Source organism: Niallia sp. HCP3S3_B10 (genome assembly GCF_052064465.1).
Lineage (GTDB): Bacteria > Bacillota > Bacilli > Bacillales > Cytobacillaceae > Niallia > Niallia hominis.
Map to the genome: position 1 here is coordinate 1 of NZ_JBQHVO010000016.1, position 57,671 is coordinate 57,671.

Genomic DNA, 57,671 nt, shown 5'->3' on the forward strand with positions numbered 1-57,671 from the left:
GTAAGCCTCGGAAAACAAAAGCCTACACTAAGTTAGAATGGTTTGGTAACTACCGATTCACCAGGTAATTCACTTTTTCAGTGGCCTCGCAGCGAGGAGGCTCAGCTTCCTCCCCGGCGCATCGTGCGTCTGTAGCGCAATGGAACGACTTAGTTTTTACTCTTGACTATATTAAAAACATGGATAACCATCTTGAGAAAGTAGCTTTATTTAAGAGCTAAATAGAAATTGTTCGTCTTTAAAGATTAGTTATTTAGTTGTTTCCCAGCCTTACCTTCTTAATCCTGCTTATCTAATACTGGTGGGATTCGATGCTTTGTTGCTTGTTCATAGCTATAAGCCATTTCTATGAGTCTAGGTTCACTATATGCTAATCCTGAGAAAGTGATTCCCATCGGCTTTCCTTTTGAAGTATATCCCGCTGGAACAGTAACCGATGGATATCCGGCTTTTGCAGGCAGCGCACAGCCTAAATATTTCGCAAATACTAAAGCATCCAATTGATTTTCTTTCATCGTTATGTCGATTCCCTCTGTAGTAGAAAGTCTAACATCCGTTTCACGATGCTCTTTATACTTTGCATCATCTAAGTCTCCATTTAGTGTTTCACAATATTCAAGTATCGTCTGCCCATATTTAACGACGTCTGGATGCAACTTATTAAATTCAATAACCTCGCTTAATGAATGAACAGGTACTTCTTCTGAAAGTTTATGTAAGTAGTTGTCTATGCCATACTTAAATTCATGATAAAGTACAATAGAATCGAATTTTTCACGTGGAATGGTAACATCCAGCAAGACAGCCCCTTGCTTTGCTAATTCTTCCATCGCTTTTTCAAACAGAGCTACCTCTTCTTCCTCTTCTGGCAAGAAGGTTCGATCAATCCCAATTCTTTTCCCATTTAGTCCATCTTTTTTTAAAAAAGCCGTGTAGTCACTTGGCTGCCCTATACTTGTTTTTGTCACTTCATCTTTTTCATCCACACCAGCAATGATCCCTAACAGAATTGCTGCATCACGGACGGTTCTTGTCATTGGACCTGCCGTATCTTGACTGTGAGCTAGTGGGATAATTCCAGTACGGCTAACGAGACCAAGTGTAGGTTTTATTCCAACAAGCGAATTATTACTAGCAGGACTAAGAATGGATCCAGATGTTTCAGTTCCAATTCCAACCACTGCAAAATTAGCAGCAATGCTTGCGCCAGTCCCCGAGCTTGAACCCCCAACATCCCATATACCAGCCCCATATGGATTCATTACCTGCCCACCTAAAGAACTATAGCCATTGGGCATATCTAATTCCGTAATAAAATTGGCAAATTCGGAAAGATTAGCCTTTCCAATAATAACGGCTCCTGCTTCTCGAAGCTTTTTAACAATAAAAGCGTCCTCTTTAGCAAAATTATGTTTTAATGCAATGGAGCCTGCAGTTGTTGCCATCGAATCATTTGTATCAATATTGTCTTTTATAATAACAGGTATGCCATAAAGTGGTCCCACTTGATGGAGTACCTTCCTTTTTTCATCTAGCTCTGCTGCAATTTCTAATGCATCAGGGTTTATTTCCCTAATAGAGCATAATGCAGGATCAAATGATGCAATTCGATTTAAATATTGCTTGGTCAGCTCCAATGAAGTAATTGCACCAGACTCCAGGGCTTTCTGTATATCTAAAATAGTTGTTTCTTCTATATTATATGGAATGCTACTTTCTGTTTTCATGTTCCCTTCTACCCCCTTCGCCTTTTCTTTAGTATAGCCTGTTCAAATTCTCCAGAAAAGAAGAATCTACTATTTTATCAAAATATTTTGATATGATATACTTTTCCTAAAAAGGGAGCCAACAATTATGTTTCACTTTCAACTAATTACACAAGAACAAGCAGAAGAAATTGCTTATCAATGGCATTATGATGGAATTTATGGATTTTATGACATGGAGGCAGATGAAGAGGATTTAGCTGCGTTTCTTGATAGGGATCAAAGGAATGAGTCCATTTATGCTGTCACAGAAGAGAATCAACTCATCGGTTTTTTTAGTATAAACAAGGCAGATAACGATACAATCGATATTGGTCTTGGTTTAAGACCTGATTTAACTGGCCAGAAAAAAGGATCTACATTTTTAACGACTGGAATGAATTATATAAAAGAGCATTTTTCCCCTTCCTTTATTAGCTTGGCGGTTGCAACATTTAATAAGCGTGCTATCAAGGTTTATAGAAAAGTAGGATTCAAAGAAACGACTACGTTTATCCAATCGACAAATGGCGGAGAGTTTGAATTTGTGCAGATGATTTATCCTTGTTCCCCTACAACCAAAAAAAGTGTTGATTCCGTATAAAGGAAACCAACACTTTTTTAATTACTTTACATCTATCTCTAAACCTGGATAGACCAATTGAACAGGACCACTATATACATCTTTTGCTTCTTCTACTAGCTTTTCTTGATCACCATAATGGGGAAGATGGGTCAAAAAGAGCTGTTTTACCCCCGCTTGTTTTGCTAGTTTTCCGGCTTCTTCTCCTGTAAGATGCCCTTTAACGATTCCAAATTGGTCTTTATAAATACTAGCTTCACTTATTAAAATATCTGCATTCTTCGCAAAAGGAATTAGGTCATCCTTCCACTCTGTGTCTGCCGTGTAAAGAATGGTCTTTCGATTTGCTTGGATTTTCATTGCCAAGCAATATACTGGATGAGTCGTTTCACAAAAGGATATATTGAATGGTCCAATGGTAATCGATTGATCAACAGAAATTTCCCGTCCTTCGGTATAGACATCATGGGTTAGTTCATCAAATTTAGAGTCTCTTTTGTGGCCATAGATTGGGAAAGGCTCGATTCGTTTTCCAAGTTTATTCTCCACTAACATCGCATATTGGAGACAGCCGACATCAGCGATATGATCATGGTGATAATGGGAAAGGATACACGCATCTAAATCCTGTAAGTCCACATATGACTGCACCTTCGACAACACACCACTCCCACAATCTACCAATAAATGAAATTCCGCAGATTCTAATAAAAAGGCAGAGGTAGCACTTTCCTTCCCAGGGTAACCGCCATATTTTCCTAAAAAAGTAATTTTCATTGTGAATTCTCCTCCCTATGAAGTATCATCATCCATTATTACCTAGTTCGGTTAATCATATAATCTACCAAGAACTTTAAAAAGTTGGTCTTCTTTGGTAACAATTCTACTAAATCTAATGCCATACAATAATGCTCCCACATTTCCTTACGAGCACCTTCCAAACCTAAAACGGTCACAAATGTAGAGGTATCATTATCTTTGTCCATTCCAGATTTCTTTCCTAACGTTTTTTGCTCTCCTTCTACATCTAGTAAATCGTCCTTTATTTGAAAAGCAATCCCAGCATGGTAAGCATACTTCTTCAATAAATCCATCACTTCATTTGAAACACCAGCTAAGATTGCAGGCATAAGAAGCGATGCCTCAAATCCGATACCTGTTTTATAAAAACAAAGGGTATTCAGTTCTTGTAGAGTTAATTGTTTCCCTCTGGATTCTAAGTCCATCAACTGCCCTTTACACATATCAGCAGTAGCTTTCGTTGTATATCCAATAAGTTTTAATATAATCGATCCTTCAAAGGCTTGTAAAGTAGCTTGTTCCTCAATCGCTTTCTGTGTAAGAAATAGCCCCGTTAATTCTGCTGTTGCCGTATCATACACTTCATGTAAAGTCGGTCTTCCTCTTCTCATCGCCGCATTATCCTGTGATGGTAAATCGTCAAAAATAAGAGAAGCTGTATGCATATATTCTACCGATTTCAATAATGGAACGATTTGGGCATTATCCAGCTCGAATTCTTTTACCCCCATAAACCATGTAATAATCGGTCTGATTCTTTTTCCAGTACCAGCAAGACTGTAATTTGCTGCTTCGGTCACGATATCCTTCTCAAGCAGCGCATTTTCTGTGATTGGCAGCATCTTATCAATAGGTGAACGGATGGATTGAATCATTTCAGAAAACTCTTCTTGTTCTCTTCTATTTTCTTTTAAGGTGGTAATCATATGGTCACGAAGCAGCTTATCAAAAAAGTCAACATCATCTGCCTTTTCAACCATTTGCTGTAGGATTCGATTAAAGGTAGACATTCTTTTTGTGAATATCCCCATTAAATCACTATATTTCTGTTCGCCTAATTTTTCCTTTAACCGCTTTAACCCATTAATTGCCCGATCCAAAATGACTTCCTTTGTTTTGAAATCCGCTTGATAGACATCATGAATTAAATAGGAAATGACTGTCCAATACATTTCAAATGGATTTATTAAATCTTTTCTAGTTGTGTGATAGGTTAGATAATACGTATAAGGAGTTACAGCCCCGTCTTTTTTATCATCAAACATATCCGCCAAATCATCTGCTAGCTGATTATAGATACCATAATAAAAGGTTCGTTTATCATAACCTTCATCCTCAGGAGCATTCATTAACGACCGGACAATCTGTCTGGAAGCGGAAGATTTAAGGATTACTGGAATATAAATTTCTTCATTAGAATAAGTGCCATTTTTTAACTTCTTTTCCCTGTCGACCTCTTGTGAATGAAAGAAGATATAGGATTGACTTAGAAATAACTCCCAAGTCATAGAATCATGTTGAAGTCTCATGTATTCAAATGCTTCTTTTAACTCACTATGAATGAATGCAATTAGCTCTTCATTCTCTCCATGCCATCTTCCTAATTCTGGGACAATTCCTGTTTCTAAAGTTGTTCGAATTAACGTCGTATACTGTTTTTCTTCCTCTATAGATAAAATTTTCGCATCCAGTAAATCATCAATTAAAGGATACGTTATTCCATAATAAAAACCTAGTTTTATCGCTTTCTCTAATCGATACTTCCGTACTTGTTCTGATAGGTCAATGCTTCTTCTTTCTTCCAATTCATGCATTAAGACCCCTGCAAGGATTTTCAGGATTTTGCGTTGTGCGTGCTCCACACTCATTCCACTCGGGATATGTGCTGTCACTCGTTTCAGTTTTTCTAGTACAAAAATCATCGTATGCTCAACTTTTTCTTTTTTAGCAAGTTTATACAGACTAGATACACTAAAATTGTCATTCTTTGCATCTTTCTTTAATAAGTGGGTTTTCACATTGTTGACTACTTCGTCAATTCTTTCTTGCGTATGTTGTGATGAAAGTGTCTTTCCTAAATCACGCATATAAAGATACGAAATACTTCTATTCAAATAATCATCTAATTTACCTGCATAATTCAACCACTCTATATAGGGACGATACCCTTTTACAGTTGGTTTTCTTTTTTTTCGGGAAAAATAGGTTAAGATGGAAGGAGAATGAATATGGTTTATCTTCCAAGTTTGAAAGTCATTTATTAGGCTTGACACATAAGACTGATCCGTTAACTGATTTTGAAGGGCTTCAAAATACCGGACAGCCTTATGCTCTGCCGATCGATATTCTTCATTTATTGCCTCTTTTAACTTTTTATCCATAAGAACATTACCTCTGCTTTACCTTTAAGTTCATTTAATTAATCTAATATAATCGGTTATCTTCTTTATTATAACTAGAATGTTCATTATCTCCTATTAATCTATATTTTTCATTAGAAAAACTCTCCCTTTATAGAAGGAGAGTTTATAGGTTGATATATTTTCTTGTAATTTATTTTTTGTTAATTGTTGCAAGCTTGGGGGATGTTCAGAATTACTTTATTACATAAAGTCACTATTCTGTTACCTTTTTTCGGGACATAGAGATCCGTTCTCTGTTACCTTTGACCAGTGTTTTTCTTCTTTTGGGGCACTGAGATGCCCTCTCTGTTACCTTTTCTAGTTGCTTTTCTTCATTAAAGTAACAAATGGTACTTTTCTAGATTCTTCAAACGGAAGTAGCTTTCTCTTTAGCAATCGATGCATTTGACTTCGATGCATTTGCTTTTTCCATTACAGATGGCCTTGCAAGAATTAATACGGAAATAATGGTCAGACATCCTGATATAAGGAGAATCCATTGTGCTGGCACGTAATCATATAGAAAACCAAACAACAATGTACCTATTGGCATCATCGCCATAGCAAAAGTCTCTATTATGGTAAAAACTCTACCTTTATATTCATTAGCAATTTGTTTTTGCAAGAGTACCATAATCGGAATATTTATCAAAATATTCGTTGCGCCAAATAAGAACATGACAACCATGTAGTAAATAAATATTGTTGTGGGTGATAATGAAATAATAATAGGAACCGCTGCAGCTATCATTAATAAACTTGAAGAAAGTATTCCCCTTTTACTAACAGAAAACGGATGTTTAAATTCCTTTCCTAAAGTCAAGTATACAGAAAGTAAAAGAGTTCCTACAGCAAAAGCCCCTTCCACAATTCCAAATTGTATGGATGGCATGTGTAATTTCGTATTAACGATAAATGGAAAACCAACATTAAATGCTGTAAAAATAAAATTGACAATTAAGCAAAGGATAATCATCACCTTTAATAATGGTTGATGGTTGACATAGCTTAAGCCCCCTTTTAAACTTTCAAAAACCGATTCTTTCTTCTCTTGATGCTCCCGTTCTTTTTCAAAAAGGGTAAAATTCATGGTCGAATCGAGTATAACGGCAATCAATGAAGCGATAAGATAGATTGTTAAAAACACGGACATGGACACTAAGCCAAATAATATTCCACCGATAGCTGGACTTGCGATTTGCGCAATGGAAATAGCAATTTGATTTAAAGAAGATGCTTTCTGAATGCGAGTTTCATCAATTAATCCGGTTAATGATGAAGTAAAAGCATTGCTGGCAAACATAGAGGTAATGGACAGGATACAGGATGTTGTATAAATAGCAAGTAAAGATAATCCCATCGTGATGCTATAAAGTAGTAATCCGCCTATTGAAATGGTCGTAACCGTTTGAGCCGTTATAGCAATTATCTTACGAGGATACCTATCTATGATGTCCCCAGCAAAAGGAGCAACGATTGTTCTAGGTAAGATATTACATAGTATATTCACGGCAAAACTCATCGAAGAACCAGTCAAATGCAAAATATACAAACTAATAGCAAATGTGTATATTTGTGATCCAGCTGTTGCAATTAATTTACTACTGACAAATGTCCACAAGTGATATGTGGCTCTCTTTTGTAACTGATTTTCATCCAACGAAACCCCATCCTTTTTCAAAGAAGTTTAATTTAATTAAACAAATGATATCACACAAAAACTTCCCTTTCAAGAAAAAGTTTAATATAATTAAACTATCTTAATAAGGAGTGTACCATTTATGCTAGGAGAACGAATTCGTACATTAAGAAAACAAAAGAAAATGACCCTAGAGGCATTAGCTGGTGATCGATTAACAAAAGGCATGCTCAGCCAGATTGAGAATAATAAAGCTAAACCTTCTATGGAGAGTCTTGAGTATATAGCCGAGAGACTTAATGTAACTATTTCGGAATTAGTAGACAAGGTAAGTTCTACTGAAATTAGAAACATACTTAACCAAACTGAAAAACTATATGAAGGATTCAAAATTTATTTTCGAGATAAAGAAGAAACAATTGAAAGTTGCAAAAAAATTATTCATCTTATTCAACCATATATTCATATTATGAATGATAGCTATGAAGCTGCTCGTTTATTAGAAATTTATAGTCAGTGCCTATTTTGCCTATATGATGATCAGTGGGAAATTTACGCTAAAAAAGCTGCAACAATATATGATACACTTAATCTCACTGCTAACCGTGCAGAAGTTGGTATTTTCAAGGCAATTACCATTTTTCTAGAGCATCGTTATAAAGATGCTCTTCAAATATTTTTAGAAGAACGACATTTTCTAGAAAAGTCGCATTATAAAATTGACCCGATGACAAAAGTTAACTTGGATTATCATGAAGCAGCTTTCTATTCAGCAATTGGTGATTCACAGGGAACTGTTCAAGCAATCGAAAGGGCTCTAGATTACTCTAAAAAAGAAAAAATATATTTTAAAACAGATGATATATATAAACTAGCTGCTTTTGAAGCTTTATTAGGATCAGAAGAGCAAAAATTTCGTCATTATTTAAATAAACTGAAACAATTTGGTGAATTTTTAGAAGATGAAAATTATATAGAATTATGTGATGTTTTATTTGTCGAATATTTAATAAATATAGAAGGGAAATACGATAAAATCATGCCCATTATCGATAAATATGTGGAATATAATGAAGAAGGGCAGATAGCAACTGGAGATACTTGGAACATTCTCCAAAAAGGGAAAGCATTTTACTATGTACATGAATATGAAAAATCACTAAAAATTTTATTAGCCGTCACTGTGCCAGATTATTTAAACCATCCAGTAGATTTTGGAATCTATTATATTAAAGATACCTATATCGCCCTTTGCTATAAAGAGCTTAATAATATGGATAAGGCAAGGGAGCATGCTAAAATCGCGTATGACAAATTCTTGCCTATTCCGAATTCCATTTTCCGAAAATTGTGCATAGAGACCTATGAAAGTATTTTTTCCAATTAACATACTAACATAAGGAATTTCTTTGCTGTGCCTCTTTATAGCAAGGAAATTCCTTATACCAAATATCCATTATGGTCAGCAAACCGCCATAAAATGTCTAATGATAAATCCGAATATCCCCATAGAGACAAGAGATGCCTATATCACATCAATATCCAAAGATGTTAGAGTCAACGGTTTTCTTGTTACAAAAAAGAAAAACGAGTGCAATTCTTTACACCCGCTTTTCCCACCTATATCGCTAAAATCTCTTTCGTAAAATGAATATAATCAGTGAAATAGCCATCCACTTCATATTCCAATACTCGTTCTTGTTCCTCTTTTTGTGTTTTCTTATTCGTAAAATACACGTGAACTTCTTTTCCCTGCTTATGTAATTCCTTTACCACTTTCTGCGTAACATCTGTAGATTCGATTCCTATTATAGGATACTCAACCCCACTTGCTTCATTCAATGAAAAAGATCCTTTTCTAAAAAGAAGAGCTAGTTCTGTATGTGGAGCCATTTCTTTAATTTTCAATAAACTCTCTTCCGAAAAGGATTGAATGGTCACTAAGTTTTTATCGAGTAATTGGTATTCCTCTAACAACTGAATAAGCTTTTCTTCCATTGCTAATTTTCCATTAACAAGTCTTGTTTCAATATAATACCTTTGGGAATCATGAAAGGTCTCGATTATTTCCTTTAATGTTGGAATTTCTTCCGTAATGGTTTTGCCATAATCCGATTTGAATGTTTGAAAAGTCTTTATCTCTTCTAAAGTATAATCAGAGACCTTTCCCTTTCCATTTGTCGTACGGTCAATCGTTTCATCGTGCATTGCGATTAATTCGCCATCCTTTGTCATTCTTAAATCTATTTCAAGGGAATCTACTCCTGATTGGGCGGCTATTTGATAAGCGGTAATCGTGCTTTCGTTATACCATTCATTTGCCCCTCTATGTGCAATTACTCTTGGAGTGTCCTCTTTTTCTATCGCAGGCTGGGCTACGATAGATACTGCATTGTCACCGCAAGAAGTTAGAGATATGGTTAAGAAAGGAATGAGAATGAACACACTCCAGTATTTAGTCAATAGGAACAGCTCTTTCCTGTCTCATGGCTATGGCTAGTTCTGGATAGTCCGTAATAATTGCTTCCACCTTTGCATCCAGTAGTTGAGCCATTTCGTCCCCTTGATTTACTGTCCATACTCTTACTAGATCTTTTAATTCCTTCCAATCATTTAGATGATCGATTACCATATCTTTATGAAGATGCAATGCCTCTAATTCTATGCTTTTTATGTAATCAAGAGGATTAGAGATTACTTGATTTAATAACCAGGCAATCGAAGCAGATGGATCAATCGCCTTAATTCTTAATAAAGTCGGCAAATGAAAGGAAGAATACACGACCTTACGCCCATTTCCGTATTCGTTCACAAGAGCAATCGTCTTTTCTTCAATACCTTCGTATTCAAATGTATAGGTTTTAAGTTCTATATTTAGTTCAATTGGGTATGGAGCTAACAATTGCAATACTTCTTTTAAGGTTGGTACTTTTTCTAATAACCAGCTTTCTTCAAAATCAGGCAGGGAGGAAAACTTACTTCCTGCACTAAATGCCTTTATTTCCTCTAATGTATATGACCGTACAAAGCCAGTTCCATCTGTTGTCCGATTTAAAAATTCATCATGAATAACGACGATTTCGCCATCCTTTGTCATATGAACATCTAGCTCTATTCCATCTACCCCTTGTAAAATTGCTTGCTGGAAACTAAGTAGTGTATTTTCTGGATATCTACCCTTTGCCCCTCTATGTCCATATATTTTTGTTCTATTCATATCCCTTCTCCTCCTTTATAATGGAAAGAAACAGACCAACAAGTATTAAATGATTTAATCATGTTGGTCTTTCCCTATAGCTTATTTTCTTGCTCGATTTGCTTTTTCAATTGCTTCATTTAACTGTTTCACCATCGTGCTATATGTTTCCTCGACATCTCCACCGTTATATACCGTTTCAAGTGCTGTTTCACTAATACGGCGACCTTCTGGAATCATATCCATTAAGGCACCTTGCGTAGCATAAGAAGACTTAGTCGATTGTAACTGCTCCACAGTTACTTTTAGTTGTGGCATCTGTTCATAAGCATCTTTTACAACTTGTTCGTTATAAGCATCTGGATTAATCGCAAAATAACCTGTTCCAACATGCCATTTTGCTTGTACCTCTTTTGTTTGTAAGTATTTCATAAATTCCCAAGCAGCCTTTTTCTCCTCGTCACTCTTGTCTTTCATCATCCAAAGACTAGCGCCACCAATAACTACTCCTTGTCTTTCTACTGCTTCTGGGTGTGGAATAAAAGCAACGCCTACTTCAAATGGTGCATTATCAATTACATCTCTTGCACTAGCAGAAGATTGCATAAACATCGCAACATCTCCTGCAAGGAAACCTGCTACCATGTTATCTCCATTTGTTCCATAGTTAGCAAATGTTTTATCATCAATCATCTTTTTAACCCAATTAAACACAGACTTCCCTTGTTCCTCTGTAAAGCCAATCTCTGTTGGTGTTTCTGTTCGACCATTATCATTATTCATTAATAAAGCCCCTTGGTTCGCTAATAATTGCTCATATAACCAACCATATGCTTGGAGCGCAAATCCTTTCATTTCAGGGTTTGCCTTTACGATTGCCTTTCCAGCTTCTTCAACTTCTTCAAATGTTGCTGGTGCTTTCTCTGGATCTAAGCCCGCTGCCTTAAAGGCATCCTTATTGTAGTACATAACAGGTGTAGAAGAGTTAAATGGCATAGAATAAAAAGTGTCATCAATTTTATAATAGTTCGTTATATTCTCTTCTAAGCCACTCATATCATACCCATCTTCATCAACAAGTGTTTGAATTGGTTCAACAAAACCACTATTGATCATCGACTTTGTACCAATTTCAAAAACCTGCATCATTGTTGGAGCACTTTCTGTTCCTGCAACAGTATGAAATTTCGTTAATGCTTCATCATATGTACCTTGATATTCTGCATTTATTTTCACCTTATCTTGAGAGCCATTGTATTCATCCACAATCGCATTTAACGCTTCCTGTGCTGCTCCTCCCATAGAATGCCAGAAAGTAACGGTAGTTGGACCATCCTTTTCTTCTCCATTATTAGAAGATGATTCTGTATTATTGCTACATCCAACCATTAATAAAACCAATGATAGAATAAACATGCTTAGTAACTGCTTCGTTTTAGTCATTTTCCGCACACTCCCTAATTTATCTATTAGTTTTTTCCTTGAAAAATTATTTCAAAGCTCCTTCTGTTAACCCTTTCTGGAGTTTTTTCTGTCCCAAAAACAATAGAATCAGCGTTGGCAAAACAACAATAATTGCCCCTGCCATAATAACGCCCCATTCATTTAATTGTTCCTGTGACTGAAGCTGTCTAAGACCTATTTGCACAGTGCGCACACTATCATTTGTTGTCGCAAGTAACGGCCATAAATACATATTCCACGACGTTACAAACCCATACACTCCAAGCGTAATCAAACTTGTTTTCGCCATAGGTAGAACAACTGTTAAATAAAATTTAAAGTCTCCAATCCCTGCTATTTCGCTTGCCTCCTTCAACTCTTTCGGAATCTGCTTGAAGTTCTGCCGCAAGAGAAAAGTTCCAAAGGCAGTTGCGAAAAATGGAATCGTCAAACCATTATAATGATCAAGCCAGTTAAGATTCCTTATCGTTTGAAAGTTTGGAATGATAGATGCTTCAAATGGCACCATCATGGTTGCAATAAAGATAAAGAAAAGAAAATCTCTTCCTTTAAATTCCAAAAACACAAATGCATATGCTGCTAAACTAGCAAGTATTAATTGCCCCATCATAATGACGATGGATACAATGAAACTATTTAACAAATATTGCATTAAAGGAAAACGCTCAAATACTTTTAAATAGTTATCTAATGTTAATCCTGTCGGAATTAATTTTCCTGTCATAATATCTTGTGAGGACATAAAGCTCATCAAAAATGCAATAATAGCTGGCGAGAAAATAAGCAGTGCTGAAATAATTAATAATAAATAAAAGATAACTTTTCTATGAATGGGCAATGTCACTGATAATGAACCTTCCTTTCTCCAAGTTTAAATTGAATGATAGTCAGAACAAGAATAATCACAAAAAGAATAATCGCTTGAGCGCTCGCTGTTCCATATTGGTAGTTCATAAACGCCTCCTGATAAATGGAATAAACGATTAAATTTGTCTCATTCTGCGGTCCACCTCTCGTTAACATATCTACTTGGCCAAATGTTTGAAAGGCATTAATCAACGTTACAGTCAATACAAAAAATAAGGTTGGCGACAGCATTGGAATCGTAATTCGTCTTAACTTATAAAAGTAGCCTGCCCCATCAATATCAGCACTTTCATATAAGTAGGAATCGATCGATTGCAAACCACCTAATAAAATCAAGAATGTAAAGCCAACATTCATCCAAATCGTGGATACAGAAACGGAAAAGAGCGCCCAATTTGGATCAGTAAGCCAGCCAATAGGCTCAAATCCGAATGCTTTTACGATGGTATTCAGCCACCCAATCGTAGGGTGAAATAAGAACATCCAAAACACAGAAGCAGCCGCAACAGATATCCCCATCGAAGAGGAAAATACTGTTCGAAAAACACCGATACCACGAAGCTTCTCATTTGCAAGGATAGCCAGAAACAAACTGACGATAATGCTTCCTGGAACAGTATATAAGGCAAATAACAAAGTTGATTTTAAGCTTTGCAAGAAGATCGGCGATTTAAAAATTTCCAGATAATTTTCCATGCCAACAAATACGGTGGGATCCCCACGATTATCTGTTAAGAAAAAACTCAAATAAATCGTTTTCCCCAATGGATAAAATAAGAAGACACTAAATAATAGAATAGAAGGGAATAGAAATAGCATCCCTTTGAACAAATGTTGTAAACGCTGCTTCTTTTTTTCCTTTAGAAAGTCGACAGAATGCTGTACTTCCTGTTGATATGCGATTTCACTCATAGTCCAACAACCTCTTGTTCTTTCATAGCAACTGCTGGGCGAATTAATGCTCCTGATTCAGAATTAAAAAAACAAATATTCTTAGAAGACAACTGAACCGGTACTTGATCTCCAACTTGAATTCTCCATTGACCTAACCATTTCGCTGTCCACAGTTCTTTTCCCACTTCAAAGGTTAATAGCGTTTCATTCCCAAGCTGCTCTACATTCACTACTTCTAAAGTATGGCTTGTTTGTTCAGCCGTCCCTGGAAAAATATGTTCTGCTCGAATTCCCATTGTAAGATTCGGCTGAGATAATAATGGGAGTGTATCCTCTTTGTCCATCGTAATTTGCAGACCATTCTCAAGAACCAATTTTTGATCAATCAATTTTGCTTTGCTTAAATTAATTTTTGGTGAACCAATAAAGGATGCAACAAATAAATTAGCAGGCTGATTATATAAAGTAATGGGTTCGCCTATTTGCTGAATTTTCCCATCATTTAGTACCATAATGCGATCCCCCATTGTCATTGCCTCTACTTGATCATGGGTAACATAAATCATTGTTAAACCAAGCTTCTTTTGCAAGCGGCGGATTTCTATTCGCATATGTGCACGGAGCTTTGCATCTAAGTTTGAAAGGGGCTCATCCATTAAACAAATAGGAGCTTCACTTACAACAGACCTTGCTAGTGCAACACGTTGTCTTTGACCACCTGACAATTCCTTTGGCTTTCGTTTTAATAACTCCGTTAATCCCATCATCTCTACCGTTTCTTGCAGTCTTCTTTGTTGTTCCATCTTGTCTACTTTTTTGGCGTGTAAGCCGAAAAGAATATTTTGCTCCACCGTTAAATGTGGATATAATGCATAATTTTGAAAGACCATCGATAAATTACGATCCTTTGGCGGCAGGTGATTGACAACTTGATTATTCATCTTTAGTACCCCACCTGAAATTTCTTCTAGACCTGCAATCATTCGCAGTAATGTACTTTTTCCAGAGCCAGACGGTCCTACAAGGACAAAAAATTCCCCTTCTTCTATCGAAAGACTAATCTGATCAATAACGGATTTCTGCTTATCATATGATTTAGAAATGTCCTTCATTTCTACTGCTACCACTAACTAATCCCTCCCCATTTGAATTACATTTTTATTTAAACATACAAAGTCATGTTGAAAACCAAATTTACCAATCATTAACAAACACATAATAGTTGTTTGACAAACTTCAATTTTTCTTTACACTGTTTACATTATTTAAATATTCTTAAATCAAAATAAATAGGTGAGAGCACAAAAAAGCTTAGAGCTGAAAACTCTAAGCTTTTTTATAATTCCAATGTTTCATTTATGTCTGTGTCTTCTGCTTCTTGACCAGTGATCCGCTTATAGATGAAAACGACATTTTTCGTAAAGCTTCCTGTATCCCAATATTCTGCTGATTCAGCCTTTACTTTAATTAATACGATATTAGGATCATCGTATGAAGTCTGCAAGATTTTTTCATAGGCATTACTCCATAACTCTTTCTTCTTAGCAAGATCATCAACGAGTTCCGCTCTTCCTCTGATAGAAACATAGGAATTTCCTGCATAGGCGACATTCACTTCATTTTCATGCAAAATCTCTTCATACTTTTCCGTATCCTTCTTTGTCAGAAACCATAAGTCTCCATCAAATTCTACTTCTTGCGTTTTCATTGGACGAGATACAAGACCTTCTTCAGAGATTGTAGTAAGCATTGCAGTATCCACATCTTTTATTAAGTCTCTTAATGTTTCAAGTTCTTTTTGCATTATTATCACCTCTGATTGGTATATTCCCCATAAATGAAACTTTTAATCAAATGTGAGAAAGAATCTATACTAGTTTCAGCATAATATACCAAATTGCTGGAATTAATAACGATGGCAACAGATTTAATGTCTTAAAATTTTTAATACCTAATATACTTAGGCCTGAACTTAGAATAAGGATTCCGCCAATAATCGATATTTCAGCTAATAAATCTGGTGTTAGAAAGTTTGCAAGTAGGCCTGCTGTCATATAAAAAAAGCCTTGCCATAAAAATAAAACGAGAGCGGATGCCGCAATTCCGAAACCAAAGGTAGAAGCTAACACAACCGACGTAACCCCATCTAAAATTGCATTTGTAAAAAGATATGTATGATTTCCTCTTAAAGCACTTTCAATTGGACCAAGTATGGACAAAGTTCCCGCACAAAATAAGAGAATCGCTGTTGATAAGCCTTCCGCTAAATTCCCTTTTGAAAATCTTGCGACAATTCGTTTAAAACCAATTTCGATATTCAGTTTTTCTCCAATTAAGCCACCAATGGCAAGACTTACAATAAAAAGCACTGGATACTGACTATCTGGCATATATTGAACAATAGAATGAATCCCAAGAGCAGTTGCAGCTAGTCCCATTGCTTGCATTAATATATCTTGGTACTCCGCTTTGATGCCTTTTTTCAAAAGACTTCCAATCGTGCTTCCTGCTAGAATCATGAAGCAGTTAAATAGTGTCCCAATCAATTTCTCTTCTCCTCGACTTTTTATTTATTGAAATTAGCTGTCTTACAAAAACAGGATTTCATATATATAAAGTCATTTTATCTTACCCCACTACAATTAGGTAATTTTTTTAATTAGCATTCAGCTTTTTGTTCTTCTCTCTCTCTTCTCTTTCTACTTAATAGCAAGGTTAATACTAAAATAATAAATAAAGCAATAATAGAAGACCGAAAAAGTAAAATACCAAATAACACACTAAGCACGATTGCCATTCCTTTTATCCATGGAGCAGCTAATAATTTGATTGCTGCAAATAAGCCAATTAATGCATTAGCGATGAAAAAAGCATTCGCAAGTCCAACTAATTGCTCTACTGTCACGATTTTTATAAATAGCAGCACAACAAAGAAGAGATGTGTCAATACAAGAAGTGCAATTGCTTTATATGGAGCACCGTTGGAAAGTTTTTTTGTTAAAAAATGAAAAACTGGAACCGATTTTGATAAGGATGCTATCAGTCTAGCTACTCCTCCCACAACCATTAAATGTGTGGTTATACAAAGTCCTGTTGCCACAATTGTTAGTAAACCAATAGCCAATGGACCAAATAAAGGGAACATGACACCAGTTAAGCGAATTGTAAACGAACTGTTGTATGTCGTCCATTGTACAGCTGCTGATAGCACTAAATTGACAAGCAAAATGATAGCCGCACTAAAAAAAATGGCTTTTCGAATCGTCGACCTCGGATTTTTCACTTCACTGGAATAATTCCCGATAATTTCCCAGCCTACAATTGTCCAAAAAAGAAGCAACAGACTGTAACCAAAGGAATCGAAATGAAATTCAGGAAAATCCCAAGATCCACTAGGCTGGTTCAACAAAGAAAATATACTTCCACTAACTAAAATCAAAACGGCAAAGGAAGAAATAAAAAAGGATAATTTCCCAAGAAAATTCAAGCGGAGCAATAAAATCAACCCATTCATTACTAACAGGATTATTGCAATCCATTCCAATTTTATATGCTCAGAAAATAGCCAGGTCTGAATATATTCAGCAGCAGTCATCATAACTGCAACTGGCCCCATAAGTGCTGCAATCATGAGAAAGATTGAGGCAAGATTTTTTATTTCTGGTCCAAATGCAGTTTCCATTGCATTTCCCAGACCAGATTCTCCTGGAAATTGAATCATTAATTCTCCACAAACATATGCAAAGCAAATCCCAATTATAGACATGACTAACCATGCAAAAATTGCATAGTTTCCTAGATTTTCATAAATAATGGTTGGCAATAAAATAATTCCAGATCCTAATAATGGACCAATGATTAATCCACTTAAGGTTAAGGAACCTATTTTTCCGTGCTTCATTCTTTCTCCCACTCCCCAATAAAATTTATCAATTTCTTATTACCTATTGTATTTCCCTTTTTCCATTCAGTAAAATAGATATATATGATAGATACTATCGAATTTACCGATATCAGGAGGAGAAACAATGGAGATTCGTCACTTACAGACTTTTAAAGCTATTATAGAAGCAGGAGGATTTGCAAAGGCAGCCAACCAGCTTGGCTATGCTCAATCTACGATTACTTCTCATATACAGGCACTAGAAATGGACTTAGAGGGACCGCTCTTTGATCGGCTTGGGAAAACAATTGCTTTAACAGAGCTAGGTAAATCATTTCTTCCCTATGCGAATGAAATGCTTCGTTTACATAAAGGAGCAAAAGAACTTCACCAGTCTTCTATTACTAAAAAAGGAAAAATCACGATTGGAGCCTCAGAATCATTAACAGTTTATCGACTTCCAACAATAATACAGGCATACAAAGAAAAATTTCCAGATGTCCATTTATCGGTTCGCATGGGCACCTGTGAGGAGATTCAACATTTAGTTGAAATAGGAGATTTAGATATTGCCTTGCTTCTTAATTTAGAATTTAAAAAGCATCCATCATTAGAAACGATTAAAATGTTAGATGAACATATGAGCATCATATCTTCACCAGGCCATATGCAGCCTAATTCTATTCTTTATTCGGAAAGCAATTGTCCCTATCGAATGATTTTTGATAAATTTATGGAAGAAGAAAATATTATTCCCTCCTCTGTTCATGAGTTTTGGAGTATCGAAGCAATCAAGCAATGTGTTCAATGTGGATTAGGATTAGCACTTGTTCCAGAAATTACGATTCAAAATGAACTAAAGGATGGCCGTTTATCTGCACAACGTATAGATAAAAAACATGGTCAAGTTGCTTCCTTTCTTTTTTATCATAAAAGCAGATGGGTCTCTCCAATTGTGCATTATTTTATAGAAGAAGCAACAGCCTATTTTAAAAAAGAAGAAGAACAAAGGAAGAAAGAAGATGAGATGTATAAAAAAGAAGCCAGTTACTAAATCGTAATTGGCTTCTTTATCACTTACAGCTTATGCAATTGCAGTTTCTTTTTTTTGCTTATTATTTCTTCTATTGTTCCATTGCTTTTTGATATATGGCATTGCATAACGGTCTAGACCAAATTTACCTGCGTTTGCACCTGCTACGATAACGAATATTGCTAATAGAATCATTTGTCCATTTGTGCTTACTGTTCCACTAAATAAGAAGGCAAAGTTCATGACCATTCCCATCAATGTTGCAAAGCTTGTGAATAAACCTAGGATTAGTGCGATCCCTACTAGAACTTCTCCCCATTGAACCATGAAACTGAATAAATCCGCATTTGGGAGTGCTATATGTTCTAGAAATGTTGCCCACCATCCTTGTACTGCTGGGTGATCACCTGTGCTATTTGCAATTGCCCCTTGTAAAAATCCACTTGCGTCAAAGCCACCACTTGTAATTTTTTCATAGCCTGCATGGATAAATTGATAACCAAGATAAATTCTAAATATCGCTAAAATTCCGGCAACCACTTTATTATTTCTTAATAAGTCTAACATTTTACTCCATCTCCTTAAGATTAGTTATCTGATTATATTGTTCACTATTTCACATTTTTACAAGATCTTGTTTGTTTCTTACTACACTTATATAATATCACCATTTCCAACGTAATAAAGATGTTTGTGATTTAATTCACATTCAGTTCACAAAGTTATGTCTGATTGGTGAACTATTTACATTAATATCACTTCCTATAGGGAAACATGATTCATTTACCATTTCCTAACACGTAAAAAAAGGGTACTGAAAAGTTAACAGCACCCTTTTCTGATATTCTGTTTATAACTCATCATACTTAAAGTATGGAAAATAACTTGGTTTCTTTTGCCCACTTAAATCTTGTGTACATACCCCCACAAAGGTTCCTGTGAAGCGGATATAATCTGCATCATCATCCGACAAATGACTAATATCGATTTTACTGCCGATATCCTTCCATTCACTGTCTCCTTCTGCATAAGCAAACTGTAGCCATTGATGATTGACTTTTGCCTTTAACTTAATCTCCCCAATGGATTTTAACGAGATATCTTGATCCAATAGTTCATCATAAACGCCATGTTTGGATTCAATTATTCCGATACACTTTCCTAACGTTTCATGTGTCGTAATTCGGAGGTACACATAATCATCAGTATCATAATAAAAAATTAATCCAGCCATTTGTTGAAAGTTTTCTGGTGTATAATCAACAGCTGTTTCCACTTCCGCTGTGAAAGTCTCTAGTCTGCGCGCAAGCAGGCTTTGATGATGAAGAGAACTCATTGATTCCCCACCTTTTAAAGTTAAATATCCTGGTCGTTCCGTTAAGGAAAGCCATTCTTCACTAAATATTCTTCTTAAAGAGTTCCAGTACTTCTTTAAAGAATGACCTTGGAAATCATCATAGTTGCTCTCTTTTTCAAAAGGATGTGGCTTTAAATGAGGCGCCTCCACAATGGTCGATGGATTTGGTCCTCCTACAACGCGCAGCCAGTCATCTTCCGTCCAATAACATTTTTGGATCGCCGTTTCTCTCCCCAGTGTACATTTTTTATCAACTACTGGTCTTCCGCATAGATGTGCCATATACCACTCACCATTTTGTGTTTCCACTAAACTTCCATGACCTGCTTTTTGTAGTTGATTCTTATCGTCTTCGTTTGAAGTTAAAATTGGATTGGTTGGATCAATTTCGTATGGCCCGAATAAAGAGGTTGATCTAGCTACTGTTGCCGCATGCGTATACCAAGTTCCCCCTTCAGCTGTCACTAAATAGTAGAAGCCATTTCGCTTATATAAATGAGGCGCCTCTGTTAAACCAATCTCTGAGCCTTTAAAGATGTTGTGAATCGGCCCAACTAATCTTTTTTCTTCTACTGAATATTCTTGTAGCGCAATTCCAGCAAATGAATTGGTCCCTTTACGAAAATCCCAAATCATATTAAGTAACCACTTTCTACCATCCTCATCATGAAATAAGGATGGATCAAAACCACTGCTATTAAGGTAAACCGGCTCAGACCATGGTCCTTCCACATTTTCAGCTGTCACTAAATAGTTATGAGTATCCTTAAAAGCTCCCACTCTACTTTTCACATCTGTATAGATTAAATAAAACAAGCCATCTGAATAACTCAAACATGGTGCCCACACACCACCTGAATTGACATTCCCAATCATATTTAATTGGGATTCCCTTGTTAATGGATATGTTAGCAGTCGCCAATTAATCATGTCTTTTGAATGATAAATCTGTACGCCTGGAAACCATTCAAAAGTAGAGACAGCTAGATAATAGTCATCTTCGACTCTTAAAATAGAAGGATCAGGATGATAACCTGGCAAGACTGGATTGATTATTTTACTCATTTTATTACCCCTTTTCTTATAGATTCGTACATTCTTCAGATAATTGGAAAGGAATCTACAAATCTAGTACATTCCTTTCCCAATTAGATGTGTCTTTTCATAAAACATAGACAGTGTGTCAAAATTAGTTCGCGCTTCTAGCTTTTAAATCACTAATAATGCGAGGATAAATTTTATCTAATCGGTAGAATAGCATTAAGATAATTAATAGAACAGTAATGGCCATTGGAATGTAGATAAATAGGGATTGAATGGAAAGTAATGCTGCACTTGATTGCGTACCTCCACCACCAACATATCCACCAAAAGCTAATACCCATCCTATAACAGCGGTACCTAATCCACTACCGATTTTGATACCCATACTTCCTCCACTATATACCATACCTTCATTTCGAATTCCTGTTTTCCATTCCCCATACTCAATCGTATCACCTAGCATCGCAAACATGCTTCCATTAATTGGTGCTTTTCCAATTCCTCTAATAATAGTACCGGTTACAATTAAAGCTATATTGGTAATATCAATTAACATGATGAGATAACCAATTAACGTAATCGCTTCCCCAACAATAATGGCATTTCTTTTACCAAATCTTTTCGTAATTGGTGCTACAATGACCATTCCCAAAAGAATAAAAACAGTATAAGCTGTTGTAACAAGTCCAACTAGAAGGGTGTTATCTAAAATATACTGTGCAAAATAAATTACTGCACCAGAGTTTAAAGCATTGAAGATATAGGTCATAAAGATGAAAATTGTCACTAGAGCCCAATACTTATTTTTACCTAGTGTTCTTATGCTATCTTTCAGTTTTACAGGATTTTGTTGTTGTTCTTTGCTAGCCGGCTTTACTCTTTCTGTTGTTGATTTGAAACAAAAGTAGAAAAGACTGCTTCCAATTGATCCGAAAATAAGGAATGTTATAATCCAACCAAATTGGCCTCCACCAAAGGCATTTGCAAGTGGAAGGGTTAAATTACTAACAATAAGCGATCCGATTAATGCAAGACTCATCCGGAATACATTTAAAACAGATCTCTGATATTGATCTTGTGTGATTAAGGAATTTAACGTTCCATACGGTACATTTAAGCCTGTATAAACAAGACAAACTAAATTATAGGTAATCGTAATATAAACAACTTGCCAGACAGTGCTAACATTAGGAACGGTAAATAATAATACTGCAGAAATTGCAAATGGAATAGCTAACCATAATAACCATGGCCTTGCTTTACCATGCTTCGATTTCGTCTTATCAATGACATAGCCCATCAGTACATCTGTCACACCGTCAAACACGCGGGAGAATAACATGATGGATCCGATAATTCCTGCTGCAATGCCAATGACATCTGTAAAATAATAGACGATAAAAATACTCATTGCTTGCCAAATGAAATTACTAGCTAAGTCACCAGAACCATAACCAATTCTTTCTACTAAACTTATTTTTTCTCCGGCTGGTGTTGCTTGTGTCGGCGTAACCTCTTCCCTTTGTAAATTCGACGACATCTTAATTCCTCCAATCGTTTAATTTTGTTTACGCTTACAACTAATCAAAAATAAAACTAACATGTTAACAAAAGGCACCATTAATCCTTTCGCTTTCTTACCAATTTTATCTGGAGAAAGAACCTGCTTCTTTCGCTAACGCCTTCTTTCCTGCCTCCAATACTTCAATAATTCGGTCGACATCGTACACACTTCCTCGCCAAGTACCGCCACTAACTGCTTGTAATGCTGCCCAAAGCCTTGTATCATCTGGCAAATCCGGGTGTGGTTTAAGATCTGGATGAACTTCTCGTGTTTCTAAAACATGTGTTGCTTCTTCTTTTGATAATCGCTGATCTCCTGTGCCAATAAAATCAACAGATCCTACCAAGTTTTCACAATCAACCATAATTTCGATTAAGTCTCCATCACGAAGCTTTCCGATTGGTCCATCGCTCAATGCTTCTGGACCAATATGCCCGATACAGGCCCCTGTTGAAACACCTGAAAAACGAGCGTCAGTTATTAGGGACACATATTTGCCAAAAGGTAAATATTTCAATGCCGAAGTTAATTGATAGGTTTCTTCCATCCCTGTTCCAGATGGTCCTCCACCCATTACAACCATTACATCTCCTGCTTTTATTCCACCAGTTTTTATCGCAGTAATAGCAGATTTCTCAGATGTAAATACCTTTGCTACTCCTGTATGTCTATAGATTCCATCTTCTCCTACTACCGATCGATCGATAGAAGTTGATTTGATAACAGATCCTTCAGGAGCAATATTCCCTTTTGGAAAAGTAATTGTAGAAGTAAGCCCTCTTGCTTTTGCTGTGTCTGGATCCATAATTACTTGGTCAGGATTGACTCCATCTGCTTCTAATAAACGTTTTCTTAATAGCGCTCTCCGTTCGGATTTTTCCCACCAATCTAAGTTTTCTCCTAAAGTCTGGCCAGTAACGGTAAGGACATCTTCGTGTAAAAGTCCTAATTTTCGCAAATGAAGCATCACTTCTGGTACACCTCCAGCAAGAAAAACACGTACTGTTGGATGATGATCTGGTCCATTAGGCAAAACACTTACTAAACGTGGAGTTTTGCGATTAATTCTTGCCCAATCATCAACTGTAGGTATTTTACATTTAGCAGCATATGCAAGTGCTGGAATATGTAATAAAAGATTGGTTGATCCACCAAATGCAGCGTGAAGAACCATTGCATTTTCGATTGCTTTATCTGTAATAATATCCTTTGTTGTAATATGATTCTTTTCCATTTCTAAAACTGCTCTTGCTGACTGCCTTGCCATTTCCGCCCAAATCTTTTGTCCAGATGGAGCAAGTGCGGAATGTGTGATGGCAATGCCTAATGCTTCTGCAATTACTTGAGAAGTTGCAGCAGTACCAAGAAATTGACAGCCTCCTCCTGGTGTAGCACATGCCAAACAGCCAAGCTCTGCAGCTTCTTTCAAGGTAATTTCTTTATTGGCAAATCGTGCACCAATTGTTTGGATTTTCCCTGCATCTTCCCCGATTGTTGGAGGCAAAGTAACGCCACCAGGCACAATGATGGTTGGTAGATCATGCATAGAACTAAGCGCAATCATCATGGCAGGAAGTCCCTTATCGCAGGTCGCAACGCCTATTACTGCTTCTCTAGTTGGCAATGAACGGATTAAACGTCGATAAACAATTGCTGCATCGTTTCGATAGGGAAAAGAATCAAACATCCCTAGTGTTCCTTGAGAACGACCGTCACAAGGGTCACTAACAAATCCAGCAAAAGGAACCCCTTTATGCACTCGAATTTCTTCTGCTGCCTCTGCCATTAAAATATCCACTTCCCAATGCCCTGTATGATACCCTAATGCAATTGGCTCTCCATTATGATCCCGTATACCGCCTTTTGTGCCTAGAATCAGGACTTCTGTTCCTAATAGATCTTTCGGTTTCCATCCCATTCCTACATTTTGACTAAGTCCGAATAAATCCCCACTTGGCGAATCCTCCAGCATTTGTGCAGTAAGTGGCAGTGTCCCAGTCGGCCCCTTCGCATTCGTTCTTACTTCATAAAGGGATTTATTCTCGTTTTCAAAAATAAAAGGTAATGTCATAACTTTATCCCTCCATCTTGTGTTTGTTTAGTAAACAAATAATCATTCCAAAAAGAAAAATTTGACCTTCTATTATACTAGTTGTGCCTGTTGCAAAATTTCTTTCACTTGCTGTTTCTTTTCTGCGCTTAGTGTTTTGGTAGGAGGCAAAACCTCTGTTGTAATATCCATACCACATAATTTGGATGCTTCCTTCACTACATTTACAAACGGGCTATCAATTTTATATAGTTGTGGCAAAATGGATAATTGTTTTTGGAAAGAAACTGCTTTTTCTAAATCTCCTGCTAAAAAGGCATTGTATATACCAACCGATAATTGTGGAGCAAAATTTGCACTAGCTGATATTGCTCCGTCTCCACCTAGCAGTAATGTATTAAATAGATGATCATCAAACCCGCAAAATACGGAGAAATTAGGATTAACCTTTTTGACCTTATCAATCATTTCGCGAATATGGCCGATAGAATCAATCGTTTCTTTAATGCCAACTATATTTTTATGCTTTAAAACAAGCTCTCTTACAAAATCAGGTGTTAAATCCTGTCCTGTTAGCGTTGGAAAATTATAAAGTAGAACCGGTAACTTTACAGATTTCGCAATGTCACTGAAGTATGTATGTAAATTCTCTTCGGTCAAATTCCAGTAATATGGATTAATGGCCACAATTCCATCTGCACCTATTTGTTCCGCATGTTGACTGAGCAGGAGTGCCTCCCTAGTATTCGTACTGCCAATTCCAATTAACACAGGAACTCTTTTGTCAACATACTTAACAGCAAACTCAGCTATTGCTTTTCTTTCCTCTATAAACATTTGCGAAAATTCTCCACCAGTACCTAAAAAGAATAAACCGTTTACTTTTTCCTCTATTAGTTTGTCAATTAATAACATCATTTCTTCTTCTTTCAGATTTCCTTCTTTATCAACAATACTTGAAACTGGCGGAATAATTCCCTTAAAGTGATTTAATTCGGACATATTTCCCTCTTCCCCTTCGTTTGTTTTATATTATAAAACTCAATTCTACAATTTAGTTTATTTGAGTTGATTATAACATATCACCTTAAAAAGTAAACACTTACATATTATTAATTTCGAATTTTTAATAATTTTAAAATAGACATTGCTATTTTCATATGGCTATATTAATGTAAAATTACTAGATTAGTTTGTTATAATAGCAATTAGTTAAATATTATAAAACGAATACGGAGAAGATATTATGCCAATCATTCAATCTGTGGAACGTGCCCTGCAAATACTAGACCTATTTAATGAGCACACGATCGAATTAAAAATCACGGAAATTAGTGACCAAATGGGATTACATAAAAGTACCGTACATTCCCTCTTAAAGACGCTCCAGCAATCTCGCTATATTGATCAAAATCCCGAAAACGGAAAATACCGTTTAGGCTTAAAGCTCGTGGAAAGAGGTAATTTAGTTATCAATACTTTAAATATCAGGCAAATCGCCAATAAATATCTCGTTGAATTGGCACTAAGAACTGGCCAAACATGTCATCTAGGTATTTTAGACGGGAATGCAGGTGTATACATTGACAAGGAAGAAGGGGCTAATTCTGTTATTCGTTACTCTCGAATTGGACGGAGAATTCCCCTTCATTGTACTGCAATCGGAAAATTACTGTTATCCTATCAAAAACAAGAAATAATTGATTCCCTATTAGACGGCTATCCGTTTACGCAAGCTACAAACCAGACTATTACGAAGAAAGAAGATTTTCTTATTGAATTAGAAAAGGTGAGACATAACGAGTATGCTGTGGATGATCAAGAAAATGAACTAGGAGTCCGATGTATCGCGGTACCAATTATTAATCAGCATGGACAAATACTAGCAGCACTTAGCATCTCTACATTAGTTTCTAGAGTAGGAGATGACATCCTTTGGAACTATATACAACTATTGAAAAAAACGGGAAAAGAGTTATCAGAAGAAATGCGGTATGGGGTTGCGATGAAATAAGAGACAGGCAGTTATTCCTGTCTCTTCCTTTTTATCCAAATAACTGTTTCTCTTTTTCTAACGCTTTTTTCATCCACTTCTTCGTTAAAGTAGCTGCTTTTACTTTTAAATTTAGATTTTCAGAGATGTGGATTTTATATTGTTCAGAAACAATGGATGCCTTCAATTGTTCCACTGAATCACATTCATTTTGAAACTCATTATATATGCAGCCATATTGTAAAAAATGATGTGTATCACTTCCGCCAACAACTGGAAGTCCTAATTTCCCCGCAAAATCCTCTAGTTTTTCTCGATAAGCTTTTTGACCTTGAGCATAAAGATCTTTTCCATTTAGATCAAGGGCATCCAAACGCTTAAGCTGTTCTGCCTTCAAATGATAAAGAGGGGTACTATCACGGAAAGCATGGGCACCAATTTTTAGAATATCATAATGTTCTGCTATATCCATTAACTTATCAAAGGCAAGAAAATTATCCTCACTCGTGTTAGTTTCTAATAAGCTTCTGATGGATAAAACATCCTTTCGATTACCAATAAGCAAAATATGACCAATCTCTTTCACATCTACTTCTATTCCTGGAAATAGCTTTAACCCATCTATCATGTAATAGTTATTCTCATATGGATAATGCGTATCCAGAAAATTATAAATATCTGTATATCTCCTTGTATTGAAATGCTCTGTCATCGCTATTCCTGTTAACCCAGCTTCTCTTGCCTCTTTCATCATTTCTTGAAAATATTCTGGCATAAAATCAGTTTTTTTGGAAATTTTCACATGACTATGTAAATCGATTCTCATTTATAACCCCTCCTACAGAAATAAAAAGACGAATGTATATAAAAATAATTGATAAAGCACAGACACCATTGAAAATAAATAATCTCTATATTGAAAATGAAGATGTGCAAGTTTGATTTTCTTTATCTCCGGCCGACTAAATGCATAAAAACTTCCTTTTGTTTCTAATGCTTCTACTGTTGTACGTGCTCTTTTTGCAGTACTAAGTAGTAAGGGATAAAAGGAAAGAACGGCTATCTTTGAAAAATAAATGATAGATCGCCAATAAAGAATTCCATGCTTCTCCGGTGCCTTTCCACGCAAACGAAAGGAAAGAAATACGTGGTGATATTCTTCTAGAAGACTAGGAAGCATACGATAGCCATAGGCAATACTAAAGGACACTTGTCCGGGAACTCCAATTTTCAAAAGTCCATTGCTTAATTTTTCAGGATCCATGGAGCAAAACACTGTGATACTAGCTAAAGAAATAATAGAGAGCTTTAAAGTCAGTGTTAATAGAGGAACAATGACTTGTAAATCCCCACCAAAAAACCAAGAGGCAATCAGTAGATATCCTCCCTGGCCAAGTAAACCGAGACAAAGAATGATAATTACTAAAGGTGTAACCTTGGACATAAAGGTTGTAATGGCCATAAATACAAACAACCCTATTAATATACTCTGATTATGAATAAACCACGGAGCAATTCCGAAATATAAATACCAGATAAATAGCGTCCGAGGATCAAGCTTTGCGAGAAACGTTTCATTATTTCCATAAGCAGTATGAAGCAGCTCAATCTTCACTTGCTCTACAGACAATTTTTCCGTTAATTTTCTAGTATACTCCATTTAACAAGCGCTCCTTTGTATCGATTGATTGCACAAAGTCTGTGACAGTATAAGCTAAGTTTTTCTGCTTCATTCTTCTGCTCAATTCCAGAATTTGCGGAGGCTTGAGACCTGCTTTTTCTAGGAGGGTATGGTTACTAAATACGGATTCACGATTGCCATCATGGATAATCTCTCCTTCATGGAGAACGATAATTCGATTGGCCCATTCTGTGACAAGCTGCATATCATGTGTAGCAATAAGGACTGCTCCCACTTGCGCCTGTAAGGAATCAATTAATTTTGTAATATGCTTACGTGTCGCTATATCAAGATTTGCCGTTGGTTCGTCTAACAAAATAATAGATGGATTCATCGCTACTCCAATCGCAAGGGATGCTCTTCTTTGCTGACCACCACTCATTAATCGACTGTCCTTGTCCTGCAACTCTGTCAATTCAAATTGCTTCAACACTCGATCAACCTGTTCCTCGAATCCAGGAACCTTTCGCGCTTTTAAAAAGAACTCTACATCTCTTCTCACACAGTCTTCAATAAACATCTCTTCTGGATTTTGATAAATATATGTTACGACATCTGCCAGTTTTTCTGGCGAACAATGGCGAGTATTTTGACCTTGAACAAGTATTTCTCCTGTCTCTGGTTTTACAAGTCCTGTTAATAAACGCATAAGCGTAGATTTTCCTGCTCCATTGTTGCCAACAAATGCAATTAAATCATTTTTATAAATATCAATGTTTATGCCTTTCACTACTTGCTTTTTGGAGCGATCAACAAGTTTATGTGAAAAGCTTGCATCTCTTATTTGTATCAACCTTTCACGCTTCGTGAATTCCTTGTCATTTTCTATGTTATTCTTCCTCTCTCTTTGTGAAACGGTCTGAAAAAAAACTTCTGCCTCTTCCACTGTAACTGGCAATACCTCTTTTGAATATCCTAATTGATAGGCTGCTAACGTTACTTGTGGCGGATAAATTTGCCGTTGTAGCAGCTCATTTACTTCTGTTAAAGCTTCTTTTGTTTCCTTATTCCAGACAACTTTCCCCTTATCCATCAGAACTACTTTGTTGCAATAATCCGCAATAAATTCGGTATGATGCTCAATAACAATGATTGTTTTCCCATACTCTTGATTTAATTTTTTTAAAATAGCATAGATTTGTGTAGCATGCTCTGGATCAAGCTGTGCAATTGGTTCATCAATAATAAGAATATCCGGGTCCAACGCCAATGCACCAGCTAAGGCTAACTGATGTTTCTGCCCACCGCTTAATTGCCAAATAAATTCATCGTCATGATTCTTTAGACCAACTAAATCCAGGGCTTTTTTACCCCTTTCAAGATAATCCGCATACCCGAAGTTAAGAGGGGCAAAGCTCGCGTCCTCCAACACACGCGGACTAACAAGCTGATTTTCAAAATCTTGATAAACATATCCAACATGGGAAGAAAAATCAGTTACTTTATGCTCTGTCGTAACCAGTCCATTAACGGTAACTTTTCCAGAATAATCTCCTACATAATAATGAGGAATAAGGCCATTTATTAATTTACATAGAGTGGATTTCCCACTCCCATTACTACCAATAATGCCAAGGAAATCGCCTTGATGAACCGATAACGAAACATTATCTAATACTGGCTCCTCAACACCTGGATATTGAAAGGAAACTTTCTCTATTTCAATTTGAATGGTCATAACTGAATCCTTTCTTCATTACTTGCATTATTTTTCTTTTTCATTTTCTGCATGATACCTATAGTAATACCAGCTATGCATGCCGCAGCAGCAATGCTTACCCAAATAAACCAATCACCGTACGACTTTAGAAAATCTGCTTCCCACTCGACATTAAATCCTGCTTCTGATAAATATTCAAAGAAAAAGGCGAAACAAGCTAACACAATACCAACAAGAATCAATTTAGGCGTTACAATACTGCCCATAGAATACTTCATTTTATTATTCCTCGGCTTCATGCCTAATAACGGTTCCATTTTCCCATATAAACGTGGCACTAAATATAAGGTTGGCAAGAGAGCAAAAAGGATTCCGGAAAATAATACATCATTTAAGAAAGCAAAACCTTCTACAATCACAACACTTTCCGCTAATCCAGGAACCGCCTCCAGCTCTTCTACACCTATCCATACTTTTCCAATATCAACCATTGAGCTTAATGCTTGATGAATGATGACACCTGTTATTGCAGCAATTCCAACCTGCCTTTTATTCTTTGGATCATTCACAAGGGATCCAGCAATAAACATGGCAAGAGAAAAAGTAATAAATTTTTCTAATTCCCCAAAACCACCAAATTGTCCTAGCATTATCTCACCAAAAACAACTTCTCCTAAAGCAGCTCCAATTGCAGCATATAAAGGATGAAATAGCATACATAAAGTCAATGGAATAAATGCAAAATACTCAACGGAAAATTCGACAGGACCAAGGTGAAAAGCAGGAATAAGTTCTGTAATCATGTTGGAGAGTCCATATAAGGACATAGATAAAATGAATATCATCATCTTTTGAGACTGTGTTAAAACATACCTATCTTTTAATTGATTCATATTATTTGCCTCCTTTATTTGAATACCTTTATCATAAAGCACAGAATTTAATGGAATATGGTAGACAAGTAAAAGGAACGTAAATTTATTATCGTTTTTTAACATTATGTAAAAAAATTATCAGGAATAATTTGTGAAGAAAAAAATGTGCTATATTAAGGTCAAATAAAGACGGAGGTTAGAGGTTATGTTTAAATGGAATACAAAATCAATGTCGCCAAGCCAATACAAAATTGCAGATTATCTTCAAAAAAACACGCATCAAGTTCTATTATTAACGGAACAGGAAATAGCTGAAGCAGTTAATGTTAGCATTGCATCTGTGTCTAGATTTTGGCGTATAGTCGGCTTTAAAAATTTAAAGGAATTTAAAGGAGAAATTGCTGCCCAGCTAAAGCCATCCCCTGCCAAGAAAATAGCAAAACTAATAAATACGGTCGATAAACAAGCTTTCCCATACCATACACTTAATGCTTCTATCCAACATCTCTATAAAACAATAGAGCAGTTTCGAGAAGATACTTTTAAAAATGCTGTTCACTCGATTATTTCCGCAAGAAAAGTCTATTTATATTGTCCTGGCCCTTCCTTAGGACTTGGAGAATTACTGAAGTATCGAATAGTTAGATATGGATTAAACTTTTCTATCCTTCATAAAGGAGGAAGTGAATTACTAGAGGACTTTATCCATTTTTCCAAAGAGGATGTAATCATTATATTTGGCTTTATCCGTTTGCTTCCAGAAGCACAGGCGCTTATGGATTATCGTAAGCAAATTGGCTATAAAATCATTATCATTACAGACCAGCTTATTTCAGAATTTACGACACAAGCTGATATTGTTTTATTTGCAAGTAGAGGAGATATCCGTGAGTTCCATTCGATGATTGGTCCAACCTATTTAATCGAGAATCTTGTCCTTGCAGTTGGAGCGGAGAATGAAGCAGCAAATCTACAAAGACTTGAGAAAATTAGTGAATTGAGGACTCAATATGATTATTTGCTGCCGAGATAAGCCTGCTATTACCAACATTAAAGCATTATTATTCGCCGCCATTGCTTTTATTCCCTTTTATCTTTTGGAAAAGACCCCCATAAATCATTGACGCGGATTAGCATTCTGTCGATTTTCTGCTCATCATTTAAATCAGCTTGCCCAGTTATATTTTTTACTTCTTGTGATTTTCCCTCTTTCTGATACTGTAATTGGATGGAAAAATTATATATATTCTCTTTAGAATGTGTTCTTTCATATTCAATATTTTCTACTGCAAGTATATAGTTGTTTTTATGCGATTCTGTCATAAATACTGTTCCATATCTTGAAATGAAATCATTATATGCTGTTTCACTTGCAAAATAATCTTTATATAAACTATCTTCGTATTCAGTCAAAGCTGTGGATCTTTCATTTCCTTCCTTCAGCTCTAGTATGTCTTTCAATGTATCATCTGGCCCTGTTAAGGCATTATGTAAAACAGCATCTACTGCCTGTATGTATTCATCTGTTTTCTCATCTACTTTTTCTGTACAGCCAATTAATAATAAAATAATAGGAAATAAAGCGATACTGAAAGCTTTATAATGAATTCTTTTCATCTCAACCCCTCCATGCTATTAACATATACGAATAGACAGATTATAAAGTTTCAAATATTTTCCTTTCTACGATTATTTAAGATGGTTAAAATAAAAAAGAGGAGTATTCCTATTGAATTCCCCCTCTCATTACATTAGTTTTTATATTTTCGTAAAACGAAATATCAATTTCTTCTTATTATATAGAAAACGCGTGATTACCTATTCGTTTAACTACTGTTCTTGAGAAAATCCAATCACTTGTTGCAGTGTCTGGATTATAAAAATAGAGAAGCTCTTTGTTCTCTTTTCCATTTTTTAACGCTTCTTCTACTGCTTTACGTGACTCTTTATCTGCTTTTTTTTGGATTGAACCGTTCTGTACAGGTTGAAAGGCATTCTTTTCATAAATGACACTTTCTACTGAATCAGGAAACTGCTTATTTTCCACACGATTTAAAACTACATCAGCTACTGCCACTTTACCGGCAAACGGCTCACCCTTCGCTTCTGCATGAACAAGACGGGCCAGTAAATTCTTTTCATTGTTCGTTAGATTTGCTGATTCATCAGAAGCTTTTACATTCTCCTTCTTATCAACAGCAAATTTTCTTGTTGATACATTTTTTGTTTCTTCTGTATAAATTGATGCTGCTACGGCAAAAGATGGAACATATATATAAGAACCAATAACTAAAGTAATGGTAGTTGCTATAAATAATAACTGTTTCATTTTTGTATACCTCCTGTTTTAACAGGCCCATATACAAGGCTAACAGGTTTGCAAGCAAAACTCATTACATAATTGTTGGAAAAGCTGTAAGATTTCACGGGATAATTGGGAGAAATAACTATATATTTACAATTAGATATTACTCGATATGACCATTTGCTCTGTTTTCCCGGATAAAATTGTGTAAATAGGAGAAGTTAAATGATTAGTACAACTTATTAAAAGTTAATTCTTTTCCCAATGGTTCTTCTACCCGCACCTTAAGAATTAATTCTCCTGTAAAAAAGAAAACTGATATCAGAAAAAAGCCGATATCAGTTTTCAATCTTAACTATTTCGAACTAATAATGCACAGCATTCTACATGAACCGTATGTGGGAATAAGTCCACAGGCTGTACTACTTTTAATGTATAGCCGAATGGCTCAAGCTGTTTGATGTCTGTTGCAAACGTATCTGGATTACAAGATACATAAACGATACGTTCTGGCTGAGAGCGTCCGATACGTCTCATTACTTTTCCACCTGCTCCAGACCGTGGTGGATCTAGCAATAGTAATTCTGGTCTGCCAAATGTTTCTAAAACTTGGGCTAATCCAGTTCTTGCATCTTGTGCTAAGAATGTAGCATTATCAATGCCATTATCGCCAGCATTACGTTTGGCTGATTCAATCGAGCTTTCTACAATTTCAATTCCTACAAGCTTGCCAACTCTGCTTGCAAAAGGAAGGGAGAAAGTACCTACACCACAAAAAAGGTCAATCATATTCTCTGATTTTTTTGGTTCTGCCATTTCTACAGCTAAATCAACTAATTTTTGTGCTTGTGTTGGGTTCGTTTGGAAGAATGTATCAAACCAAACTCGGAAACGGTATCCATCCATTTCATCATATATAAAGTCTCTGCCTGCTAATGTATGGCTTTTTTCTGATTGTGTACGATCTGCCCAATCCGTATTTTCTAGCCACATAAAGCTTTTTACTTGTGGGAATTTTTCTGTAATGCGAGCAACTAAAATGTCCACTGCATTTTTTAAAGATCCATCTGGAGCTTCTGTTGCAAATAAAGCCAACATCATTTCCCCTGTAGCAAAAGACTGTCTCACCATCAAGTGACGAAGAAGTCCCTCGTGTGTATCTTTGTTATAGCCTTTTAATTCATGTTCTTTTACCCATGTAGCTACTTCAAGTGCTGCTTCCACCATTTCTTTTCCAGCAATAAGGCAAGTTTCTAAAGAAATGATTTTTCTAAAATTCCCTTGCTCATGTAAACCAAGAGAACCATCTGTAGCAAAGGTGAATTCCATTTTATTACGATATCTCCAAGGCTCATCCATTCCAATAGTATCTTTTACTAGGCTGGGGTCAAATCCTTGCTCCTCAATTACATGTTTCACATGATTTGTTTTTTGTTGTAATTGTCCATTATATTCCCAATGCTGCCAAACACAACCGCCACATTTTTCAAAATGAGGGCATTCTGGTCCAATTCTTTCCGCATGGGCAGCTAATATCTCTTCTGGCATTGCCTTTCTATGCCTTCTTTGTGGCTGATCAACAGTAACTCTTACCTTTTCACCAGGTAATGTTTGCGGAATTGTTAGCTTTAGTTTCTTCTTGTTTCCTAATTCATTTTCGCGCCAAACAACCGCCTGTCCAGCACCTTTTTCATCCACATTCTTAATATCTACAATCATTGTTTCCTTTTCAATTGTCGTCAAACGTTTTTTCCTCCTTAAACAATTTCACTAATCAAATGTATTTTAAAATGATTTATTTTTCATTGTTAGTTTACCTATTATATTTTTAACATACTTCCCTAGTATAAAGGACAATCATACATATGAAAATAATTTTTATTTTGTAGATATTAGTAATTTTTTTTATACAATCTTTATCCTTACGATTTTATTAAAAATGAAATATTTAACACATACAGCAAAAAACCTCCGGAAGATGGATATATCCATTTCCGAAGGTTCTTTTATTATAATATACCTAAATTTGCAGTCTCCTATCAATTGCTAAATCAGTCTCTAACACATAGAGTTATCTTCTGCCAGCTTCTTTAAACAATCTTCTAAGGAACCAACAACAATAGTCATAGGTATAGCTAACATTAAATTAAGCGGTAAATTAAAATCTTCTATAAACATACCATCTTTATACAGTCCAGTTTTTTTATCTACATCAACTATTAATCTTTCTTTCATTGACTGGCCATTGTCTATATAGCCATAAAGTTTTTTTCCTAATCCATAACCTAACCCACATTCAAAAACTGTTCCCGAATCTGGCTCATTCCCACGAAATGGATTTAAATTTGCAACAATTATATCACACTCTCGAATCAATCCTTCATTCGAATAAAAAATCATAGTTGCCTGTTCTTCCTTTTGCAAATTATCGATTGGTTCATTATCACTTGGATATAAACCTCGGTATCCATACTTTTCACAAAGATTTATCATTCGAGTACGAATTATTAATGAGTCTGGATGAAATACATGAAAGCCAGCCAAATATATTTTTAAAGAAGGTTTGGTTTGATCTTCTTTCCATTTTAAAACGGTAGGAGAAATCGTGTTGTTTATAATCGATTTTTGTGCATCTTCTTTATTTTTAAAAATAAAATTATGAATGAAAGGGTGATGAATATCATCCTCATAGGCAACGTATTTTTTTCCTTTGGGGCTTTCTTTATAAAATTGGACTCCCTCTTCTGTTACACTTCTTTTACACTTACTAACTCCTCCATTGACAACAATATAATATTCTATTTCCTCCATAAATTCCTCTCAATTCCTTCTATATGTGTATAAAATCTATATCCCTGCTTTTATCGCAATTGGTTTCAATGCTTTTTTACTTTCAAACATGATTTTTTCTTCATCTAATGTAAGAACTTCTCGGTTTTTCATTACAATTTTTCCGTCAATAATTGAATCTTCCACATCCCTAGAAGTAGCACATTCTACAATGGTATTTATTAATTTATGTGATGGGCTTATATGCGGTTGATTAATATTTAATAAAACTAAGTCTGCTTTTTTTCCAACTTCAATGGATCCAATTTGCTCCTTTAGCATTAAAGCAGATGCTCCCCCTGCTGTCACCATTTTCAACAAATCTTTTGCTGGAATAACCATTGGATCAAATATTGGCAGTCCCCAATAAACGTTAAGTCCAGAGCGAAGGACTCTCATTTCATCAAATAAACTTAAACTTGAGCCAGCAGCACCGTCTGTTCCCATGCCAATTGGCATATCATTTTGCATAAAGCGAGGAGTTTTTGGAAATCCGTGACTTCCAAAATTACTTCTTGGATTATGAACGATGTTTACTTTTCTTTCCTTTAATAGGTCAATCTCTGATTCAGACAATACAACACTATGTGCTGCTAATAAATTGGGACCGAGGGCACCAAATTGGTCAAATACTTCTGCAGGTCTTTTTTGGTAATTTTGTAAACAATAACTTACTTCATCTCGATGTTCTGATAAATGAATATGTAAACCAGTATTATACTCTTTTGCTTTCTCTGCCATATGTTCAATTAAAGCAGGTGTACTTGTCATTACCTGACGTAAAGCAAACCAAATCTGAATTCTCCCATCGCCTGCTCCATGAAAATCTTGATATAAAGATTCAATTTCTTGTGCTGCTTCAAATGGATTACTCTTCATTGAATCAGGTATAAATGGTCCCTGATCCATAGTAGAACATGTAATTGCTCCTCTTAGTCCAGATTGTACTGCCACCTCTGCAACTTTGTGCATATGTACTCCACCTGATTCAGCAAATGAAGTTGTTCCAGATTTAATCATCTCTAAACAACTAAGTTGAGCGCTAGTAGACACATCCTCTTCATTTAAACTACTTTCAAATGGTACTAAAATTCTCGCCCAAACCATTGGATACTCATCCGCTGTTCTTCCACGAAGAAACTGTTGACAAATGTGGGTATGTGCATCGACTAATCCGGGCATTAATAACTTTCCATCTCCGTATAATGTTTCCTTTGCTTCGTATTTCGCTTCAACAGTTTCTACAGAATCGATCGCTAAAATAATATCTTCATTTATAACTACAGATTGATTTTCTTTTATCTCGAATTCAGGTGTAATCATACTGCAATTTTTTACTATTAAGCTTACTGGTGTTTTCATTGGTTTGTCATCCCCTCGTCTGTTTTTATTTCAGACAATATTTTTATAGAAATCTTCCATAAATCTTTCTGCATCCACTTTAATACTGACCTCTGTTTGTAGAGGATTAGATTCTTCTCGATATAAATCTTCTATTGTTCTTCCAGCTGAGACACCTTCTACTTCCACTTCTAAATGGATAGGAATGGTTTGCACAAAAGAAGGATCTTTGCCGACTGCAATAGCTAAAGGGTCATGTAAGGCGCATCCTTTTAAATAGGGATGTATCTTTTTATAAGCATCAAGATAATACTGTGTAAACTCAGCAAAAAAACAGGATAGTTCTGTTCCTTTTTGTTTCCAATTAGCTACATCCTCTGTAGTTAATAAGGTTTTTCTTGTTACATCTAACCCAACCATCGTAATAGGAATATTCGTCTTATATACATAATTTGCAGCATGAGGATCAATGGCATAATTGGCCTCTGCATATCTATTTACATTTCCCGGCGTAGTTAGAGCTCCCCCCATGGATACAACTTTCCCTACTAGATTTATAATATTAGGATCTTTTTTTATTGCTAATGCCAAATTTGTTAAAGGTCCTGTTACTACTAACGTTAATTCTTCTTTATACTCATAAATTTTTTCTATTAGATAATCAACTGCATGTAACGATGGGCAATCTACTAAATCCTCTGGTTGAACATTACCAAGGGTATTCCCTAATCCATCCATCCCGTGGATTAATCCATTGTATTCTTTTTCTAATACAAGAGGCTTCTCCGCTCCCTTCCATACACCTATATCGTTTCCGAGTAGCTGCACTATTTTCTTTGCATTCCGATATGTGTAGTCGACAGGAGCCATTCCGTAACATACCGTTATCCCTAAAAGCTCAATTTCAGGAGAATGAACGGCATATCCTATTGCTAGCGCATCATCAATTCCTGTATCACAATCCAAAATCATTTTTACCATCTTATCACCATCTTGTTTATTTTTTATGCTTGCCATGAGTTGTAGGAAAAAGGGGTAACTTCCGGTTCTTTCCTTTCCTTATCACTTGTTAAGATCTCTATTAATCTCTTTTTATAAGCTAAATTAATATCTTCCTTCTCCGGTATTACCTTACTGGCCTCTTCTAAAAAATGAAGGATATCTTTCCCTTGCTCTCTTCCTCTATTTGTATGCATATCTAGAGCGAAATCAGGAATTACCGGCTTTCTTCCCTGTTCAAACTCGTGAATGACAATATTTTTTAACCAATCAGAAGAACGTTCTTTTGTACATTGGCATAAATATCGAATAGCATGGACAAAAAACATAGGACGATCCCCATCTTTATAAGGAAAATTCTGTCTCATCGTATTTAAAGTATTTATTAAAATAGGTGCATTTACTTCACCAAAACCAATATCTTCTACTGAAATAGCAAGTAGTCTTCTCCACATTTTCTCTTCAAATTCAGGACTTGTAATATACATTTCATATGCTACCGTCACTGCTTCTTCTTCTAAACCCCGCCTAATACTTTTTTGCAGAGCAGATATAATCTCATCTCCCGGTATACCGTTTCTTGTTTCGACTTTACTCCACGGATCATAGCTCATAAATTTTTCCATGAGATACACCAACTTTCTACTGAATTTTCACTTTTATCATTAGGATTACTTTTAAGATATTAAGAAACTATTTAACAGAGCCTTCTGTTAAACCTTGAACGATATACTTCTGAAAAATCATTACAAGGATTAAAATTGGTAGACTCGCAATTACTCCAGCTGGAAGAATCATTTCATATTGAACCCCTTCTTGACCAATTAGTTCACCAATTCGAATAGGAATTGTTTTTAAATTTGTGTTGGTAAATACAGAAGCAAATATAAATTCATTCCAAGCACCAATGAAGACAAATATCCCCGTTGTAACAAGTCCAGGAAGCGATAATGGTAGAACCATTTTGACAATTGCCTCAAGTCTTGTACATCCATCCATTCTAGCTGCTTCTTCTATATCGTTTGGAACTGAAATAATAAAAGCTCTAAACATCCAAATAACATAGGGTAAAGAAAAAGTAACATACGCACAAATAATCCCAATATGTGTGTATAGTAGTCCACTCATTCTCATCAATATAAAAAGGGGAATTAATAAAGCCATTTGTGGTAACATTTGTGTCCCTAATATCATTAAATAGAGCGAATTTCTACCTGGGAATTGCAATCTAGCAAATGCATAGGCTCCAAGTGTCCCAATTACTATACAAATAAGGGTAGTAAAGGAAGCAAAAATAAAGCTATTGGATAGTGAACTGGTAAAAGATTCTGTTTGAAATAACTCCAGATAATATTTAAATGTAACTTCGTGTGGAATCCATGTTGGAGGATTTTGAAACAACTCCACTCTATATTTCATACTGGACAAGATTAGCCATAAAAAAGGAAATAGCAAATATATCATTAAACCAATTGAAGCCCCAATTAGTAATGTCTTTTTTGCATATTTTTTCAAAACGCGTCACCAGCACTTTCCTTGTTTTTTTACTGGAAGAGGATGATAGCATCCTCTTCCCTTTCACTATTATGGGTTTATATTAAGCACTTCAGCTTCCGCATCTGAAAGTGCCTTTTCAGCATTTTTTTCGCCTTTAATTACTTGTATAAATTGTCTAGATACTGTATCTGAGATTAATGTTGCTTGCTTATGTTTAAAAAGACCATGTGGATATTGAATTTGTTCAGAAACATACGCAAAGTGTGGGTACTTCTCAAGGACCTCTGAATCTTCTAAAACATCTAAGTTAGCTGGAATTCTTGCTACTTCTGATAGAGCCATTTTCTTCTCTTGTTCTGCACTTGTAGCAAATTTTATAAATTCAAATGCTTCTTCTTTATGCTTTGAATTAGCTGGAATTCCAATTGCACCAGTTTCCGCTAAACTTGATGTTTTTTCTGTACTACCTGGCATTAACGCTGTTCCTAACTTGCCAATTATTTTCGATTTTTCTTGGTCATTTGCAAACCCTACAATGTCCGGATAACCGATAAACATCGCAGTTTTACCTTGTAAGAACTGATCTTTAGATGATTCATTTTCAAAAGATAGTGGATCCAAGATCTTCGCATCCATATTAATTTCTTCTAATCTCTGTAATGATTTTAGTCCTTCTGGAGTATTAAAAGTTGGCTTATTTGTAGAGTAATCCCAGAACTCTCCACCTTCCGCTCTTAAATTTAATATAAATGGTCTAATTGCATCTTGTTCTCTTAATTGAGTAGACAGAGCATATTCAATATCTGTTTTTTCTTGGATTTGTTTACCCACTTCAATTAACTCATCCCAAGTTTCCGGAACTTTCGTAATTCCAGCTTCTTCAAAAATTTCCTTATTATAATAAAATTGTGTTAACCACAAATAGCGAGGCACCCCGTATATATTTCCATCATAGGAAAGGTTGTCAAAGCTTAATTGGCTAAAGCTATTTTTCATATCATCCGTAATATAGTCATCTAAAGGTTCTAAGAAGCCTTGCGATGCAAATTCATCAGCCCAATCATCACGAACATGAATAATATCATAGTCATCCGAGCCACCACTTAAGGCAGTAAACATCTTGTCATGCAATTGTTCAAATCCGACTACCTCATAGTTCACCTTTATCCCTGTCTCTTCTTCAAATTCAGCAGCTTGATCTTGCCAAAACTGATCCCCTACATACAATATGGTAATCTCTTTCTCTCCTGAACTACTTGCTTTTTCATTTCCACAAGCAGTTATCGTCAATAATAAAATAACCGCTAATAATGCTACCCCAATTTTCTTCATTTCCTTTTCCCCTCCTAGAAATCCTCTTAGTTTTCTTTCCCTAATACACGTAAATAAAATACTGTTATAACCATAGTAATAATAGTAATCAACCAAGCGAGCGCTGAGCCGTAACCTATGTCTAAATAGCGGAAGGACTGATCATATGCGTAGACATTCAAAACCATGGTGCTGTCTACCGGTCCTCCTTTTGTTAGTACACTAATGATGTCAAATACTCTTAAAGTCCACATTGTTTGTGTAACCATAACAACAAATAAAACTGGCTTTATTGTGGGTAAAACAATACTTTTAAACTGTTGGAATGGCCCAGCTCCATCCACTTTTGATGCATCGTATAATTCTTTTGGAACACTTTGAAGTGCTGCTAATATTAATAGTGCTGCAAAAGGTGTGCTCTTCCATATATCCGCTAAAATAATAGCTCCCATTGCTGTTGATTGTTCCGTCAACCACATAACAGGTTTCTCAATAATATGTAGCTCTAGTAAAATATGATTGATAATTCCGTTGCTAGAACTATACATCCACTGCCACATGAGTGCATTAACTACATTAGACAACGCCCAAGGAATCAGAAATAATCGTTTAAATAACCATGCCCCCCATATGCCATGATGAATAAATAGAGCAATAGCAAAAGCGATAATTAACGTTCCTAATACACTGACAATAGTAAACACAATAGTGTTAGATATAATATTCGGAATTCTAGGATCGGAAAAAATTTTTAAATAGTTATTTAATCCAACGAATTCAAAATCGATAAGGCCGGCTTTATACCCTACTTTGTTTAAAGACATGACAAAGGAATAAATGATTGGAAAAACAATCGTTAGTAAAATTAAAAGCAAGGATGGAAATAAATAGATGGAAGCAGTTTTAGTTTCAGATAATCTATCAAATCGTTTTCTCAAACTTAATGATTTCGTATTCTCGGCCTTCTTCTTTAAACTTTCTTTTGATAGCTGGGTTTGCAAAAGATCCCCTCCAACACACTATAAATTTCATAATAATTAAATATTCGTAGATTCATTAAATATATTTTCCTCCTTCATTGAATCGAAAAAGTGCAATTTTTCAACATTGAACCCAATTTGGACAGTGTCTCCAATTTTTAAATGGTTATAGCGTTCTAATCTAATTAATACATCGCCAACATCGGTTTTACAGAAAATCACCGTTTCAGAGCCTAGGTACTCGATTGTCTCAATAATCCCAGTAAGATGCTCATTCTCTTCAGTAGTAAGAAATAAATCCTCCGGACGGATACCAATGATTACAGCTTGTCCGTCATATTCACTTAACTTTTCAGCTTTATCATTCTGGACTCTCCAACTTCTTTTACTTAAAGCTAAGAAAGGAACGTTATCTTTTATTCCTACATTCCCATTAAGTAGATTCATGGGTGGTGTTCCTATAAAACTTGCAACAAAAGTATTTCTTGGGTTCTTATAAATGTTTGCAGGAGTGTCAATTTGTTCTAGTTTGCCTTTATTCATCACAGCAATTTTAGTACCTAATGTCATAGCTTCTACCTGGTCATGTGTTACATAAATCATTGTTGACTGAAGCTGTTGATGTAGTTTGGATATTTCTTTTCTTGTGGATACTCGGAGGCTTGCATCTAAGTTGGATAGTGGTTCATCAAATAGAAAAATATTAGGTTGTTTTACAATTGCTCTTGCTAAAGCAACTCTTTGTCTTTGTCCACCTGATAAATGCTTTGGTTTTCGTTTTAATAGCCCATCTAACCCTAGCATTCTTGCAGTCTGCTGAATCATTTCATTCATATCATCTTTCGGTACTTTTGCTTTCCTTAATCCAAACGCAAGATTTTCATATACATTTTTATGTGGATATAAAGCATAACTTTGAAATACCATACCAATTTTCCTCTCACCTGGTGACATCTCATTTATAATTTCATTATTAAATACTAGTGTCCCATCTGTGATTTTCTCAAGACCAGCTATCATCCTGAGCGTGGTCGTTTTTCCGCAACCTGATGGTCCTACTAAAACTAAAAACTCTCCTTTTTCTATTTCAAGATTCAGATTATCTACAGCTAAGGAATTATCATTGTATTTCTTTGTAATTCCACTTAATATCATCTTAGTCAAGTGACCACCTCAGTTTATTATATATATATAGAATTTTCTGACTATTAAATGTTACAATTCCTAACATGGATTCATTTTAATCAAGATTTTCATATAAGTCATTGTATATGATGTATAATAATAAAGTTCCGTTTTATTCAATATAGATAAAAATTTGCGTTAAAATGTCAAAAAAATACAAAAATTGCACTTGAATACCGAACATTCACGTTAACTTAAGTAACATCATTCATGTTTAAACAAAAATAAAAACGCAAAATTTGAATAATATTTCAAATCTTGCGTTTTACCGATCCATTAACACATCATAACCCTTCAATCTTACCTTTTGATATAACTATCTTTTATTTTTTTATCATTTTTTTCTCCCTAATGGGAATAATAATTTCACAAACACTTTCCCATATAAGTCAAATACTTATTTATCTACAAGAGCCATTCCCATAACAATCCCTTTTCGGACCCATTTTCCCGAAAATAATGTTATACTAGTTAATGGCTGTAAGATAAATTTTAAAAAAAGATGGTTATTTAGTTAGCAAAATCGGGTAGTTAGTTTTAAAGAAAAGTCTGGAGGTGTTCGTAGAAATTGATCCAATTTAAAGAAGTTACTAAAACGTTTCAAGATGGATTTAAAGCACTTAAAAATATTTCATTTCAAGTGAATGAAGGTGAATTGCTTGTTCTAATTGGACCAAGTGGTTCTGGTAAAACAACAACAATGAGGATGATCAATCGACTAATTGAACCTTCCAGTGGTTCCATTACCATTGAAGGAAAAGATATTTCCACTGAAGATCCGGTAAAACTCCGCAGAACTATTGGCTATGTCATTCAGCAAATAGGTTTGTTACCCCATATGACGATTAAAGAAAACGTCTCGCTCGTTCCGCGACTTCAAAAATGGAAAAAAGAACAATACATGGATAAAATCAATGATTTAATGAACATGGTTGGGCTTGATCCAGAAATTTTCGGTGATCGCTATCCGTCTGAACTAAGTGGTGGACAGCAACAAAGAATTGGTGTTATCAGGGCACTTGCTGCTGAGCCAAAAATAATCCTGATGGATGAACCATTCAGCGCCTTGGACCCTATCAGTCGAGAGCAGCTTCAGGATGAATTAGTTCGATTACAGCAAGAAATTCAAAAAACGATAGTCTTTGTAACACATGATATGGATGAGGCCTTAAAAATTGCGGATCGCATTTGTATTATGAAAGACGGAGAAGTCGTGCAACTGGATCGACCGGAAAATATTTTGCGTCATCCAGCAAATGAGTTTGTTCGTAATTTTATCGGAGAAGATCGATTACAAGAAAATATTTCTTTACCAAAATTGAAAAAGTTAATGATTACCCCCGTAAGTGCCGGCCAATCACGTGGTCTTGCTGAATCATTGAAATTAATGAGAAGAAAACGGGTAGATAGTCTTGTTGTGTCAGACAATGCTAATACCTTCCTTGGTATTGCTACTGTTTGGGAAGTACAAAAACGATACAATGAAGAGGAATTAACATTAAAAGATATAATGGACACCAATGTAAACACACTCAAACTGGATGAACCGACAGAAAAGGCTTTTCAACTAGTAAATGAATCCAAATATGGTTTTGTGCCAGTAATTGATAAGGATTCAAAAATTGTTGGGATTGTCAATCGTGCAAGCCTTGTTGAGTACATCGCTGATCAAATTGGTGAAGGAGGTTTGAACCATTCCTAATATAATTACAGAGACAATAGATGTCTTTATAAACCGTTGGCCAACAATTTGGAACTTAATTTTAGAGCATATGTACTTATCTCTTCTTTCGATTGCCATTGCAATTGTGATTTCCGTTCCTCTAGGAATTTATTTAACTCGCCATAGAAAAATCGCAGACTCCATCATCGGAGTAGCTGGCGTCTTTCAAACAATACCAAGTCTTGCGCTACTAGTGTTTTTAGTGCCATTCATCGGAACTGGTAAGCTTCCAGCCATTATTGCTTTAACTGTTTATGGCTTATTACCTATTTTGCGCAATACATATTTAGGAATTATCGGAGTAGAACGCTCCGCAATAGAAGCTGGCGTTGGGATGGGCATGACCAATCGCCAAGTGCTGTGGATGGTTGAATTACCACTTTCCCTAAGAGTAATCATGGGAGGAATCCGAACCGCAACTGTCTTAATTATTGGTGTGGCAACGATTGCTGGACTCATTGGCGCAGGCGGTTTAGGAGATTTAATCTTCCGTGGGTTACAAACATATAATACTGGGCTTATACTTGCTGGTGCCATTCCTTCTGCTCTATTGGCGATTATATTTGATTATTTATTGAAAGTATTGGAAGCGGATGTAACGCCTCAAGGTCTACATGGTAGTAAAAAAGGAAATAAAAATAAAAGCCGTATTCGAATATGGATAATAGCAGCCATAATAGTCTTAGTCCCACTGTCAACTGTCATTGCAAATTTCAGCAATGGAAAAGGCGGAGAAGATACCATCACCATCACTGGTAAAAATTTCACCGAACAAGAAATTATGGTTTATGTGATGGGGCATCTGATTGAAGAGCATACCGATTTAAAGGTAAACTATGAATCTTTTCTTGGCGGGACAGCTCCAGCATTTGAAGGAGTTAACACAGGCAATTATGATATGTACATGGAGTATACAGGAACAGGATTATTAAGCATTCTAAAAGAGGACATGGTTAGTGATCCCGATGAAGCCTATGACATTGTAAAAAAGAAATTTAAAGAAGACTATAATTTAGTTTGGCTAGAGCCATTTGGTTTTAACAACACATACACTTTAACACTTCGAAAAGAAGACGCTGAAAAGTATAACATCCAAACTATTTCGGACTTAAAAAAGATGGCTCCGGAACTTACATTAGGCTCTGAACCAGAATTCCTTGAAAGAGAGGATGGTTATCCAGGTCTCATTGATACTTATGGGATAGAATTCAAAGATACCCAAGCAATGGACTCTGGCATTATGTATAGTGCGATTAAAAACGGAGATGTCGATGTAATTGATGCATTTTCAACAGATGGACGTATCCCTGCATTTGATTTAGAGGTTCTAGAAGATGATCAAAACTTCTTCCCTCCTTACTACGCAACACCAGTAATTAGAGCAGAAACATTAGAAAAACATCCAGAATTAGAAGAAGTATTAGGAATGCTTGTCGGAAAAATCGATAATGAAAAAATGCAAGAACTAAATGCACGTGTTGATATTGACAAAGAACAATATGAAGATGTTGCAGTAGACTTTTTGAAAGAGGAAGGTCTTATTGAATAATTAAAATAGTGGTTTGGACATAGCTATCCCCGAACAACCATATGGAAATCCTATGGTTGTTCGGGGTTTTATTAGTTTATAAAAGGTCTGTTTCAAATGGCTGTGATTCACCCTGCTTCGTCTTACCAATTCATTAAATTTTTTTATTTCCACAATAGTATATAGAAAAACAATCTTTTATAAACAAGTGGTATGGAGCGGATAACACTCCTATCCATTATTCAATCATTTCAAGAATTTCTTCGATATCATGGTTCTCCACATAAGATTTACTATCATTTAACATTTCATCTGTAAACTGAATTCCGCTCATAACAATATAAGGTTTATCTACATCACTTACGCGTGAAAGTTGCAGGACTGCATCGCCTTTAAATAATTCAAGTGGCAATATCTGCTTTGTTTCCGTATCATAAATCTGTAATTCTCCACTAGGAATCGTCCCATACATATAACTATTAATATAGATAATATAGCGCTCATCTAACCAAAGAGCTCCACTTGGATAATATTGTTCTCCTGAAGTAGCTTTGACATTGATTATTTCCTTTAGTCCATTTTCTTTAGAATAGACATAAAGCGCCCCACCTTCTTCCCATCCATATTGTGGTGTTAACAAGACTTTTTCACGAGTTGGCGAGTAATCAACAGGTTCCATCTTCCCAAAAGCATTATCATGCTCAAATATTTGTTCTGATCCATCCTCTTTGGTTAAAATCAAGGAAGTTTGTTCGACACTGTAGGATACATTACCATTACCACTATCTGCCTCTTCTGTCTCTTCCTTCTCTTCTGTTTCCTTCCCATTTGATTCTTCTTTAACAATTTTCTCAGACTTTGCCTCAGTTGCCTTTTGGAAAGAATAATTACCAATTAATACAATTCCTGCTCCGATGATTAACACCGTAGCAACACCAATAATAAATCCAATCCATATATTTTTTTTCACGAATAATCCCTCTCTTTCCTCCTAGCATACCTTCTCATATTACCATACCATATTTTGTGTCATTGATTCTTATCATAGGAAATTATTTATGATGTATTCAATAAGGACCATCTCGTATAAAAATATGCATATAATCTATACTACAAAAAGAGAGGAAGGGAATGAACCCCTACCTCTCTTCTCCCATCCTATTAAAATCAGTAACTAATAAACATCTGATGATATTATTTAAAAGATATCCCTCTGCTATCTTTTCTCATTCACCCAAACGATCATTTCACCTGGTTCGCGATTACACCAAGCATAATACGGAATCGCTTTCAATTGTACTTTCGTAGTACTGTCCTCAACTGGACGATACAGCTCGCTATTCCAATTGCTTTGGTCTAGTCGTTCCGCTTCCCCAGTAATGCTAACAACCCCTTCAAGCAATTCTGGATCATATTCTGCTTTTAACTCTGCATCTCTTGGTAAGATAATTCCATGTAAATTTTCTCCATTATCTACTTGCTCTAGACAATAAACCACTGGTCCACGTTGAATAGCCACTTTCCCAACATTATGGCGTACCTTTGGATTCGATTGGATACGTTCTGCTACCATTGGGAAAGATAATTCAATATGGTCATTTTCTTTCCATCTACGATTAATATATACATAACCATTCTTCATTAGTGGAAAATGATCTACTATCTCCCCATTTAGCTTCACCACTGTTCCTTTTGCCCAACCAGGAATGCGCAGTGCCATAGTAAAGGTTTCCTCCTTTTCTGGAGAAACAATCATTGATACATTTCCATCCCACGGATAGTTCGTTTGTTGAACAAGCTTAACTGGGTTATTTGCGATTTGAATAGTTGTCTCACTTCCCATATATAAATGGACAAATAGTTCTTTTTCCTTTTGTGAATAAATGTAATGGCCAATAGATGCAATTAACCTTGCTAAATTCGGAGGGCAGCATGCACAGCCAAACCACTTTTGGCGAACAGATTTGACATGCTTTTTATCCTTTCTTTTATCACTAGCTTCTGGTAAAACTTCTAATGGATTGACATAAAAGAATTTCTTACCGTCTAAATCCATTCCGCTAATGGTACCATTATAAAGAGCCAGTTCCATTACATCAGCATACTTATTATTTGCTTCCAACTGTAACATACGGTTAGCCCAGAAAACTAAAGCAATAGAAGCACATGTCTCTGTATAGGACAAATCATTTGGCAAATCATAGTTGAAGGAGAAAGATTCACCAAACTCCATGGAACCAATGCCTGCAGTCACATACATTTGCTTTTGCGTGACATTATTCCAAAGTTCTTCACATGCTTTTTTCAGGGATTCATCTTTCGTTTTCAATGCAAGATCGGTCATTGCTGTATACATATAAGTAGCTCTAACTGCATGGCCAACTGCTTCTTTTTGTTCTCTTACTGGCTTATGTGCCTGATGATAAGCATAATCGTCGTTAAACCAAAACGGTTTTGTTTCTTTTCGTTTCTCTTTCTCTATATCAAAATAGTGAGGCTGTTTTCCCCGTTCATCAATAAAATATTTACTTAAATTCAGATATTTTTCCTGCCCTGTTACATCATATAGTTTAACTAATGCTAACTCAATTTCTTGGTGTCCTGGATATCCCTTTAACTTATCTTCTTCCGGACCGAAAACGCTATCAATATGATCCGCATATTTACACATAATATCAAGGAATTGCTTCTTACCTGTAGCTTGATAGTATGCTACTGCTGCTTCAATTAAATGTCCAGCACAATATAATTCATGATTATCACGAATATTCGTCCATCTGTTATTAGGCTCTTTAACCGTATAATAAGTATTTAAATATCCATTTTCGTCTTGAGCTCTGCCTAATAAAGCGATTACTTCATCTGCCGTTTTCTCTAGTTCCTCATTTGGCTCATTTTCTAAACTATATGCAACAGCTTCCAGCCATTTAGCAATATCACTGTCTTGAAACACCATTCCATAATATTCGCCAGAAGATTCCCCTGCTGCAATTCGAAAATTCTCAATGGCATGGCTTGGGGAAGTATCTGGTAATCGATCATTCAGTGCATCCCATTGGTAAGGGATGACATGATTCCGTACAACCTCTAAATATCGCCCCCAAAATCGATCATTAATTTTCACTTTATTCGTTGCGATTTCTTCCACTTTCTTCACATTTAAACCCCTCTCCTATTACTCTTTTACTATTTTCTTAAATTGCTTTACTCATAGATTATATCTTCTGTGAATTTTGCAAAAATCCTTTTTTACATCTATTATTTATTCACTTGGATATCTACCTTCCAATAATGGAGAAACACTCTCTTCTAATTCTGCCAGTACATCATCTAGAGATTTCGCATCTGTCCAATATTGATCAAGTCCTTGTTCTAATTCTGTATTGATTTGATCCCAATTACCCCTTTTCCGATATAGTCTAAAAGAAGCTACCATCGCAAATAAAACGAATTGTTTAGAATATTAATAATATTATTATATTTATTACTAGAACGCAATATTTATATAACAAATCCGATATACTTAGTGCGATTAAGCACATATTTTTTGTAAGCACTATTTTATTATGATTCAATCTTTTTTTATTACAATCATGTATTTTTTTTGTAAATTTTCGTTATATCGATGCGTTGTTTGATAAAATAATATCTAAATCCGTATATCAGAAGAGGTGATACTTTGTTTAGAAAAATCATGAGGAAAATACAGCAATTTTCGGGCAGCTACAGTAAAAGCCGTCGTCATAAAAGATATAGCAGTAGTGACCGAAGAGGTTATCACAAACACAAAAGCTACAGCAGCTCTGATTATAGAAAACGCAATCCATACGGTGGGAGCCATTATTATAAGCGCCGGAAGCATAGTAGTAGTTAATACTAAAAAATCTTGTACTCAGATGTACAAGATTTTTTAGTTTATACATTTTTTTAAAGCTTCCCTCACACTTTTTAAATCATTTTCAATTTTATCCCCATTCGTATAAGGTTCGGAAATAGCTAACAATTTTTTAAGAAGCTTTACTGTTGCAGGATGCAACGTTAATTCCTCAAGCCATGTCCTTTTTTTGCTTTTCTTCCCTTTAAACTCTGAATACAATAAAAACAAAAGTATCTGTCCCAAATCATAGTAATCATCTTGACGATAATTACTCATTTCTTTCTCCTCATCTTCCACTTGCTTAGCAAGACCAAAGTCAATTAAATACACTATACCTTCTCTAACAAGAACATTTGGTGGTCTAATATCTAAATGAAAGATTTTGTGTTGATGAAGATAGTTAATAATAGAGAGAAGTTGAGTCATCAGGTCTAGCGCTTCTATTTCTGTGAACTTTTGATTTTGAAAAAATAATAAATCTTCTATATTATCTCCCTCTACATATTCCATCACATAATAATGTAGAGTTCCTATTTTAAATTCCTCGATTAGAGCTGGGACCGCGGGGTGCTCTATTTTTCTCAATAACGCTGCTTCATCCTTAAAACGTTCACACTCGCGCTGTTTTTTCCCTTTGCTTGGCCGCAATTGTTTCACTACATATTTCTTTCCTGAGCGTTTATCTGTGCACAAGTAAATCATCCCATATGCACCAAAGCCAAGACATTTATCGACTTCGTATATGTTTAAGGAGGTTCTATTTTTTAGTGGTTTATCAAAGATCCAACGATTTACATAACTCCATTTCAATATGGTTTATCCCTTCTGTTTAAATGTTCTACATTCCATTTTAACAAAAATAGTCCAAAAAAAGCACCAATCTATTAAGACTGGCGCTTCTATTACTATTTATCTAGCAAAACGATGATTTCCAATTGTAACCGTTACTTCTCGTGTTAAAATCCAGTCACTTTTGGCTGTTTTTGGATTAAAGAAATAAAGAGAACCATTTCCTTGGCTGCCTAAAGCAATGGCTTCATTCACCGCTCTTTTTGACTCTGCATCAGCAGCTTTATTTATCTCCCCATTTTGAACTGGAGTAAATGCATAATAGCCATTTGATTTTTCATAAATGACATTACGAATTGTATTTGGAAATTCGTTGCTTTTCACACGATTCAGAACAACAACTGCCACTGCAACCTTCCCAGCATAAGGTTCTCCAACTGCCTCCGCACGTACCAATCGTGCCATTAAATCTTTATCAGCCGGTGAGACTGTTGCATTTGGTAGAATCATATTTTGACCTATAATTAACGGTTTATTATTATTAGCCTTCATTAAATCACTGACAGGAATCCCAAATCCTGTAGCTACTTTCCAATAAGTGTCTCCAGATTGAATCGTCCGATTCGTTGCTGCCTCTGCTTCTTCTATTAATGTAAAAGCTGAAAAAGATAACACAATTCCAGCGGCTACTATTAGCTTCTTTAGTGTCTTCAAATTCTATTACCTCCTAGTAGTTGTTTCTGTGTCTACTACTAAGCTATCAGATGTAATATTTCTATTCATCGTCCAAAAAGTGGTAATAGAGAGATTGCTAGGTGAAAGCTTTGCTAGATAAGGAATGAGATTTTTGATGGAATTGTTAACCAATTGAGTTAGTTAGCTAGGGATTTCCTTAGGAGGGGAATTTAGGTAGGAATGTTACGGTTTGTTATTTGGTAGTAATATTAAGGAAGAATTAAAGAGAAAGGAGTATTATTAACTTGTCATTTATCATATTTTGACCACTATGTTCAGATAAAATATTATTTCTTCTGCATTTTGTTCAATAATGGTTGTAAAGTTTATATCCCACTTCGTTCTGATAAAACGATTTACTTGGCAAGGAAGAACTATTGCTATGTTACCTTTATATCCCACTACGTTCAGATAAAACAAAAAGAAGCAGGTACGCCCCACGGTGCGTTTGCGATCTTTATATCCCACTAGGTTCAGATAAAACAAAGAAAGAAATTTAATTTAAAAGGAGTGTTTATAACTTTTTATCCCACTACGTTCAGATAAAACGTTATTCGATTTTTAGATTATAAAGCTAAAAATAAATTCTTTATATCCCACTACGTTCAGATAAAAGAATTTGCTCGATGGCGTTAAAGAAGGTCGTATTCAAAATTTATATCTCACTACGTTCAGATAAAAGGGGAGGGGCAACCCGTGAAAAGGTCTCCCGACTCTTATTTATATCCCACTACGTTCAGATAAAACATATATCTTCTGCTTGGCGCACCAGCATAACATGAGTATTTATATCCCACTACGTTCAGTTAAAACTAAGTATTGCAATTCTCTTCACTATATTGAGATTGATTTATATCCCACTACGTTCAGTTAAAACTATCCAACCTGAATCGTGTTCCCTGTCTTGTAAAGACATTTATATCCCACTACGTTCAGTTAAAACACAAAGTTCTCTACCGTCCTGGAGATGTTTATCCTGATTTATATCCCACTACGTTCAGTTAAAACTTTAAATAACGCAGTAGGCAAGAAGATTGTATCTGATTTATATCCCACTACGTTCAGTTAAAACGTGATTTCTATAATTGAAAAGTACAAATTAGATGAAATTTATATCCCACTACGTTCAGTTAAAACTTTTAAGTCAACAGTTTTTTCTTCAGCTTTCAAAAATTTATATCCCACTACGTTCAGTTAAAACAATGAATTGGAATGGCTCATATGGAATGGCAAGCAGATTTATATCCCACTACGTTCAGTTAAAACAAACATCAATTCATTGAATAAAAACATATACATCAAAACATTTATATCCCACTACGTTCAGTTAAAACGTTCCTTAGGTGGAGAAATATCCGTTAGAAAGGAAAAATTTATATCCCACTACGTTCAGTTAAAACTAATGGCATATTTATACACATCTAGATAAAACTCTATTTATATCCCACTACGTTCAGTTAAAACCAAAACGCTAGCAACTTTACCGCCAACCGCTTCTACAATTTATATCCCACTACGTTCAGTTAAAACGCTTCTTCTGGCATTTCTTCAAATGTTATTCTTTCAATTTATATCCCACTACGTTCAGTTAAAACTTGATAAGCTGATAAATATTTTAGTTCATCATAATTATTTATATCCCACTACGTTCAGTTAAAACAGGATACTCCGTAACGTAGATAGAAACAACGTTATTGAATTTATATCCCACTACGTTCAGTTAAAACTTTTTAAATATTTTTTTAAATGAAACATAGCTTTAAATTTATATCCCACTACGTTCAGTTAAAACTTTATTTGATGATTTAGAAGAAGTTTTTGATAATGCATTTATATCCCACTACGTTCAGTTAAAACAAATTAATCTTTCTATTTCATCTAATCCTTTTAGATATTTATATCCCACTACGTTCAGTTAAAACTTCAATTGTCATAATGGAGTGATTGATTTAAAGATATTTATATCCCACTACGTTCAGTTAAAACTTTGGTTGGTTCTCCAAGTGTTGTGGATATTCCATCATTTATATCCCACTACGTTCAGTTAAAACTTAAGACGTTTTCAAAGTGTGTATTGTAACCCTGTCGAATTTATATCCCACTACGTTCAGTTAAAACGTTTGCGTCGTTTGTAATTGTTATTTATGTTTTTTTAAATTTATATCCCACTACGTTCAGTTAAAACGATGAGGAGGAAGAAGAATGAGTAATCAATTAGCAAATTTATATCCCACTACGTTCAGTTAAAACGGAGCTATTGCACAGTTAAATAAACCGTTGTAAAGTAATTTATATCCCACTACGTTCAGTTAAAACCTCCAAAAAACAACACATCAAGAACCCTATTATATCAAGGGCTGAGGTACATTATTATAATACCGCCATTTTACAGATTTGCAGTGAACCTTTAGTTGAGTTTTTATAAAAACTTTAAAATATGCTTTAATTCCTTTTATAGCAAGCGATTCAGTGTTTTTTTCTAAAAGTAAGTTTGATGCAAATTTATAGTTTAATTAGAATAATTCTAACAATTAGGAATTTCTTTTCCTACAAAAACAGATCCAAAGGATTCTTTTCCCTACCATGTACAATCTTCTTTATATTACGTGGATTTTTCACTTGGTAGACATATACTGAATCTGTTTCTTTATTAACTATATTATTTAAATCCGCCATACATTGCTTATATTTTCCAATTGTTATTTCACCTTCAAAAACAGAATTTTGTGTCCAATCAAGATATTCCCTAAGTTTTTTACAAACTTTTCCCACTCTTTTTTCATTTACATCATAAGTAATAATAACAAACATTTAATCTACCACCACGCTTTCAATGGTTTATATACTTCATCATTAATTACATGCTTAATTAATTTATAACACTCAAGCCGGATTAAATAACGATAAGTCGTATTTCTCTTTAACATTCGATGTTTAACAGATTGATTTAATTTTTCTTCCCATGCCGTAATAAATTTTTTCTTACCCTCATCGTTTAAATAACATATTTCTCCTTCTAAATAATCAAAATGCTTCTTTGTAATTTGCCTTCGGTTGATTAGAGAAAAAATTATCGGATCAACAATTAATGGCTTAAATATTTCAGCAATATCTAAACTTAATGAAAATCTCTTAGTTGATGGCTCATGAAGATAACTTATGGTAGGATTCAATGAAGTTTTGTAAATCTCCGTTAATACTACTCGATACATTAATGTATTACCAAATGAAATGAGGGCATTGATTGGATCTCTCGGAGGTTGTTTTTCTCTTTTTTCAAAGACAAAACCTTGTTTAAAAATGTGATTAAAAGATTGATAGTACAAATGACGAATTTGTCCTTCTCGTCCCATTAATTCTTGAATACTTGTGGAAGTGTGCAACTGGTTTGATAGTAATAGAATTCCTTCTATATACTCAGCAGGTATTTCTTTATGTTTACGTAGATTTCGAAGCATATGATGAACTGCACCATTTAAAAAATGGTAAGCAATATACAAGCGTTTATATTTATCAGAGTAATGTTCAGTTTGCTTTACTATAACGTGTCCAGATTCTTTTGCTGCTCGTGGGTTAAATGCGCCAGTAAAAAATCCATAATAATTATAAAACTGTAGTGTAATTCCATATTGGCTTAAATATGTTAACAGTTTTGTATTCACATCAATTTCTCCAAATAAATGCAATGTTTGAATTTTTTCGATAGGAAGTGGCTTTTTCTGCCCGTCTTCATTTTCAAAATATATTGTATTATCTTTTCTTTTTAATCTTCCATTTGAAAAGACATAGTGATCACGCATCATCATCGTCATCCTCTCTAGAAAAACAAAATGGATAATAGGCACAACTTTTACAATAGCGTAGCTTCTGTATAGGAGGCGGAGTGTCTCGATCGATAATTTGATACGCTTCCGCAATTGCTCGCTGAATATTTTTTTTATTCTCTTCTGTCAACAGTACCTCAACTGTTTTCTTTTCTTTTGTATAGCTGATTAAGCCTTTTTTCTTCATTCCTCTTAAAAAAAGCTGGTACAAATAAAACAGCATTTGCATTTTATCTGACTCTTGCATTTTACTAGATAATTTAATTTCTCTAACATATTCCCCCTCAATTGCATCTATCTTAAATGCACCATCAATAAGGATTTCTTTTTTATTTAGGCGAGGATAAGAAGTCTCATGAAGAATAGATCCTTCGAGCACTCTATCTGACTCACTTTCCATCCCAATTCCTTTCTTATATAACCAAAGCTTTCTTTTACAGACAATATAGTAGGCTAAATCCACACCACCAACTGTTTTCGTTTGCAGCATCCTCTTATCTCTCCTTATAAAATTTGACTATTAGAAAATAATTTTTTATCATTTGGATATTTAAGACCGACTGTTGAATCATATTCATAATCAATTACTTTAATAGATTCATAGCTACCTATCTTTAAAAATTGTTCCTCTCTATTTAATTTTTTTGCATTTGCAACTCTAAATTGTGGAATATCTACTGTAAACTCATATAATTCATCACGAAGTTTCGCACGCTCTTCTCTTATCGCATTCGTTGCTTTTATTCTTAACGTTTTACTGTATTTAGCAACTAAGTCCTCTATTGTATTTTGATTTTCCTGATAAACGGAATATGGAATAATCGTTTCATTAAATATTTCTCTTAAATCTGTAATTCGAGGATCTAATTCTTCATCATATTCTTCTATACTTGTTAAAATATCCAAAAACTCTTTAACATCGTTATAATAAGTACTCTTTTCTAAACGCTGTGTAGTATAGTTTTTTTCTATTAATTCCATCTTTAACTCTTCTGTACAAATAATAGGAGAATTATATTCTTGCAAAGCTTGTTTAGAAATTTCAAAAATACTACTATCTACTACACTATATTTATCACGATAACTAATCCCAGATGGATAATCATTTCCACCATCATAAACAACTACATTAACTCGTTCATGATCTAATATTCTATTTCTATAAACTCGACCCATTCGCTGAAACAAACCATTCAAATCAGAAAGTTCTGTATAAAGAACATCGAAATCAATATCTACACTTGCTTCTACCACTTGTGTCGTAATCCAAATACCAGTGCTCGGATTCTCCAATTTCCCCATTTCTTGAATAGCAGCTTCTTTCGCTTTACGATCCATTTTCGTAAATCTACTATGAAATAAAAATACATCGTCACGCTCTTTTAATGCATCATGTATTTCTTGAGCTTTTTGAACAGTATTTACGATTATCAATATTTTTTGGTCTATCTCATTTTTCACTATATCCTCTATATTTAATTGCTCGTTCTTTACAATCAAACGATGCCTAGTTATAACTTGTCCATTTAATTTTTTGTAGAAAGGATCGCATGGTTGCTTAAAAGGAATATTTAATTTCCCCACCATCAAATCTGATAAAAATGGAGCAAAAGTTGCTGTCATAATAGTAAAATTCCCACCTATATCTGTTATCTCTTTTAAAGCAACCAGAAGGCAAGCCAGCATTTTTGGTGAATACATTTGAATTTCATCTATTACTAATTTGGAATAGGCTAAAGTAGCTAATTTCTTTTCAAACCCTTCTTCTTTAAAGACAAAATCTAAAATTTGATCAAGCGTAGAAATGGTCAAAGGCATCGACCACTGTCTTGTCTTTTCAAAATAATCAATTGAATAAAGATCATTTTTCACATATTCACTTTCTGTTTCTGAATGTAGTAATGCAACCTCTTTAAAATTAATTTCACTCTCTATACGCCTATATATACTATTAATTGATACTCGAAGCGGCAGTGTAAAAAAACCTTTACTGTTCCCAATCCAATATAATGCTGCT

The 57,671-nt window shown here is 35.1% G+C and carries 49 protein-coding genes and 1 CRISPR repeat array (1 of these 50 running past the window's edge); of the genes, 7 read left to right on the forward strand and 42 right to left on the reverse strand.

All coding sequences use genetic code 11. The annotated features are described in order from the left end of the window. Positions 1 to 278: 278 nt before the first annotated feature. On the reverse strand, positions 279 to 1,727 hold the full coding sequence (locus tag ACTNDN_RS09490; protein WP_035416588.1) for an amidase family protein: 1,449 nt from the start codon (positions 1,725 to 1,727) through the stop codon (positions 279 to 281). 124 nt (positions 1,728 to 1,851) lie between these two features. Between ACTNDN_RS09490 and ACTNDN_RS09495 the strand changes: the two genes are divergently transcribed. After that, complete coding sequence (locus ACTNDN_RS09495; RefSeq protein WP_441131174.1) at positions 1,852 to 2,349, forward strand: GNAT family N-acetyltransferase; 498 nt, start codon at positions 1,852 to 1,854, stop codon at positions 2,347 to 2,349. A 21-nt stretch (positions 2,350 to 2,370) separates the two neighbouring features. On the opposite strand, the gene ACTNDN_RS09500 is transcribed toward ACTNDN_RS09495, so the two are convergent. The 3 genes from ACTNDN_RS09500 to ACTNDN_RS09510 form a co-directional block, all read right to left on the reverse strand. Continuing rightward, on the reverse strand, positions 2,371 to 3,105 hold the full coding sequence (locus tag ACTNDN_RS09500; RefSeq protein WP_349205170.1) for an MBL fold metallo-hydrolase: 735 nt from the start codon (positions 3,103 to 3,105) through the stop codon (positions 2,371 to 2,373). A gap of 38 nt (positions 3,106 to 3,143) precedes the next feature. Then, positions 3,144 to 5,510 (reverse strand): polyprenyl synthetase family protein, encoded by a 2,367-nt coding sequence (locus tag ACTNDN_RS09505; RefSeq protein WP_441131152.1) that lies wholly within the window; start codon positions 5,508 to 5,510, stop codon positions 3,144 to 3,146. A gap of 388 nt (positions 5,511 to 5,898) precedes the next feature. Then, positions 5,899 to 7,191 carry an MFS transporter gene (locus ACTNDN_RS09510; RefSeq protein ID WP_441131153.1) on the reverse strand — a complete coding sequence of 431 codons (1,293 nt, stop codon included), beginning with the start codon at positions 7,189 to 7,191 and terminating at the stop codon, positions 5,899 to 5,901. Between the two features lie 121 nt (positions 7,192 to 7,312). Between ACTNDN_RS09510 and ACTNDN_RS09515 the strand changes: the two genes are divergently transcribed. Then, entirely contained in the window at positions 7,313 to 8,557 is a 1,245-nt protein-coding gene (locus tag ACTNDN_RS09515; protein WP_441131154.1) for a helix-turn-helix domain-containing protein, read from the forward strand. A gap of 233 nt (positions 8,558 to 8,790) precedes the next feature. Here the strand turns inward: ACTNDN_RS09515 and ACTNDN_RS09520 are convergent, their stop codons facing one another. From ACTNDN_RS09520 to ACTNDN_RS09560, 9 genes are all read right to left on the reverse strand, one after another. After that, positions 8,791 to 9,633 carry a glycerophosphodiester phosphodiesterase gene (locus tag ACTNDN_RS09520; RefSeq protein ID WP_441131155.1) on the reverse strand — a complete coding sequence of 281 codons (843 nt, stop codon included), beginning with the start codon at positions 9,631 to 9,633 and terminating at the stop codon, positions 8,791 to 8,793. Further along, positions 9,626 to 10,387 carry a glycerophosphodiester phosphodiesterase gene (locus ACTNDN_RS09525; RefSeq protein ID WP_031539586.1) on the reverse strand — a complete coding sequence of 254 codons (762 nt, stop codon included), beginning with the start codon at positions 10,385 to 10,387 and terminating at the stop codon, positions 9,626 to 9,628. Before ACTNDN_RS09525 ends, ACTNDN_RS09520 begins: the two co-directional genes overlap by 8 nt. 81 nt (positions 10,388 to 10,468) lie before the next feature. Beyond that, positions 10,469 to 11,809, reverse strand: a complete 1,341-nt coding sequence (locus ACTNDN_RS09530; RefSeq protein WP_235252400.1) for an ABC transporter substrate-binding protein — start codon at positions 11,807 to 11,809, stop codon at positions 10,469 to 10,471. 46 nt (positions 11,810 to 11,855) lie between these two features. After that, positions 11,856 to 12,674 carry a carbohydrate ABC transporter permease gene (locus ACTNDN_RS09535; RefSeq protein ID WP_441131156.1) on the reverse strand — a complete coding sequence of 273 codons (819 nt, stop codon included), beginning with the start codon at positions 12,672 to 12,674 and terminating at the stop codon, positions 11,856 to 11,858. Then, entirely contained in the window at positions 12,671 to 13,609 is a 939-nt protein-coding gene (locus ACTNDN_RS09540) for a carbohydrate ABC transporter permease (protein WP_048719180.1), read from the reverse strand. The genes ACTNDN_RS09535 and ACTNDN_RS09540 overlap by 4 nt, the downstream gene beginning before the upstream one ends. Continuing rightward, the gene (locus ACTNDN_RS09545) at positions 13,606 to 14,718 is read right to left on the reverse strand and encodes an ABC transporter ATP-binding protein (protein WP_109769431.1); all 1,113 of its coding nucleotides are present in this window, start codon (positions 14,716 to 14,718) and stop codon (positions 13,606 to 13,608) included. The genes ACTNDN_RS09540 and ACTNDN_RS09545 overlap by 4 nt, the downstream gene beginning before the upstream one ends. Positions 14,719 to 14,927: 209 nt before the next feature. After that, positions 14,928 to 15,395, reverse strand: a complete 468-nt coding sequence (locus tag ACTNDN_RS09550; protein WP_441131157.1) for a pyridoxamine 5'-phosphate oxidase family protein — start codon at positions 15,393 to 15,395, stop codon at positions 14,928 to 14,930. Positions 15,396 to 15,459: 64 nt separating this feature from the next. Continuing rightward, positions 15,460 to 16,137, reverse strand: coding sequence for a DUF554 domain-containing protein (locus ACTNDN_RS09555; protein WP_235252399.1), 678 nt, complete (start codon positions 16,135 to 16,137; stop codon positions 15,460 to 15,462). A 113-nt stretch (positions 16,138 to 16,250) separates the two neighbouring features. After that, positions 16,251 to 17,492 (reverse strand): APC family permease, encoded by a 1,242-nt coding sequence (locus tag ACTNDN_RS09560; protein WP_441131158.1) that lies wholly within the window; start codon positions 17,490 to 17,492, stop codon positions 16,251 to 16,253. Positions 17,493 to 17,619: 127 nt separating this feature from the next. Between ACTNDN_RS09560 and ACTNDN_RS09565 the strand changes: the two genes are divergently transcribed. Continuing rightward, the gene (locus ACTNDN_RS09565; protein ID WP_235252821.1) at positions 17,620 to 18,528 is read left to right on the forward strand and encodes a LysR family transcriptional regulator; all 909 of its coding nucleotides are present in this window, start codon (positions 17,620 to 17,622) and stop codon (positions 18,526 to 18,528) included. Between the two features lie 30 nt (positions 18,529 to 18,558). Here the strand turns inward: ACTNDN_RS09565 and ACTNDN_RS09570 are convergent, their stop codons facing one another. From ACTNDN_RS09570 to ACTNDN_RS09590, 5 genes are all read right to left on the reverse strand, one after another. Beyond that, positions 18,559 to 19,074 carry a DoxX family protein gene (locus tag ACTNDN_RS09570; protein ID WP_031539602.1) on the reverse strand — a complete coding sequence of 172 codons (516 nt, stop codon included), beginning with the start codon at positions 19,072 to 19,074 and terminating at the stop codon, positions 18,559 to 18,561. 283 nt (positions 19,075 to 19,357) lie between these two features. Continuing rightward, entirely contained in the window at positions 19,358 to 20,929 is a 1,572-nt protein-coding gene (locus ACTNDN_RS09575) for a glycoside hydrolase family 43 protein (protein ID WP_441131159.1), read from the reverse strand. Between the two features lie 124 nt (positions 20,930 to 21,053). Continuing rightward, positions 21,054 to 22,448, reverse strand: coding sequence for an MFS transporter (locus ACTNDN_RS09580; protein WP_441131160.1), 1,395 nt, complete (start codon positions 22,446 to 22,448; stop codon positions 21,054 to 21,056). Positions 22,449 to 22,554: 106 nt separating this feature from the next. Then, positions 22,555 to 24,543: a YjhG/YagF family D-xylonate dehydratase gene (locus tag ACTNDN_RS09585; protein WP_441131161.1), complete on the reverse strand. Its 1,989-nt coding sequence runs from the start codon at positions 24,541 to 24,543 to the stop codon at positions 22,555 to 22,557. 72 nt (positions 24,544 to 24,615) lie between these two features. Continuing rightward, positions 24,616 to 25,524 (reverse strand): dihydrodipicolinate synthase family protein, encoded by a 909-nt coding sequence (locus ACTNDN_RS09590; protein WP_031538825.1) that lies wholly within the window; start codon positions 25,522 to 25,524, stop codon positions 24,616 to 24,618. A 244-nt stretch (positions 25,525 to 25,768) separates the two neighbouring features. On the opposite strand from ACTNDN_RS09590, the gene ACTNDN_RS09595 reads away from it, so the two are divergent. Continuing rightward, entirely contained in the window at positions 25,769 to 26,536 is a 768-nt protein-coding gene (locus tag ACTNDN_RS09595) for an IclR family transcriptional regulator (RefSeq protein WP_441131162.1), read from the forward strand. A gap of 31 nt (positions 26,537 to 26,567) precedes the next feature. Here the strand turns inward: ACTNDN_RS09595 and ACTNDN_RS09600 are convergent, their stop codons facing one another. The 4 genes from ACTNDN_RS09600 to ACTNDN_RS09615 are packed head-to-tail and all read right to left on the reverse strand — an operon-like array spanning position 26,568 to position 30,749. Further along, positions 26,568 to 27,341, reverse strand: a complete 774-nt coding sequence (locus tag ACTNDN_RS09600; protein WP_031538823.1) for a PHP-associated domain-containing protein — start codon at positions 27,339 to 27,341, stop codon at positions 26,568 to 26,570. A 12-nt stretch (positions 27,342 to 27,353) separates the two neighbouring features. Further along, positions 27,354 to 28,175 (reverse strand): energy-coupling factor transporter transmembrane component T family protein, encoded by an 822-nt coding sequence (locus tag ACTNDN_RS09605; RefSeq protein WP_441131163.1) that lies wholly within the window; start codon positions 28,173 to 28,175, stop codon positions 27,354 to 27,356. Next, the gene (locus tag ACTNDN_RS09610; protein WP_031538821.1) at positions 28,162 to 29,874 is read right to left on the reverse strand and encodes an ABC transporter ATP-binding protein; all 1,713 of its coding nucleotides are present in this window, start codon (positions 29,872 to 29,874) and stop codon (positions 28,162 to 28,164) included. The genes ACTNDN_RS09605 and ACTNDN_RS09610 overlap by 14 nt, the downstream gene beginning before the upstream one ends. Continuing rightward, positions 29,871 to 30,749 (reverse strand): cell division protein FtsQ, encoded by an 879-nt coding sequence (locus tag ACTNDN_RS09615; protein WP_441131164.1) that lies wholly within the window; start codon positions 30,747 to 30,749, stop codon positions 29,871 to 29,873. Before ACTNDN_RS09615 ends, ACTNDN_RS09610 begins: the two co-directional genes overlap by 4 nt. 187 nt (positions 30,750 to 30,936) lie before the next feature. On the opposite strand from ACTNDN_RS09615, the gene ACTNDN_RS09620 reads away from it, so the two are divergent. Next, positions 30,937 to 31,764, forward strand: coding sequence for a MurR/RpiR family transcriptional regulator (locus ACTNDN_RS09620; RefSeq protein WP_031538820.1), 828 nt, complete (start codon positions 30,937 to 30,939; stop codon positions 31,762 to 31,764). 47 nt (positions 31,765 to 31,811) lie between these two features. Here ACTNDN_RS09620 and ACTNDN_RS09625 read toward each other — a convergent pair whose 3' ends face one another. The 11 genes from ACTNDN_RS09625 to ACTNDN_RS09675 form a co-directional block, all read right to left on the reverse strand. Next, entirely contained in the window at positions 31,812 to 32,348 is a 537-nt protein-coding gene (locus ACTNDN_RS09625) for a hypothetical protein (protein ID WP_441131166.1), read from the reverse strand. Positions 32,349 to 32,526: 178 nt separating this feature from the next. Beyond that, positions 32,527 to 33,060 carry a cell wall hydrolase gene (locus tag ACTNDN_RS09630; protein WP_441131167.1) on the reverse strand — a complete coding sequence of 178 codons (534 nt, stop codon included), beginning with the start codon at positions 33,058 to 33,060 and terminating at the stop codon, positions 32,527 to 32,529. Positions 33,061 to 33,387: 327 nt separating this feature from the next. Then, positions 33,388 to 34,755, reverse strand: coding sequence for a 23S rRNA (uracil(1939)-C(5))-methyltransferase RlmD (gene rlmD / locus ACTNDN_RS09635; protein WP_441131175.1), 1,368 nt, complete (start codon positions 34,753 to 34,755; stop codon positions 33,388 to 33,390). Between the two features lie 339 nt (positions 34,756 to 35,094). Continuing rightward, positions 35,095 to 35,847, reverse strand: coding sequence for a nucleoside 2-deoxyribosyltransferase (locus ACTNDN_RS09640; protein WP_349205157.1), 753 nt, complete (start codon positions 35,845 to 35,847; stop codon positions 35,095 to 35,097). Between the two features lie 36 nt (positions 35,848 to 35,883). Next, the gene (locus tag ACTNDN_RS09645) at positions 35,884 to 37,227 is read right to left on the reverse strand and encodes an amidohydrolase family protein (protein WP_349205156.1); all 1,344 of its coding nucleotides are present in this window, start codon (positions 37,225 to 37,227) and stop codon (positions 35,884 to 35,886) included. 30 nt (positions 37,228 to 37,257) lie between these two features. Further along, complete coding sequence (locus tag ACTNDN_RS09650; RefSeq protein WP_349205155.1) at positions 37,258 to 38,187, reverse strand: nucleoside hydrolase; 930 nt, start codon at positions 38,185 to 38,187, stop codon at positions 37,258 to 37,260. A gap of 23 nt (positions 38,188 to 38,210) precedes the next feature. Then, complete coding sequence (locus tag ACTNDN_RS09655) at positions 38,211 to 38,831, reverse strand: hypothetical protein (protein ID WP_254414872.1); 621 nt, start codon at positions 38,829 to 38,831, stop codon at positions 38,211 to 38,213. Positions 38,832 to 38,898: 67 nt separating this feature from the next. Next, entirely contained in the window at positions 38,899 to 39,720 is an 822-nt protein-coding gene (locus ACTNDN_RS09660) for a carbohydrate ABC transporter permease (protein ID WP_349205154.1), read from the reverse strand. Between the two features lie 69 nt (positions 39,721 to 39,789). Then, entirely contained in the window at positions 39,790 to 41,034 is a 1,245-nt protein-coding gene (locus tag ACTNDN_RS09665; RefSeq protein WP_349205153.1) for an ABC transporter substrate-binding protein, read from the reverse strand. A 26-nt stretch (positions 41,035 to 41,060) separates the two neighbouring features. Then, positions 41,061 to 42,014 (reverse strand): carbohydrate ABC transporter permease, encoded by a 954-nt coding sequence (locus tag ACTNDN_RS09670; RefSeq protein WP_349205152.1) that lies wholly within the window; start codon positions 42,012 to 42,014, stop codon positions 41,061 to 41,063. 36 nt (positions 42,015 to 42,050) lie between these two features. Next, positions 42,051 to 43,148, reverse strand: coding sequence for an ABC transporter ATP-binding protein (locus ACTNDN_RS09675; RefSeq protein WP_349205161.1), 1,098 nt, complete (start codon positions 43,146 to 43,148; stop codon positions 42,051 to 42,053). Between the two features lie 598 nt (positions 43,149 to 43,746). Between ACTNDN_RS09675 and ACTNDN_RS09680 the strand changes: the two genes are divergently transcribed. Then, a complete protein-coding gene (locus tag ACTNDN_RS09680) occupies positions 43,747 to 44,880 on the forward strand; it encodes an ABC transporter ATP-binding protein (RefSeq protein ID WP_031538810.1) in 1,134 nt (377 codons plus the stop codon). Positions 44,881 to 44,950: 70 nt separating this feature from the next. After that, on the forward strand, positions 44,951 to 46,450 hold the full coding sequence (locus ACTNDN_RS09685; RefSeq protein ID WP_081836684.1) for a glycine betaine ABC transporter substrate-binding protein: 1,500 nt from the start codon (positions 44,951 to 44,953) through the stop codon (positions 46,448 to 46,450). Positions 46,451 to 46,667: 217 nt separating this feature from the next. Here ACTNDN_RS09685 and ACTNDN_RS09690 read toward each other — a convergent pair whose 3' ends face one another. The 9 genes from ACTNDN_RS09690 to cas3 all read right to left on the reverse strand — a co-directional run. Further along, positions 46,668 to 47,399: a hypothetical protein gene (locus ACTNDN_RS09690; protein WP_441131168.1), complete on the reverse strand. Its 732-nt coding sequence runs from the start codon at positions 47,397 to 47,399 to the stop codon at positions 46,668 to 46,670. 246 nt (positions 47,400 to 47,645) lie between these two features. Next, on the reverse strand, positions 47,646 to 49,577 hold the full coding sequence (locus ACTNDN_RS09695) for a glycoside hydrolase family 127 protein (RefSeq protein WP_441131176.1): 1,932 nt from the start codon (positions 49,575 to 49,577) through the stop codon (positions 47,646 to 47,648). Positions 49,578 to 49,691: 114 nt separating this feature from the next. After that, positions 49,692 to 49,865, reverse strand: a complete 174-nt coding sequence (locus ACTNDN_RS09700) for a hypothetical protein (RefSeq protein ID WP_284561228.1) — start codon at positions 49,863 to 49,865, stop codon at positions 49,692 to 49,694. A gap of 474 nt (positions 49,866 to 50,339) precedes the next feature. Next, complete coding sequence (locus ACTNDN_RS09705; RefSeq protein WP_235252381.1) at positions 50,340 to 51,116, reverse strand: serine/threonine protein kinase; 777 nt, start codon at positions 51,114 to 51,116, stop codon at positions 50,340 to 50,342. A gap of 99 nt (positions 51,117 to 51,215) precedes the next feature. Beyond that, on the reverse strand, positions 51,216 to 51,809 hold the full coding sequence (locus ACTNDN_RS09710; RefSeq protein WP_031539857.1) for a cell wall hydrolase: 594 nt from the start codon (positions 51,807 to 51,809) through the stop codon (positions 51,216 to 51,218). 345 nt (positions 51,810 to 52,154) lie between these two features. Then, a CRISPR array of direct repeats spans positions 52,155 to 54,146; the repeat unit is 29 nt; unit sequence ATTTATATCCCACTACGTTCAGTTAAAAC. 231 nt (positions 54,147 to 54,377) lie between these two features. After that, positions 54,378 to 54,641, reverse strand: coding sequence for a CRISPR-associated endonuclease Cas2 (gene cas2, locus ACTNDN_RS09715; RefSeq protein WP_031539856.1), 264 nt, complete (start codon positions 54,639 to 54,641; stop codon positions 54,378 to 54,380). Positions 54,642 to 54,646: 5 nt separating this feature from the next. Beyond that, entirely contained in the window at positions 54,647 to 55,633 is a 987-nt protein-coding gene (cas1b, locus tag ACTNDN_RS09720) for a type I-B CRISPR-associated endonuclease Cas1b (RefSeq protein WP_349204906.1), read from the reverse strand. Beyond that, complete coding sequence (gene cas4 / locus ACTNDN_RS09725; RefSeq protein WP_031539854.1) at positions 55,623 to 56,144, reverse strand: CRISPR-associated protein Cas4; 522 nt, start codon at positions 56,142 to 56,144, stop codon at positions 55,623 to 55,625. Before cas4 ends, cas1b begins: the two co-directional genes overlap by 11 nt. Before the next feature lie 14 nt (positions 56,145 to 56,158). Next, positions 56,159 to 57,671: the 3' portion of a CRISPR-associated helicase Cas3' gene (gene cas3, locus ACTNDN_RS09730; protein WP_441131169.1), read on the reverse strand. Its footprint extends 749 nt past the window's final position; the window shows 1,513 of its 2,262 coding nt (coding positions 750-2,262); its start codon lies beyond the right edge, outside the window; it ends in the stop codon at positions 56,159 to 56,161.

Excerpts from the sequence above, each read along its gene's own strand:
- cas2 (WP_031539856.1), bottom strand. The coding sequence starts at position 54,641 with ATGTTTGTTATTATTACTTATGATGTAAATGAAAAAAGAGTGGGAAAA.
- ACTNDN_RS09655 (WP_254414872.1), bottom strand. The coding sequence starts at position 38,831 with ATGGAAAAATTTATGAGCTATGATCCGTGGAGTAAAGTCGAAACAAGA.
- ACTNDN_RS09700 (WP_284561228.1), bottom strand. The coding sequence starts at position 49,865 with ATGGTAGCTTCTTTTAGACTATATCGGAAAAGGGGTAATTGGGATCAA.
- ACTNDN_RS09610 (WP_031538821.1), bottom strand. The coding sequence starts at position 29,874 with ATGACCATTCAAATTGAAATAGAGAAAGTTTCCTTTCAATATCCAGGT.
- ACTNDN_RS09630 (WP_441131167.1), bottom strand. The coding sequence starts at position 33,060 with ATGAAACAGTTATTATTTATAGCAACTACCATTACTTTAGTTATTGGT.
- ACTNDN_RS09570 (WP_031539602.1), bottom strand. The coding sequence starts at position 19,074 with ATGTTAGACTTATTAAGAAATAATAAAGTGGTTGCCGGAATTTTAGCG.
- ACTNDN_RS09675 (WP_349205161.1), bottom strand. The coding sequence starts at position 43,148 with ATGATATTAAGTGGAATTACAAAGAAATACAATGATAATTCCTTAGCT.
- rlmD (WP_441131175.1), bottom strand. The coding sequence starts at position 34,755 with ATGATTGTAGATATTAAGAATGTGGATGAAAAAGGTGCTGGACAGGCG.
- ACTNDN_RS09515 (WP_441131154.1), top strand. The coding sequence starts at position 7,313 with ATGCTAGGAGAACGAATTCGTACATTAAGAAAACAAAAGAAAATGACC.
- ACTNDN_RS09615 (WP_441131164.1), bottom strand. The coding sequence starts at position 30,749 with ATGAATCAATTAAAAGATAGGTATGTTTTAACACAGTCTCAAAAGATG.
- ACTNDN_RS09665 (WP_349205153.1), bottom strand. The coding sequence starts at position 41,034 with ATGAAGAAAATTGGGGTAGCATTATTAGCGGTTATTTTATTATTGACG.
- cas1b (WP_349204906.1), bottom strand. The coding sequence starts at position 55,633 with ATGATGCGTGATCACTATGTCTTTTCAAATGGAAGATTAAAAAGAAAA.
- ACTNDN_RS09625 (WP_441131166.1), bottom strand. The coding sequence starts at position 32,348 with ATGAAAAGAATTCATTATAAAGCTTTCAGTATCGCTTTATTTCCTATT.
- ACTNDN_RS09650 (WP_349205155.1), bottom strand. The coding sequence starts at position 38,187 with ATGGTAAAAATGATTTTGGATTGTGATACAGGAATTGATGATGCGCTA.
- ACTNDN_RS09560 (WP_441131158.1), bottom strand. The coding sequence starts at position 17,492 with ATGAAGCACGGAAAAATAGGTTCCTTAACCTTAAGTGGATTAATCATT.
- ACTNDN_RS09565 (WP_235252821.1), top strand. The coding sequence starts at position 17,620 with ATGGAGATTCGTCACTTACAGACTTTTAAAGCTATTATAGAAGCAGGA.
- ACTNDN_RS09540 (WP_048719180.1), bottom strand. The coding sequence starts at position 13,609 with ATGAGTGAAATCGCATATCAACAGGAAGTACAGCATTCTGTCGACTTT.
- ACTNDN_RS09505 (WP_441131152.1), bottom strand. The coding sequence starts at position 5,510 with ATGGATAAAAAGTTAAAAGAGGCAATAAATGAAGAATATCGATCGGCA.
- ACTNDN_RS09580 (WP_441131160.1), bottom strand. The coding sequence starts at position 22,448 with ATGTCGTCGAATTTACAAAGGGAAGAGGTTACGCCGACACAAGCAACA.
- ACTNDN_RS09640 (WP_349205157.1), bottom strand. The coding sequence starts at position 35,847 with ATGGAGGAAATAGAATATTATATTGTTGTCAATGGAGGAGTTAGTAAG.
- ACTNDN_RS09575 (WP_441131159.1), bottom strand. The coding sequence starts at position 20,929 with ATGAGTAAAATAATCAATCCAGTCTTGCCAGGTTATCATCCTGATCCT.
- ACTNDN_RS09605 (WP_441131163.1), bottom strand. The coding sequence starts at position 28,175 with ATGGAGTATACTAGAAAATTAACGGAAAAATTGTCTGTAGAGCAAGTG.
- ACTNDN_RS09645 (WP_349205156.1), bottom strand. The coding sequence starts at position 37,227 with ATGAAAACACCAGTAAGCTTAATAGTAAAAAATTGCAGTATGATTACA.
- ACTNDN_RS09550 (WP_441131157.1), bottom strand. The coding sequence starts at position 15,395 with ATGCAAAAAGAACTTGAAACATTAAGAGACTTAATAAAAGATGTGGAT.
- cas4 (WP_031539854.1), bottom strand. The coding sequence starts at position 56,144 with ATGCTGCAAACGAAAACAGTTGGTGGTGTGGATTTAGCCTACTATATT.
- ACTNDN_RS09685 (WP_081836684.1), top strand. The coding sequence starts at position 44,951 with ATGTACTTATCTCTTCTTTCGATTGCCATTGCAATTGTGATTTCCGTT.
- ACTNDN_RS09585 (WP_441131161.1), bottom strand. The coding sequence starts at position 24,543 with ATGACATTACCTTTTATTTTTGAAAACGAGAATAAATCCCTTTATGAA.
- ACTNDN_RS09500 (WP_349205170.1), bottom strand. The coding sequence starts at position 3,105 with ATGAAAATTACTTTTTTAGGAAAATATGGCGGTTACCCTGGGAAGGAA.
- ACTNDN_RS09590 (WP_031538825.1), bottom strand. The coding sequence starts at position 25,524 with ATGTCCGAATTAAATCACTTTAAGGGAATTATTCCGCCAGTTTCAAGT.
- ACTNDN_RS09600 (WP_031538823.1), bottom strand. The coding sequence starts at position 27,341 with ATGAGAATCGATTTACATAGTCATGTGAAAATTTCCAAAAAAACTGAT.
- ACTNDN_RS09620 (WP_031538820.1), top strand. The coding sequence starts at position 30,937 with ATGTTTAAATGGAATACAAAATCAATGTCGCCAAGCCAATACAAAATT.
- ACTNDN_RS09595 (WP_441131162.1), top strand. The coding sequence starts at position 25,769 with ATGCCAATCATTCAATCTGTGGAACGTGCCCTGCAAATACTAGACCTA.
- ACTNDN_RS09525 (WP_031539586.1), bottom strand. The coding sequence starts at position 10,387 with ATGAATAGAACAAAAATATATGGACATAGAGGGGCAAAGGGTAGATAT.
- ACTNDN_RS09530 (WP_235252400.1), bottom strand. The coding sequence starts at position 11,809 with ATGACTAAAACGAAGCAGTTACTAAGCATGTTTATTCTATCATTGGTT.
- ACTNDN_RS09490 (WP_035416588.1), bottom strand. The coding sequence starts at position 1,727 with ATGAAAACAGAAAGTAGCATTCCATATAATATAGAAGAAACAACTATT.